The following is a 57,671-nucleotide window of genomic DNA, read 5'->3' as shown; positions in this document are numbered from 1 at the left end:
CCTTGCCCGCGGCCTGCACTGCGTCCGTGTGGAAGAGGATGCCTCGCTGACGGCACGCGCGCGCGGCCTCCGCCACCGGCTGCAGCACGCCCGTCTCGTTGTTGGCCCACATCAACGAACACAGCGCGGTGTCCGGCGTGAGCGCCTCCAGCACGGCCTCCAGGGGCACGCGGCCGTCGGAAGCGGGGGACAGCCGCACCACCTGGGCGCCGTCCCTCTCCAGCAGCGTGAGGGCTCCCAGCGCCGCCGGGTGCTCCACCGTGGTGGACACCACGCGGCGGCGCTCCTTCACGGGCCGCGCCGCGTAGGCGCCCACCAGCGCGAGCGCATCCGCTTCGCTGCCCGACGCGGTGAAGGTGATCTCCTTCGGCTCGCAGCCGAGCACGCGCGCCACCTTCGTCCGCGCCGCGTCCAGCCGGGCCCGGGCCTCGCGCCCTCCGCCATGCACGCTGGAGGCGTTGCCGAAGCCGCCTTCCGTGAAGGCCCGTGCGAGCAGCGCGGCCACCTCCGCGCGCACCGGCGCGGCGGCGTTGTAGTCCAGGTAGATCACGTGTCCTGCGCGGACAGCAGCGACCTCGGCCGCTCCTCGGCGACGCCGAAGGCTTCGAGGAAGCGCGACACCACCTCGCGCTTGAGCGCCTTGCGCTTGTTCGCGCTGCCGGACAGGGGCAGCCGCGCGCCAGCCATGCTGCCGTGGCCGCCGGAGGAGCCGCCCAGGTCGTCGCACAGCTCGCGGATGAGGCGGCCCGCGTTCATGCGCCGGTCCTTCACCCGCAGGCTCAGGAAGAGCTGGTTGCGGAACGTGCCGTAGGCCAGGGACCACTTCATCCCCTCGAGGTACATCATCCGCTCGGCGACCTCCGCCACCATGTCCGGGGAGTAGACCTCCTCCAGGTCGGTGATGATGGCGGTGCCGTAGACCTTCGCCTTCTCGATGGACGTGTGGAACAGCTGGAAGAAGCGCGCGGGCAGCTCCGGGTGTTCAATCTGTCCCAGCAGCTGCTTGTCACAGCGGGGGAACAGCCACAGGTAGCTGTCCACGTCCGTTTGGGTCGTCTCACGGCCCAGGTCCCGCGTGTCCGCCTTGATGCCGTAGAAGAGCGCGGTGGCGATCTCCACGGACGGCTCCAGCCGGGCGGCCCGCAGGTACTCCACCAGCATCGTGGACGTCGCGCCGAAGTCGCCGCCCACGTCCGCGAAGGGGGCCAGCAGGCTCTCCTCGCGCAGCGGGTGGTGGTCCACCACCAGGTCCGCGCGGTAGCGCGCCGGCAGCGAGTGGTTGCGCACCGGCGGTTGCGTGTCCACCAGGCCGAAGAGGTCGTACTGGCTGAAGTCGATCTGCGACACGTGCGACACCGGCAGCCGCAGCACGCGCACGAAGGCGACGTTCTCCGCGCGTCCGATGATGCCGCCGTAGCCCACCTGGGCCTCGATGCCGGCCTTGCGCTCCAGCAGGTGGGCGAGCGACACGGCCGCCGCCATGGAGTCGGGGTCCGGGTTGTCGTGCGTGAGGATGAGCGCCCGGCGGTGGCCCTTGGCCACCTGGAGCAGGCGGCCCAGCTTGTCTGCGGCCGGCAGCTTCGCCAACCGCGCTGGCGGAGGCTCCGTGAGCTCGCCGCCGGCGGGAAGCTGGGAGCGACGGCTTTGGAAGGACGGGGTCAAAGGCATGGGGACTCTTCTTTTACTTCCTCCGGCACAGGGATTCGAGAAGTCGGATGTTCTCCCCGTAACGTTCCGGAAAGGGTGTTTCCAGCACCCCAATGGTGTCGACGAAGCGCGCGTCCTTCATGAGGCAGCGGAAGGCCGTCAGTCCGATTGCTCCCTTGCCCGGTTCCTCGTGGCGGTCCACCCGGCAACCCAGGTCTTTCTTGCAATCATTGAGGTGGAAGGCGCGCACGCGGTCCAGGCCCACCCGCCGGTCGCACTCGTCCATCACCGCCGCGTAGCCCCCGGGCGTCCGCAGGTCATAGCCGGCCGCGAACAGGTGGCACGTGTCCAGGCACACCGCCAGCCGCGCCTCGTCCCCGACGCGGGAGAGCAGTTCCTCCAGGTGCTCGAAGCGCCAGCCCAGCGCGTTGCCCTGGCCGGCCGTCACCTCCAGGCAGACGCGGGCCTGGAAGCCGGGGCAGCGGTGGTGCACCTCGTCCAGCGCTTCGGCGATGCGCTTGAGGCCGCGCGCCTCGTCCGGGTGGGAGCCGGGGTGGAGGATGAGCAGCGGGATGCCCAGACGCTCGCAGCGGGTGAGCTCCTCGGTGACGCACGCGAGCGACTTCTCACGCGCCTCCGGGACTTCACTGGCCAGGTTCACCAGGTAGCTGCCGTGGGCGATGACGGGGAGGCCCGTGCGGCGGGCCTCGGCGCGGAAGGCTTCAGCCTCCGCGTCCGTCAGCGCGGGGGCGCTCCAGCCCCGCGCGTTCTTCGTGAAGATCTGCAGGGCACGGGCGCCGTGCGCTTCGGCTCGCTGGAAGGCCTGGCTCACGCCCCCAGCGATGGATTCATGAGCCCCGATGCGCACGGCTTCGACTTCGTCTCTCTCTTCGCGGCTACTCGACGGTCTTGTACTTGCGGCCCAGGTCGCGGAAGTACTTCACGCCGTTGTCGAGCGAGTTCTCCATCGCGTCCATCAGCACCGTGCGGAACGTGGCCACGGGCGCGCGGAAGGACTCGTAGTAGCGCTGCCGGTCGATGGAGTGGATGACCGCGGGCATGTAGCCGTTGCGCAGCAGGATGAGGTTGCTGCACATGCGCCCCACCTTCCCGCTGTGCTCGGTGAAGGGGAAGATCTGCAGGAACTCGTGCTGCACCACCGCCGCCTGTTTGATGGGGTGGAACTCGCGGAACTCCGCGCTGGCGGTGTGGTCCACGAGCTTCTCCAGCCGCGCCTGGATCTTCGCGGGCTGGGTGATGTCGTGGAAGTAGGTGCGGTGCAGGGGCATGTCCTTGCGCAGCCCCGCGCGGTCGCGCTCCTTGGCCAGCTCCTTCTCCGTGCGCTCGCGGCGCTCCATGCGCGCGCGCTCGGCCAGGGCTTCCGGCGTGTTGCCCAGGAAGAGGTCGTGCATCCGCTTGATGGTGGTGAGCGTGAGCGCGGACTGCTTCTTCGCGCCCGCCGCCTCCTCGCGGATGTAGTCCGCCACGGCCTTGTGGTTGCGGATCTCCAGCACCACCGGGATCATGGAGGCTTCGGCCGCCGTGCGCTCCGGGAAGAGCGCGGCCATCAGCTCCTGGTGCGTGTACACGACGCCTTCGAGCGCTGCGTCGTGGTAGATCCACGACATCTCGAAGCGGTCGAGGTACTCACGCGCTGGCGGCTTGCCCTTGTAGATCTCAAGGTACTCGCGCAGCTGCTCGTTCTTCTCGTCGATGTCCTGGTAGCGTTCCTTCACGGACTGCGGCTCCTTCTCGCTCCGGCCCGCCCCGGGCGCTGATTCTCAGAGGCTGCGCCGGGAGGTACAACGGCACGTGGAGTCTAGAAATTCCGCGCGGTTGGAACAAATAAAACCCGACTAGAGATTCACCAGGAACACCTCGCACGCCTGGTCGAGCAGGTCTTTTGAAAGGGCTGGCGGGATTTGCCGGTATCGGGCGGCGTCCCGGATGAGCGACACGAGGTCCCGGGGGTGGCAGGAGCGCATCTCCATGCTGCGCGGCTTGTAGTAGTGCTCCACCAGGTAGGTGATGGCCTGGTCCACGTAGGGGATGCCCGCCGCCTCGCACACCCGGCGGAAGATCTCCCGGTAGGACTCCTCGTCCGGGTTGCCCACTTCGATCTTGTACTTGATGCGCCGCAGGAAGGCCTCGTCCACCAGCTCCTTGGGGTCCAGGTTGGTGGAGAAGACCAGGAGCTGATCGAACGGGATCTCGAACTTCTTGCCGGTGTGCAGGGTGAGGAAGTCCACCCGCTTCTCCAGGGGGACGATCCACCGGTTGAGCAGGTCCGTGGGGTGGACCTTCTGGCGGCCGAAGTCGTCGATGAGGAGCATGCCGCCGTTGGCCTTCACCTGGAACGGCGCCTCGTAGAAGCGGGTGCTCTCCGAGTAGATGAGGTCCAACGTCTCCAGCGTCAGCTCGCCGCCCACCACCACCGCGGGGCGGCGGCAGAGCGACCAGCGCTTGTCCATTTCGAAGGTCTGCCGGCGGCCGTTGGCGTCGCGGCCGATCTCCAGCGACACGGGCGTGTGGATGATCCGGTCGAAGACCTTGATGATCTGGTTGTCGATTTCGAGGCAGTGCGGGACGAACACCTCGCCGCCGAACATGTGCGAGATGGCCTCCGCCAGGCTCGTCTTGCCGTTGCCCGGCGGGCCGTAGAGGAAGAGGGAGCGGCCGGAGTTCACGGCCGGGCCCAGCTTGTCCATCAGCTCCGCGGAGACGGTGAGGTGGCCCAGGGCGGCGACCAGGTCCTCCTGGCCCACGACGGGCGTCTCCTCCGTCTGGCTGCTGATGAGGGCGTTGTACTGCTCGATGGGGACCGGGGCGGGGCCCACGTAGGTGGAGCGGGTGAGGGCGTCACGCGCGTACTCGCGGCCCTTCTCCGTGAGGGCGAACTCCACGGAGGCGCGGCCAAAGCCCTTGCCGCCGCGCAGGTCCACCAGCTTCTCCGCGGCGAGGAAGTCCACCACGTGCTCGACGACGCCGGACCAGGGCAGGCACATGCTCTCCGCGATGGCCACGCCCGTGCCGGTGCCGGCGTAATAGAGGAACTTGAGGCCCAGGTCGGCCAGCAGCCCTATCTTCAGCCCCGTGTCCTCCAGCGACTTCGGCTCCGAGGGAGCGATGTCGAGGACGGAGGGGTTCTCCAGCTTGAACGGATTGTCTTCGTACGCGTAGCCGGCGGGAGGCATCGGGTACGGGTTCTACCCGATTCCCCCGTCCGCCGGGACTTCACGTCAGCCGACTGTCCTCAAACGTAGGTCAGCCAGTCCGCATAGCGGGCTTCCTGGCCCCGCACGACGCGGAAGTACGTCTCCTGGACGAACCGGCTGATGGGGCCGGGCTTGCCGTCGCCAATCTGGCGGTTGTCCACCTCGCGCACGGGGGTGATCTCCGCGGCGGTGCCGGTGAAGAAGACCTCGTTGGAGATGTAGAGGGCGTCACGGGTGACGGTGACCTCCTCGATGGTGGTGTGGCCGGCGTCGCGCAGCAGCTTCAGCACCGTGTCGCGGGTGATGCCGTCCAGCACGGGGGACGAGAGGGGCGGGGTCTTGATGATGCCCTTCTTGTTCACCATGAAGATGTTCTCGCCGGAGGCCTCCGCGACGAAGCCGCTGATGTCCAGGAGGATGGCCTCGTCGTAGCCGGCGAGCACCGCCTCGCGCTTGGCGAGGATGGAGTTGACGTACTGGCCGGTGATCTTCCCGCGCACCATGTTCACGTTCACGTGGTTGCGCGTGAAGGAGCTGACCTTGGCGCGGATGCCCTCCTTCATGCCCTTGTCACCCAGGTACGCGCCCCAGTCCCACGCGGTGATGCCCACGCGGGTGGGGTTCACCGCGCCCAGGCCCATGGCGCCGTCGCCCATGAAGGCCACCGGGCGCAGGTAGGCGCCGTTGGCGAACTGCGCCTTCTGCTTGCGCAGCAGCTCCAGCGTGGCCTCCACCAGCTCGTCTTCGCTGTAAGGCATCTGCAGCATGATGATGTGCGCGGAGTCGAGCAGGCGGCGGATGTGCTCGCGCAGCCGGAAGACGGCGAGCCGGCCATCATGGGTCTTGTAGGCGCGGATGCCCTCGAAGACGCCCAGGCCGTAGTGGAGGGCGTGCGTCATCACGTGCACGTTGCCCTCGTCCCATTTCATCAGCTTCCCATCGAGCCAGATGTGTTCGGCGCGCAGCACGGTGGATGAGGTCGAGCTCATCGGGAAGTTCCTCTCGGGCTAGGGGTGGGACGGCTTGGGACTTGTACCCAGGCCCACCGGGGACGCAAAGCGTGAAACGCCGGGGCCCGGCGGAACGCTCGCTTGTGTCCTTTGGACGCGGCGCCCTGCGTCAGGCCTGGGCGATGCTGGGCAGGTTGGCGCGGGCCTTCTCGATGTCGCCCTCGTATTTGAGGACGAGGTTGAGCGTGGCGGCGACGACGTCCGAGCTGAGCGCCTCGGCGTTGAGCAGCGCCAGGCTCTGCGCCCAGTCCAGCGTCTCGCTGATGGACGGGGCCTTCTTCAGGTCGAGCGCGCGGATGGCGGCCACGGCCTCCACCACCTGCTCGGCCAGCACCTGGGGGACCTCCGGCAGGCGCGAGCGGACGATCTTCAGCTCACGCTCGCGGTCCGGGAAGTCGATGTGCAGGTGCAGGCAGCGGCGCTTGAGCGCGTCGGACAGCTCGCGGGCGTTGTTGCTGGTGAGGATGACGCGCGGGATGTGGCGGGCCCGGATGGTGCCCAGCTCCGGCACCGTGACAGCGTTGTCAGAGAGGACCTCCAGCAGGAAGGCCTCGAACTCCGGATCCGCCTTGTCGATTTCGTCCACCAGGAGCAGGGCCGGCGTGGGCGACAGCTGGGCCTGGAGGATGGGGCGGGGGAGGAGGAAGCGCTCGGAGAAGAACACCGCGTCGCCGGACGCGAGCCGGTCCGCGGCCTCGGCCAGCGTGGACGTGCCCTGGGTCAGCTCGCCAATCTTGTCCTTGAGCAGCTGGGTGTAGAGCAGCTGCTTGGCGTACTCCCACTCGTAGAGGGCCTTCGCCTCGTCCAGGCCCTCGTAGCACTGGAGGCGGAGGAAGGTCCGGTCCAGCGCCTGCGCCAGGGCCTTGGCCAGCTCCGTCTTGCCCACTCCGGCGGGGCCCTCCACCAGGATGGGCTTGCCCATCCGGTCCGCCAGGAACACCGCCGTGGCGATCTCGGGCGACGACAGGTAGCCCACCGCCTCCAGGCGACGCGCCGCGTCCTCCACGCTGGTGAACGAGCGAATCTCCGGAGTCAGTTGAGGGGGGCTCACGCCCGTCAACTTAACCGACGGTTTCACGCCGACTGCGGCAAAAATGCCAGGGTTGTGGGGATGCCGTCCGCACTCTTGAGGGCCTTGGGAGCTGTAACCCTGCGGAATCTGGGTGCGTAATTATTTTCGCACCGTGGGCACGCACCGTGCATCGAAGCGTGCGTATCTCAGGACGAACGAGGTCGCGGGTCATGTGGGCGTGGCTGAAGCTGGCGATGGCGGTGCTGGTGGTGGTGATGCCGGGGGGCTTCCCCCTCGTGCTGGCGTACATCGCGACGCGGACATTGCTGGAGCGCTGGCGGCAGGCGCAGGCGCAGGCCCGGGAAGAGGGGCGGCCGGTGTCGGTGGTGCGGGACGTGGTGGGCGCGCTGCACTTCCGGGACCTCATCCGTGAGGCGCGAGCGGCCACGGCGCTTTAACCGGCGAGCCAGTCTTGAGATGGACGAAGGGCCCGGCACTCCTCGGAGTGCGCGGGCCCTTGTCGTTTCCGGAGGCTGGGTGAAGGCTACTTGTCGAGCTCGTCGACGAGCGCCGTCCAGTCGTCCTCGCCGCCTTCGGGGGCGGTGGGCAGCTGCATCACCATGGTGCGCTCCGGGGCCTCCTCGTCCACGGGGACGGGGGTCGCGGCGGCCTTCTTCGCGGCGGGCTTGGCGGCGGCCTTCGCCGGGGGCCTGGCGGCGGCCGGGATGACGGGGTTCGCCTGGACCGTGGCGGCCAGGTGCTCGTCCTCGGTGGCCTTGGCGCCCTTCGCGGCGGGCGCGGCGGCGGCGGGGGCCTTCGTCTTGTAGCGGGCCAGCTCCAGCTCCGCGACCTTGAGCGCCTTGCTCTTCTCCTGGACGGACGTCTGGAGGCGGGCGACCTCCTGGGCCTTGATGGCCTCGCGGCGCTCGAGCTCCGCCTTCTGCTTGGCGTTGAGGTCCTCCAGCTCCTTCGCCTGACGGGCCTCCAGGTCCTTGCGCTCCTTCTGCGCCGTGGCGAGCTTCGCGGCCGCTTCGTTGGCCTTGGTCTCCGCCGCGGCGACGCGGGCGTTGAGGTCCTTCTCCGCGCGGGCGCGGGTGCTCTGGGCGTTCTCCAGCGCCAGCTCCAGGTCCTGGGCCTTCTTGGTGCGGGCCTGCAGCTGGGCCTGGGCCTCCTTGAGCTTCGCCTCCGTGTCGGCGGCGAACTTCTGGGCCTCCTGGGAGAGCTGCGCGATGCGCTGATCCGCCTTCGCGAGCCTCGAGGACAGGTCGTCGGCCTGCTTCTTCGCCTCGGCGGCGGCGGCCTGCGCCTGCTGGGCCTGCGCTTGGGCCTGGGCCTGGGCCTGCTGGAGCTGGCCGGCCAGTCCGTCGCGCTCGCTGGTGAGCTTCTTCGCCTGTTGCGCGGCCTGCTGCAGCTGCGAGTCGCGGTCCGCGATGGCCTTGCGCGCCCCGTCCAGCTCGCCGGAGACGTTGCCCAGCTGCTGGTTGAGCGCGTCCGCCTGCTTCTTCGCCTCGGCGGCCTGGGCCTCCAGCTGGCCTTCCAGCTGTTTGATCTGATCCGTGCGGGTGGCGACCTCGCGGTTGAGCACCTCCGCCTGACGCATCTTCTCCTGCGTCACGTGCGTGAGCTTGCGGAGCGTGTCCGACAGCTCCTTGCCCTTGGTGTCGACCTCGTTCTGGAGGAGCTCCTCACGGCGCTGCGACTCGTGGGTGAGCGTCTGGAGGCGGTCCTCCAGGTCGTGCCGCGCGTCCTCCGTCTGCGCGAGCTTGGAGGACAGCTGCGTGACTTCCGACACGCGCGTGCCCAGCTCGTGCTTGGTGACGATGAGCTGTTCGGCCAGGTCCTCGCCGTTGGCCTGGGCCTCGGTGAGCTGGCGCGTGAGCTCCGCCTGCATGCTGGCGGCGGCCTGGCGGGCCTGGGCGTGGGCCTGCTCCTCGCGGGCCAGCGCGTCCTGGGTGCTGGCGAGCTGGCCCTGGGTGTCGGACAGCTGCTGCGAGGTGGCGTTCAGCTCCGCGAACAGGTTGTCGCGCTCGCCGGTGAGGGCGTTGATGCGCGCGGTGGTCTCCTCCGCGAGCGCCGCGTGGGCGGTGCGCTCGGCGTCGTAGAGCCCCTGCGTCTCCGACAGGTCCGCGCGCAGCTGGCCAATCTGGCCCGTGAGGTCCTGCTCCAGCGCGTCCTTGGCCTGATTGAGCGCCTGCAGCTCCGCGATGCGCGCGTCGCGCTCCTCGGTGGTGCGGGCGAGGAGGCCGTTGGTCTCCTGGAGGATGTCGCGGGTCTCGTTCAGCTCCGCGTCCAGCTCGTCGCGGTGCGAGGTGACCTTTGCCAAGTCGCCGCGCGTCGTCTCCAGGGTGTCCTGGGTCTGCGTGAGCGTCTGGCTGGTGGCCTCAAGCTCGCCGCGCGTCTCCGCGAGCGTGCCTTCCGTGCTGGACAGCGTCGCCTGCGTGTCGGCGAGCGTGCCTTCCGTGCGCGCCAGCGTCTCCTGCGTCTGCGCGAGCGTCGCCTCGGTGGTGGCCAGCGTCTGGCTGGTGGCCTCCAGCTCGCCCTGGGTGGACGCGAGCGTGGCCTCCGTCTGCGCGAGCTTGGACTGGGTCTCCGTCAGCGTCTGGCTGGTGGCCTCCAGCTCACCGCGCGTCTCCGCGAGCGTGCCCTCCGTGCTGGAGAGCGTCGCCTGCGTGTCGGAGAGGGTCTGGCTGGTGGCCTCCAGCTCACCGCGCGTGGTGGAGAGCGTCTCCTCCGTCTGCGCGAGCCGGGACTGGGTGTCCGCGAGGGTCTGGCTGGTGGCCTCCAGCTCGCCGCGCGTCTCCGCGAGCGTGCCTTCGGTGCTGGACAGCGTCGCCTGCGTGTCGGCGAGCGTGCCCTCCGTACGCGCCAGCGTCTCCTGCGTCTGCGCGAGCGTCGCCTCGGTGGTGGCCAGCGTCTGGCTGGTGGCCTCCAGCTCGCCGCGCGTGGTGGAGAGCGTCTCCTCCGTCCGCGCGAGCGTCGTCTGCGTCTCGGAGAGCTGCTGGCTGGTGGCCTCCAGCTCGCCGCGCGTCTCCGCGAGCGTGCCCTCGGTGCTGGAGAGCGTGTTCTGCGTCTCGGAGAGCTGCTGGCTGGTGGCCTCCAGCTCGCCGCGCGTCTCCGCGAGGGTGGCTTCCGTGCTGGAGAGCGTGCCCTGCGTCTCGGTGAGTTGCTGGGTCGTGGCCTCCAGGTTGCCGGTCAGCTCGGAGATGCGCGCGTCGCGGTCGGCGACGTCGGTCTGCAAGCCCTCGATGGTGCCGTCGCGCTGGGCGACGGTGTCCTCGAGCGAGGCCACGCGCGCGGAGAGCTGTTCGCCCTGGCGCTGGGCCGCGTCCAGCTGCTCGGTGAGCGCCTGAATCTGGCCGTTGAGGTCCGCCTCCAGGGCGTCCTTCGCCGCGCGCAGGTCCTCCAACTGGCTGGTGAGGTCCTGCTCCAGCGCGTCCTTGGCCTGCTGGAGCGCCTGGAGCTCGCCGGTCAGCTCGTTCTCGCGGTCCTCCAGGTGCGTCTTGACGGCCTCGACTTCGCCTTCCAGCTCACCGATGCGCTCACGGTGCTGCTGGATGGTGGCGTTGAGCTCCGCCTCGCTGTTCTCGTTGCGGGCGATGGTCTCCTGCAGCTCGCGGTCGAGCGCGGCGATCTTCCCGTCCCGCTCCTCCACGCGCTGCGTGAGGTCCGCTTCAAGGGCGTCTTTGTCCAGCCGGAGCTGGTCGCGCTCGCCGGTGACGCGGGCGATGTCGGACTCCAGGTCCGCCACCTGCTGCGTGAGGCGCTGCTCCAGGGCGGCGCGCTCGGCGTTGAGGCGTTCAATCTCCGCGTCCGAGCGGCTGGCGTGCTCCTCCGCGGTGGTGGCCCGGGCCTCCAGGCCGCGCACGGTGGCGTCGCGCTCCTGCTCGGTCTGGGTCAGCCGCTCCTGGAGGGCCTGCAACTCGCCGTCGAGCTCCGCGTAGCGCTGGTCGCGCTCGCTGACGGTGCGGGACAGCTCCGACTCGAACTGGTCGCCGCGCTCGCGCAGCTGGAGGATGTCCGCCTCGTTGGCGCGGACGGTGTCCTGGAGCTTCTGCTCCTTGACCTCGAACTCCAGCGTGACGACGCCGAGGTGCTTCTCCAGCTTGTCGAACTCGTTGCGCCAGTTCTCCAGGTCCGTGCCGCGCCGGGCCAGCTCCTCGTCGCGGAGGTTGACCTCCTTGCGCAGGACGTTGATGTCCTTCTCCTTGGAGGCGACGACCTCGATGAGGTCCTTCTCCGAGGAGAACTTCTGGAGGAGCAGGTCGTCGACGGTGGCGCCGTGCTCGCGCTCCTTCTGGACGATGGACTGCTGCGCGTCGTTGAAGCGCCGCAGCAGGTCGTCCACCTGCATCTTCAGGCCCTGCAGCTCCACGTCCTTCTCGTGGAGGCGGTCCTCGACGGAGAGCAGCTCGCGCTCGCGGACGCTCCAGATTTCCGACAGGCGCGCGAGCTGGGCTTCCCGCGTCTTCAGCTCGTCCCGGAGGATCTGGATCTTCCCCTCGGGCGTGCCCATCAGCTCGCGGCGCGGGGGCGGGCGCTTGAGCTGGCGCGACTCCGCGAGCAGCTCCGCCTTGCGGTCCGCGATGGACGAGAAGGCCCGGTCCATGAAGGCCTTGTCCTCGTCCGTCATCGCGCTGCGGCGCTCACGCTTGGGCAGCTTCGGCGGGGCGCCCGTGCGCACGCCGGGCATGGGCGGCGGGGCTTCACGCGGTGCGCCGGAGAGCGCGGCGTCCAGGTCCGCGTCCGTCTCATCGGAGCCGGGCGGCACGATGCCCGCGCTCATGGAGGCCAGCTCGCCCATCTCGAAGGGGATGACGAGGTAGCCGTCCGCGGCGGCCGGCGTCTCACGGTGTTTGTTCAGACCCTCCACGCCGGAGTCGGAGGAGAGCAGGAGGACCTTCAGGTTCTGGCCCCACTTGCCCTTCTTGATCTGCCCACAGAGAGCGAAGCCGGACTGGTCCGGCAGCTCCGCGCGCACGACCACGAGGTCGGGTCGGCGCTTCTCCAGCTCCCGCTGCGCGTCTGACGCAGTGGTGGCCATGGCCGTGTTGTAGCCCGCGCTCTTGAGCACGGAGGCCATGCTGAGTGCGAAGTCGTTCTGGCTTTCGACGATGAGGACGCGACGCTCCATGAAGCCCTTCACCCAGCAAAAAGTGCAGTGAAAACCGCCACATCCTATCGGGCGGGCGCAAGGCTTGGGAAGTTTCCGAGCAGTGCTCGGTCGGCTGCCTCACGAGTTCTTGCCGCGAACCGCTCCCTGTCCGACAGGGGGTACCGACCCGGGGGGCACGTCCGCGTCCGGATCCCGCCCGGGGAAGTTGGTGGGCGGGGTGTGCCGGGCGAAGCGGGCGCCCTCGGGGGGGCAGTAGCCGTGGGCGAGCTGCGCGAACCACGGGTTGAGGACGGAGCCGGGCGGCGCGGGCGGGGGCCCTTCGTCCACGGCCTCCTCCGCGTCCGCGGCCTCCACGTCGAGCGAGTCCGCGTCGTGGACCTCGTCGTTGTCGATCTCCTCCGGCTCGTCCAGCGCCGCGCCGGCGCGGGCCGGCGTGTGCCCGGCGTCGTCGTCCAGCGACTGGGCCTCGTCAGCGGCGATCTCCTCCGGCTCGTCGTCCGGGGACGCTGCCGAGGACGGCTTCAACACGGGCGGCGTGGGGCTCAGCCGGGGCGGCCCCTGGCGCGGAACGGGCGGCGGCGCGGCGGCGCGCGGCGGCAGCTGCGGCGGGCGGTCCGCGTCGGAGAGGGAGCCTCCCCGGATGGGCGGCTTCTCCGCGTCAGAGAGGGAACCCCCACGGATGGGCGGCTTGTCTGACTCCGCGAGCACCGGAGGACGGGAAGAGGCGGGCCGGCCCGGATCCGCGGCGAGGCCGCCACGGATGGGCGGTTTGTCCGCGTCGGCCATGGGAGAGGTGGGGAAGAGGCGGGGAGGTTCCGTCGGGGCCGATTCCTGCTGACGCTGCGTCCGGCCGGCGCCCGTGCTCCGGGAGCCGCTGAGCACGGATCGCATGGGCACGATGGGCGTGGGGGCCGGCGGCTCCGGGACGTCCTCGGTCAGGACGGAGGAGCGGCGCACGATGGGCGTGGGCGCCGGGGCCTCTTCCTCTCGAGTGACCCCGGCCCTGCGGACGACGGGCGTGGGAGCCCGCTCCTCGTCCTCCGTGAGAGAGGCGGGACGGCGCACGATGGGCGTGGCCGCGGGGGGCTCGTCCTCCGGAGGCAGAGGGCGGCGGACCACCGGGGTGGGGGCGCGCTCCTCGTCCTCGGACGCCGGCCGGCGGACGATGGGGGTGGGGGCCTGCTGGGAGGCGCCTTCGTCTTCCGCCACCGGCCGGCGCACGACCGCCGTCGCTCCAGAGGAGGCATCCTCCGAAGGGGCGCTGGCCCGCGGGTCGGAGGCCCCGGCGTCGTCCCCGCTGGCCTCCTTCATGGCCATGGCGATGGCCAGGGGCTTCGCGGAGGGGCTCGTCACCATCTCCGTGGGCGGAGTCGGCTCCGCGCCGCGGCCGCCCAGCGGTTCCGGCTCCTGCTTCTGCTCCGGGGCGGAGGGGAGCGCGGTCCTCGCGGTGTCGTCTGCGGCCTTGGACGCGGGCTCCGGCGGAGGCGCGCCTTGCTCACCCGCGGGCGCGGTGGACTCCCGGATCGGCAGGCCCAGGACCATGGGGACTTCGTCGGGCCGCATGTCCGGCTCGGTCTTGACCAGCCGCGTGTCCATCCCGTCGTCCAGGGCCATGCCCATCACCACGGGCGGATCCTCCGCGCCTTCCTTCGCGGGGGGCGCGGCGGCTTCGTCGGACGCGGCCTGCGCGGGCGGCTTGGGCGCCGGCGCGGGCTTGGACGCCTCCGGCATGCCCAGGTTCGCGAGCCGGTTCGTGGGCGTGCCCGTCATCGTGACGTCGGGCGGCTCGCTGGCGGCCTCCACCGGGACGTGGCCCCGCTTCTCCAGGAGCGAGTCGTAGAGGTCCAGCAGCTGGCCCCGGATGAGGCCCGCGTCCAGCACCTTCTCCGCGAACGCACGCCCGGCCCGGCCCAGCGCCACGCGGCGGGGCACGTCGCGCGCCAGGTCCAGGATGCGCTCGGAGAGGGCGCGGGCGTCGCCCGGGGGGAAGAAGACGGCCGCGTCCTTCGGAATCAGCTCGCGGGTGACGGGCAGGTCCGCGGCGATGACCGGCCGGCCGGCGGCCAGGTACTCGGAGACCTTGGCCAGCGGTCCACCCTGGAGCCGGTTGCGCTCCGAGTCGTCCAGCGGCAGCACGCCCACGTCCGCCAGCGCCAGCACCTTCACCAGGTCGTCGTGCGTGACGGGCGGCTGGAAGTCGACCTTCTCCTTGATACCCAGGTCGTTGACCAGGTCCTCCAGGTGGGGCTTCCAGTCCGGGTGGTGCGCGCCCACCAGCGTCAGGCGCACGTCCACCTGCTGGGACGCGAGCGCGGTGGCGCGCAGCAGGGTGGGCAGGCCCTGCCAGCCCACGTGGCTGCCCAGGTACATCATCCGGAGGGGAGCGCCGTCCGGGGCGCCGAGCACCTCCGGGTCGTACGGCTTCAGGTCCACCGGCGCGCGGATGGTGCGCAGCTGGTCCTCCGCCGCGCCCAGCCCCTGGATGTACGCGCGCGTCGTCTGGGAGCCGGTGACGACGAGGTCCGCGTTCATCAGGCAGAACAGCTCCTGGCGGCGGATCTTCGACAGGAAGCGGCGGTCCCCGTCCGTCTGAGGATGGGTGTAGCGCAGCTCCTGCGAGGGGAACGTCTGCGCCTCGTAGATGAGGCGGTAGCCGTAGTCCGCCTTCAGCTCGCAGAGCGCGTAGCCGCCGAAGGGGTCCGTGAAGTGGGCGAGGGCGTAGTCCTCGCTCTCCAGCTGCCGACGCACGGCCCGTTCAAAGGACTGGATGCGCGAGGCGAGGTCCCCGGAGCCTACCGGGACGCGGAGCAGCCGGGCGCCCTGGTACTTCTCGATATGGGAGTGGTCGGGCGTCTTCGCCGACAGCACCACCACGGAGAAGCGATCAGGCAACGCCTTCAGATACTCGGTCAGTCGGCGTGAGGAGCCAGACGGGCCGGGGATGACATCAAAGCTGCACAGGAGAAGTCTGGGCAGGTCACTCAAGCCGCCGCAGGATACTTGGACCGGGGTGAGGTGTCATCGGGCGTGACAGAAACTGAAGGGGGTCGGCGGAACAACACATCCCGTGACGGATGCGTTGACCCCCTGTATGCCGCGTCATAACGAGGCGAGGTGTCCATGGATGAGCGGAAGGGCGTCACCGTGAGCTACCTGCGGCAGCTGGCCCGGAAATACCTCCGGGATGGAGCTGGCGCGTCCCGCGGGCGGGAGTTCGTCACCTCGCTGGCCGAGCGCATTCCCGCCCTGGGGCGGCTCGCGCGCATGGCCGGGCTGGCGACGTCCCGGCGCGGCTCCGGTGACGTGGGCGGCGAGGAGCGGGTGCTGGATTCCGGCCGGGCGGATTCACGTCCCGTCCCCCACCCGACGCCCGAGACCGTGCCCCTGCCTCCGCCTGAGAGCTCCGCCGCACCGCAGGCACGGGAACTTTCCGAGGAGCCCATCACGGAGCCCGGCAGCCCCAGGACGCGGCCCGCACGGGTGGTGACGTTCCCCGCCCGCGGTAAGGCGCGCCGCGACCCGGACGACGAGGACACGCAGCCCCTGTCGCCGGATGCGCCGACGCCGCGCCCGTCGAGCGCACCGAAGGAGCACAGGGAGGACGTGCCCGCCGCCGCGAAGCCCGCGCCCGCGAGCGAGCCACCGCATGCCGCCGAGCCCCTGGTGGAGGGGTTCTTCGTGACGAAGATGGCGGGAGAGAAGGAGGCGCGCCGCCACCACCTGCTGGAGGAGCAGACGCCGCGCCTGCCTCCCGCGGATGCGTCGCCCGAGAGGGACGAGCACCTGGGCATGCTGCCCCTGGACTACCAGGACGACGCGATGGTGCTGCTCGCGCGGGATCCGCACACGCTCTTCGTCTTCTGGGACTTCAGCGACGCGAGCCGCAACCGGGCGCTGGACGACCTGCCGTCGCCGCGCGCCGTGATGAAGGTGTTCGACGGCGAGGGCGTGTCGCGCGAGGTGGACTTCGCGCTGGAGTCGCGCAGCTTCTACCTGCAGGGCATGACGCCCGGGCGCACGTACCGGGTGGAGGCGCACTTCGTCGGCTCGGATGGCCGCTCGCGCCGCATCGGACATTCGTCCAATCGGGCCACGCTGCCGCCCGCGGGGCCGTCGGCGGACACGTCCATCCGGTTCCTGCGCATGCCGCCTCCTCCCGTGGTGGACCGGTCGCGCACGGAGGCGGTGCCCTCGGCGGTGTCCGCGCGCGTCCCCCGGGTGGAGGAGCGCGAGTACGTGACCTGGCGCCGGGTGCGGCTGCCGGGCAGCGCGGGCATGATGGACGTGCCGGAGGTCCACCGCGAGCGCGACGAAGCTTATGTCGATGCGCCGCGAGTCCCGGGGGCTTCGGACCAGCGCTACGCGGAGGAGGCCTACCTGGAGAGCGCGCCACGTGCGCCCGGGGCTTCGGATCAGCGGTACGCGCGCATGGGGGAGGCGACGCTCGGGGAGGGCGCGGTGCTGGCCCCGGCGCGTGCGCCTGGGGCTTCGGATCAGCGCTACCTGGCCGTGGAGCGGGCTCCGGGGGCTTCCGACCAGCGATATGTGGAGGGAGCGGCGGCTCCCCGGTATCTGGAGGTGCCGCGCGCGCCGGGCGCTTCGGATCAGCGGTACGCACAGAAGGTGCTTCCGGGCGGCGTGTCGGAGTACCGCTATCTGGAGGTGCCGCGCGCACCGGGCGCTTCGGACCAGCGGTACGTGGAGGGGGCGGCGGGGCAGGGGCGTGCACCGGGGGCTTCGGACCAGCGGTACCTGACCGTGTCCCGGGAAGCGGGCGCTTCGGACCAGCAGTACCTGACCGTTCCCAGGGCCGCGGGCGCTTCGGATCAGCGCTACCTGTCCGCGGATCGCGCGACGGGTGCGTCGGATCAGCAGTACCTGACCGTGCCCCGGGCGGCGGGCGCTTCGGATCAGCGCTACCTGTCTGTGGATCGCGCGACGGGTGCGTCGGATCAGCAGTACCTGACGGTGCCACGAGCGGCCGGGGCTTCGGACGCTCGCTATCCGGAGGAGCCACGCGCGCAGGTGTCCGCGACCTCGTCGCAGGGTGAGGTGCTGGAAGCGCGGGACCTGCCGCTGCCGCGTCCCGCCGCCGTCGCGACTTCGACTTCGATGGGTGCCGAGGCCTCGTCCGGTTCACCTGTGGCGGCGGGTGCCACGGAGTCGTGGCGGCCGTCGGAGCCCGAGCCTCCCAGGGACCCGTGGGCCTTGAGCGTGGCGCGCGGCCCGACCGCGTCCGAACAGCGTGCGCTCGACAGGGCTCGCGAGGCCGCTCGAGGGGCGGTCCCGGCTCCCGTGCCTCCGACCCCTCCTGTGGCTGCGAAGGCCGAGCCTCCCGCCGCACCGGCCAGTCCCGAGGCGCCATCGAAGGCCTCCGCGCCCACTCCTTCCGCCGCGCCCGCGAAGGCGGCCAAGACCGCGTCGGAGCCCAAGTCCCCGGGCTCCAAGTCCTCCTCCAAGTCCCGGCCTTCACGCCGTGGACGTAAGTGAACCCGCACGGCCTCTCCGACCGACCTATGAGCCTGGGCTCCCTCGCGCTGGTCCTTCACGCGCACCTGCCGTTCGTCCGCCACCCTGAATACGAAGACTTCCTCGAGGAGGACTGGCTCTACGAAGCCATCTCCGAGACGTACCTGCCGCTCTTGCGCGTGTTCGACACGCTGGTCGAGGACCGCGTCCCTTTCCGGGTGACGATGACGCTCTCGCCCACGCTGGTGTCGATGCTCAACGACGACTTGCTGCGTGAGCGCTACGCCCGGCGGCTGGACCTGCTCTGTGAGCTGGGCGCCCGCGAGGTGCACCGCACCCGCGACGACGCCACCTTCCACCCGCTGGCCGTCTTCCACCGCGACCACTTCGAGTCGCTGCGCCTCGCGTACCACAACCACTACAAGCGCGACCTCGTGGCCGCGTTCCGCAGACTCCAGGACTCCGGCCACCTGGACATCCTCACCTGCAACGCGACCCACGGCTTCCTGCCGCTCATGCAGCAGACACCGGAGGCCGTGCGCGCCCAGGTCACCGTCGCGGCGAACCACTACCGCCAGAACTTCGGCCGCGACCCCGCCGGCATCTGGCTGGCCGAGTGCGGCTACTACCCGGGCCTGGAGCGCGTCCTCTCCGCCGAGCGCATCCGCTACTTCTTCGTCGACACGCACGCGCTCACGGACGCGACGCCCCGCCCGCTGCACGGCCCCTACGCGCCCATCTTCACGGAGCCCGGCGTCGCCGCCTTCGCGCGGGATCCGGAGAGCAGCCAGCAGGTGTGGAGCACCGAGCACGGCTATCCCGGCGACCCCGTCTACCGCGAGTTCTACCGGGACATCGGCTGGGACCTGGACCTGGACTACATCCGGCCCTTCATCCAGCCCACCGGCGACCGCAAGAACACGGGCTTCAAGTACTTCCGCATCACCGGCAAGACGAACGACAAGCAGCCCTACAACCCGGCCGCCGCCCGCGAGCGCGCCTGGGTCCACGCGGGCAACTTCCTCTTCAACCGCGAGCGCCAGTTCGAATACCTCGCGTCGCGCATGGGCGGCCGCAAGCCCGTGGTCGTCGCGCCCTATGACGCGGAGCTCTTCGGCCACTGGTGGTTCGAGGGGCCCCACTTCATCGACGCGCTCATCCGCCAGGCCGCGCGCAACCCCAGCCGCTTCCAGCTCATCAGCCCGCTGGACGACCTGCGCGAGCACCCGGAGAACCAGGTGGCCACGCCGCCCATGTCGTCCTGGGGCGCGGGCGGCTACGCGAACATGTGGCTGGACGGGACCAACGACTGGATCTACCGGCACCTGACCCACGCCGCTCGGCAGATGGTGGAGCTGGCCCGGGACTTCCCGGACGCGTCGTCCCTCAAGCGCCGGGCCCTGAACCAGGCCGCGCGCGAGCTGCTGCTCGCGCAGTCCTCCGACTGGGCGTTCATCATGAAGACCGGCACCATGGTGGACTACGCCGTGCGCCGCACGAAGGAGCACCTGCAGCGCTTCCTGCGCCTGCACGACCAGGTGCGCGCCGGCACCGTCGACGAGTCCTGGCTCTCCCACGTGGAGGCCCGCGACAACCTGTTCCCCGAGCTGGACTACCGCGTCTACCGGCCCGGTTGAGCGCTCCGGGAACAGGCGGCCGGGCTGGGGGTTCACCTCCCGTGACCGGGCGATGTCGTTCCGGTTGCGGGGCTTCGTTTCCGCTTTAGGTTGAGGAAATCCATGACCCACACGCTCCCTTCGTTCCGTCGCAAGCTCGTGGCCGCCGTGCTGGTGTTGGCGTCCCCCACGCTCGCCCTCGCGCAGGCCCCCGCTCCCACGCCGGCCGCGCCCAAGACGCAGCAGGCGGTCACGGGTCAGGCCGGCAACCTGCAGCCCGCCACGCGTGAGGCCCAGTCGCTGGCCTCGCTGGCCCCGCTGGTGGAGTCCGTGAAGTCCGCCGTGGTGAACGTGGACGTGCAGGCGCGTCCCGAGATGCCCGAGGGCATGGAGGACAACCCCCTCTTCGACAAGTTCTTCGGGGGCAACGGGCGGGGCCGCGGCCGCAGCGAGCGGGAGCAGATCCGCCAGGGCGCCGGCTCCGGCTTCATCATCGACCCCAAGGGCCTGGTGCTCACCAACAACCACGTCATCGAGGACGCGGTCACCATCACCATCCGCCTGGACGACGGCCGTTCGTTCACGGGCGAGGTGGTGGGGCGCGACCCGCTCACCGACGTGGCCGTGGTGAAGATCAAGGAGAAGGTGGATCAGCTCCCCACCGTGAAGCTGGGCGACTCCGACGCGGTGCGCGTGGGTGACTGGGTGCTGGCCATCGGCAACCCGTTCGGCCTGGCCTCCAGCGTGAGCGTGGGCATCCTGTCCGCGCGGGCCCGTGAAATCGGCGCCAGCGCGTACGACGACTTCCTCCAGACGGACGCGGCCATCAACCCTGGCAACTCCGGTGGCCCGCTCTTCAACATGAAGGGCGAGGTGGTGGGCATCAACACCGCCATCGTCGGCGGCGGCACGGGCATCGGCTTCTCCGTGCCCAGCAACCTCATCAAGGCGCTGCTGCCGCAGCTGGAGAAGAGCGGCTCCGTCACGCGCGGCTGGCTGGGCGTGGGCATCCAGCCCCTCAACCGCGACCTGGCGCAGGCGCTGAAGCTGCCGGTGAACGAGGGCGCCATCCTCACGCAGATCAACCCCGGCTCGCCCGCGGCGAAGGCGGGGCTCAAGCCGGATGACGTGGTGGTCGCCGTGGACGGGCAGAACGTGCGCTCCGACAGCGAGCTCACCCGCACCGTGGCGCTCAAGAAGCCAGGCAGCGTGGTGACCCTGAGCCTCTACCGCGACGGCAAGAAGCAGGACGCGAAGGTGACGATGGGCACCCGGCCCGACCTGGAGGGCCTGTCCAAGAAGAAGCCGGAGGTCTCCGACGAGCAGGACAGCTCGCGCCGCGTGGGCGTGTCCCTGCAGGACCTGGATGCGCGCACGGCGTCGCAGGCCGGCTTCACCGAGCGCGCAGGCGCGCTCATCACCGACATCATCCCGGGTTCGCCCGCGGACCGCGCGCAGCTGGCCCCGGGCATGCTGGTGGTGGAGGCGAACCGCAAGCCCATCGCCAGCGCGAAGGAGCTGGCCGCCGCCATCCGCGCCGCGCCCAAGGGCAGCACGCTGCTGCTGCGCGTGGCCGGTCCCGGCGGCGGGCGCCTGCTGCGCGCGCTGACGGTGCCCTGAGGCCGGAGCAGCACCTCGCCTCACGAAGGCCTTGAGCGGATGCACACGGGGGTGGACGAACGTCGATGAGCGTCAACTACGTCTCGTTGGGTGACAGCACGGCGGTGGGGGTGGGGGCGTCGCAGGGCGGGGGCTATCCCGACCGGCTCGCCTCCCGCCTCCGGCAGGGCGGCCTCCCCGTGGGCCATACCAACCTGGGGCAGAGCGGCGCGCGCGTGCGCGATGTCGTCAACAACGCCCTCAAGCGCGTCATCGCGTTGCAGCCCACGCTCATCACCCTGGGCGTGGGCACCAACGACATCTGGCGCGGCACCGAGGTGGCGGAGTTCCAGGACGACCTGGACCGCATCGCCCGGCGGCTGAAGCAGACCGGCGCGTCCATGGTCGTGGTGAACATCGCGGACATGGCGCTCGCGCCCGTGGCGAAGATGGTGCCCAGCGCGCTGTACGAAGGGCGCATCGAGCCCTTCAACGAAGCCATCGCCTCGGTGGCCCGCGCGCACGGCCTGCATCTGGTGGACCTCTACGAGGCCAGCCGCGAGATGATCCCCCGGCGGCCGGACTTCTTCTGCTCGGACGGCTTCCACCCGTCCGCGACGGGCTACGACGAGTGGGCGGACCTGATGTTCCCCGTGGTCCGCACGCTCGTGCAGCGCTAGGCGCCAGGCAGGGCAGGGCGCTTCTTTCGCCCTGCTCAGGCCTTCGCGATGCCCGGGGGCGCGGGAGGCGTGGAGGGCGCGTCCGTGGGCGGCGCGCTGATGCTGCGCTCGCGGCCGGGGTGCACCTCCATGCCGGGCTCGAACGCCGTCACCCGGTTGCGCCCCGTCCGCTTGCTGCAATAGAGCGCCGAGTCCGCGCAGTCCACCAGCATGTCCTGCGACGTCGCGTCCGTGGGGAAGTGCGAGACGCCGATGGACACCGTCACATGCCCCCCGGGCAGCCCCGGGCGGTTGAGCGTGACGGCGTCCGCCACCGCGCGGCGCAGCGTCTCCGCGACCTCCACCGCCGTGGCCTTGGACACCTGCGGCAGCAGCAGCACGAACTCCTCGCCGCCGTAGCGCCCCAGCGTGTCCACCTTGCGCGCACGGGTCCTGAGCACGTCGGAGACCCGGCGCAGCGTCTCGTCTCCGGCGCGGTGTCCGGCCAGGTCGTTGAGCCGCTTGAAGTGGTCCACGTCCACCATCAGCAGGGCCAGCGGCACGCCGAAGCGCTGGGCCCGCGCCAGCTCCAGGTCCAGCCGCTGGAAGAGGTGGCGGCGGTTGGGCACGCCCGTCAGCGCGTCCGTCAGCGTGAGCTTCACCGTCTCCGCGTGCAGGCGCGCGTTCGTCACCGCCGTCGCGGCCTGATCCGCCACGGCGGTGAAGAGCTCGATCTCCTCCGCGGAGATGCTCGCCGTCTCCGGGCGCTGGAAGTTGATGACGCCCAGCAACGTGTCCGCGTGCACCATGGGCACCGCCAGGAGCGTGCCGTGCTCGGAGCCGCCGCGCAGGCCGCGCCGCGCGAAGATGCTGGTGCTGTCCGACAGGTCCGGCAGGTACACCGCCTTGCGCGTCTGGGCGGCCCGGCCACAGGCGCCCTCGCCCACGGCGAAGGTGTGGCCCTCCAGGCCCCGGCCCTGCGGCCACGCGTGCTTCACCTCCAGCAGGCCCTCCTCGTTGAGGAGCATGATGGAGAAGTCGGGGATGTGCAGCCGCTCCACCACCATGCGGGTGATGCGCGACAAGAGCTCGTCCAGCTCCAGCGTGGTGTTGAGCGAGCGCGCCACGTCGTACAGCAGCGACAGCTCCCGCAGGCGCTCCTCCAGCTCGTCCTTCAGCGCCAGCTTCTCCTTCACCAGCTGGAGGTCGCGGTGCGTGTCGATCTCCTCCACCTTCATGGAGGTGAGCCGCGCGAGCATCCCGTTGAAGGCCGCGCCCAGCCGCGAAATCTCATCCGTGCCCCGCGCCTCGGCGCGCACCAGCAGGTCGCCGTCCGCCGCGCGCCCCATGGCCTCGCTCAGCCGCTTGAGCGGCGCGGTGAGCACGAAGCGCAGCGAAAGCCAGGTGACGAGCGCCAGGATGCCCACGAAGAGCACCATGGCGCCCAGCGCGTCCTGGAACACCGTCTGGAGCTGGCGGTGCAGCGTGGGCTCGCCCAGGCGCACCTGGAGCACGCCCATCCGCTGCGCGGCCTCGCCGGTGTGACAGCCGGAGCACTCCGGACCGCCCAGGGGCCGCACCACCTCCGTGCCATGCTCGCTGGAGCGCGCCGTCTCCGGCCCCGTCGCGGACAGCCGCGCGGCCTCCGGGTGCGGATGGCCCTGCTCGGCCGGGCGGCGGCTCCAGCGGATCCGCCCGTCCGGCGTCAGCACCCGCAGGTCCTCCACGGAGCGGAACAGCCGCGTGTCCGACGCCAGCACGTCCGCCACCGCGCCATGAGGGGCCGCGCCCGGCGCCTGCGGCAGCGTGAACGTGGAGGCGACGGCCTCCGCCAACGCGAGCGCCTCCAGGTGCGTGCCTTCGCGCACCGCCTGCCGCGCCTCGCGCGAGAAGTGCCCCACGCCCAGCAGCGCCACCACCAACCCGGGCAGCGCGATGCTCCACAAGAGCTTCCTGCCAATCGTCTCGGAACCGAGGGCCATGTGCGGGGCGCAGTGTGCTCCGCGCTTTCGCGTCCTGTCCGCGAGTGCCGGAGTGTTGAAAATTGTCAGGGGCGTGACACGCCCTGTCAAACGTACTCGTGTCGAAATATTGAACCTGGGGTGTTGTTCCTCCGCATGTTCCTGTTTTCAGGGGCTGCGCCCATGGCACGGTGGACGCCTCCCGAAGCCCGCGCCCGGAAGCCTGCCCGGGGTTAGGAAGTACACCCATGTCCACGCCCCAGTTCCTCACGTCCGCGCTGCTGCCGGTGCCCCACGGCTTCGCCACCCGCGCGGGTGGGGTGTCCGAAGGGCCCTACGCGTCGCTGAACCTGGGCTTCTCCGTGGGCGACGAGCGCCCGCGCGTGGAGGAGAACCACCGCCGCCTGGCCCAGGCCGCGGGCGCGAGGCTGGGCGCGCTCTGCCGGGTGTCTCAGGTGCACGGCGACACGGTGCTGGAGGCGCGCGGCGAAGCCGACGAGGTGCTGCGCCCGACGCTGGGCGAGGCGGATGCCCTCTGGACGGAAGGGGAGGGGAGCTGGGTGGCCGTGGGCACCGCGGACTGCGTGCCGGTGCTGATCGTGGATCCGCGCGGCCGGCGCGTGGCGGCGGTGCACTCCGGCTGGAAGGGCACGGACCTGGAGATCAGCGCCCGCGCGGTGGAGGCGCTGGTGGCGCGAGGCAGCCAGCCGGAGCACCTGCTGGCGGCGGTGGGCCCCTGCATCCAGGCGTGCTGCTACGAGGTGTCGGCGGAGCTGGGCGACCGCTTCCGCGCGCGCTTCGGTCCGGACGTCGTCCGCGCGGGGGACAAGCCGCACCTGGACCTGCCACTCGCGGTGAAGGCGTCGCTCATGAAGGCGGGCCTGAAGCCGGGGCAGGTGGACGTGCTACAGGCCTGTACGGCGTGTGATCCGGACCGGTTCTTCTCCCACCGGCGGGACGCGGGACGCACCGGGCGTCACCTGAACTACGTGGTGCACCGGTTCTAGCGGAGGGCCGTCCGGGTCGTTTTCTTGACGGTCTCCGACCGGCCTTCCTATCCTCGACCTGGAATCCCCTCCGTCCAGGCTCGTGCCGGTGCGTCCCTTCCTCTTCCGCCTGTTTGCCGCCGTCGCGCTGTCCGCGCCGACCGCCTGCGCCACCACCGCTGCTTCCCAGACGGAAGTGGGCCGGCTGGAGGCGGAGGTGCGCACGCTGCGCGCCGCCCAGGCGTCGCTGGTGGAGCGGCTGGAGCGGCTGGAGAACCGCGACGCCGTCTCCCGCGCCCGCTCCGTCTCCCCGGCCCCCACCGCGTCCCCGGCGACCGCCGCGAGCGCGAAGCCGGAGGCCGCCTCGTCGCAAGGCGGCGAGGCGCTGGGCATGGCCCCGTCGGAGCTGACGGTGGTGCGGCTCAAGCCGAAGAAGGAACCCGCGCCGCGCATCAACACGGCCGTGGCGGTGACGGAGCCGGATCCGGATCAGATGGAGATGTTCATCTCCCCGGTGGAGGGCTCGTCGGGCACGGGCTCGTCGGGCTCGGTGGTCTCGACGGGCTCCCTGGCGCCCTCCCGCATGGAGGTCCCGGAGAAGGATCCGGACATCCTCGACGCGGAGTACGAGCGCGCGGTGGCCATGCTGCGCACCGGCAACGTGGAGGGCGGCGTGGAGACGCTCACGCGCTTCGCTGCGGAGAACCCGCGCCACCCGCGCGCCGACAACGCCCTGTACTTCAGCGGCCTGGGCCAGATGGGGCTCAAGGACGCGGCCGGCGCGGCGAAGACGTTCGAACGACTCATCAAGAACTACCCCGCCGGGGACGCCGTCCAGGACGGCATGCTCCGGCTCGCGGAGTGCCGGGTGCGGCTGAACCAGGCCGTGGATGCCCGAGCCCTCTATACCCGCGTCGTCACCCAGTTCCCGGGGACGGCCGCCGCCACGCAGGCGGAGCAGCGGCTCGCCGCGCTCTCGCCTTGAGCCCTTTTGTGAAAGGACGTCGTCCGATGCGCTCCCGGATCCTCGCCACCCTGCTCGTGCCCCTCACCGTCGCGCCGGCATGGACGGCTTTCGCCCAGGACGCGCAGGAGGAGGAGCCCCAGCCGGCCTCCACCGAGACGGAAGGGCAGGACATCTCCGACGACGTGGAGCAGCGCCCCACCTCCGTCACGCTCCCGCCCGGCGCCCCGCAGGGCCGTGAGAGCGCGCCCGGCCAGGTGCACACCGTGGAGACCGGCGACACGCTGTGGGACCTGTCCCAGCGCTACCTGGGCAGCCCCTGGTACTGGCCCAAGGTCTGGTCCTACAACCCGCAGATCGCCAACCCGCACTGGATCTACCCGGGCAACAACGTGAAGTTCTTCCCCGGCGGCGAGGAGGTCCCCGCGCGCGTGGAGGGGGGCGACCTGCCCTCCGACGACGTGGCGGCGCCCACGGACGTGAGCGGCGGCAGCCTGGTGTCGGTGGTCGGGAAGATCGGCTACGACCCCGCCAACGCGCGCCCGGTGACGACCAAGGGCTTCGTGACGACGCGCGAACTGGACGAGGCGGGCCGCATCGACGGCTCGTCCTCCGAGGCGCTGATGCTCTCCGCCCCGGAGAAGGTCTACCTGACCTTCAAGAAGCGCGGCGCCGCCAAGATTGGCGACCGCTACGTCATCTTCCACACCGTGGAAGAGGTGAAGCACCCGGTGACGCACGCGCGCACGGGCTACCTCACGGAGCTGTTGGGCACGGTGCAGGTCGTCGCCATCAACAACGACCTGGTGACCGCGCGCATCACGGAGACGTGGGACCCCATCGCCCGCGGCGACCTGGTGGGCCCCTCCAGCGAGAAGCTGTCGGAGCGCGTCGCCCCCAAGCCCAACAGCAAGGAGATCCCCGGCTACGTGCTCACGCCGATGACGCCGGGCCAGACGCTGCTGGGCGAGCACCACTTCGTCGTCGTGGACCGCGGCACCGCGGACGGCGTGCAGGTGGGCAACATCTTCACCATCGAGCGCCGCGGCGACCCGAGCCTGGATGTGCTCGGCCGCAGCGACTACAAGATGGGCGACGCGGGCAAGGGCAAGAAGGCCTACCCGTGGGAGGCCGTGGCCCAGTGCATGGTCACGGAGGTGCGTGAGCGCACCTCCAACTGCCTGCTGACCCGCTCCATGGTGGAGGTCTCCGCCGGCGACCGCGCCACCATGCGCAAGGACGGAACGCCCACCGCCAGCCGCTGAATCCGAAGGCGGCCAACGGCAGGAATGCTGCATTCCGGCCCGCCCGGGAAGGGCGGGTCGCTTGACCCCCGAAGTTCCGGTGTTATGTGTCACGCCCCTCCCGGGACCACCTCTATATAGGTGGGAAACAGGCGGGGACGGCATGGCGGACACACAGACGGACATCAACCCACCCTGGGACGAGCAGCGCGCCACCCTGGCGCTCTGGGCCATTGCTGGCCTGGGGCCCCGGACGCTGGCCGCCGTGCGCGCGTTCGCCGGTGGGGCGCTCTCCCGGCTCGCGTCCACGCCCGTGCGGGACTGGGTGGCGGACGTGCCGGTGCCCGCGACCGTCCGTCAGCGGCTGGCCGCCGTCGCGTCGCTGGACACCCTGGCGTCCCGGACGGAGGAGGCCTGTGCACGGACGGGACTCCAGGTGGCCTTCGCGGGCACGCCGGCCTATCCCGCCCGGCTGGTGGGGGTGGAGGACGCGCCGCCGCTGCTGTTCCACCTGGGAAACCCGGGACCTCCCCGGCGCAGGCTGGCCATGGTGGGCAGCCGCCACCCGGACCAGGGCTTCCTGCCGTTCGCGCGCACGTTCGCCCGGAGGGTGGCGGAGGCCGGGGTGGGGGTGGTGTCGGGCGCGGCGGAGGGCGTGGACCGGGCGTGCCACTGGGGCGCGCTGGACGTGGGCGCGGAGACGTGGGCCTTCCTGGGCTCCGCCCTGGACGCGTTGGATCCCGCCCAGGCCCGGCTGCTGCCCCACTTCCTGGAGCGGGGCGGGGTGTACTTCAGCGAGCTGCCGCCCGGGGTCCGGGCGAGCACGACGACCTTCCCCCGGCGCAACCGCCTCATCGCTGGCGCGTCGGATGCGGTGCTGGTGATGCGGGCCGGGTTGGAGTCCGGCAGCCTCTACACGGCGGAAGCCGCGCGGGTGCAGGGCCGGCCGGTGTTCGCGCTGCCCGGGGACGTCTGGCAGCCGGCCGCGGCGGGCTGCAACGCCCTGCTGGCGGACGGGCGGGCCCGCGCATGCACGTCCGCTGAGACGATCTGCGCGGTGGTGGGCGTTCACCCGGTCCGTGCGGTGCCGGCGGGTCGGGATTCAGGGTGGTGGGAGGCGCTGTCGGTGGAAGCGCGCGGGGCCTACGGGCTGTTGGACCGGGTTCCCCGTTCGTTCGACGAGGTGCTCGCCGCAAGCCCGCTGTCGCCCGCGGCGCTCACGAGCGCCCTGGTGGAGTTGGAATTGTCGGGGCTGGTGGTCCAGCACCCGGGTAAACGGTACGAGAAGGTCTAGAGGCAGTTCGAGGTAGGAGAGCCATGGCCACGCGGAAGAAGACACAGGCGGCGCAGACGGAGGCGGCGGCGGGGGAGGAGACGCCCAAGAAGGCGGCCGCGAAGAAGCCGGCGGCCAAGAAGGCGGCCAAGAAGAAGACGGCGGCCAAGAAGACCACCGCCAAGAAGAAGACCGCGGCCCGCCGCCGTGGCGCGGACGGCGAAGACTTGCCCACCGTGGACGCGGACGCGGACGTCGAAGAGGAAGTGCCCGAGCGCCGTGGCAAGGGCCCGCACTACCTCGTGGTGGTGGAGTCTCCCGCCAAGGCGAAGACCATCAAGAAGTACCTGGGCTCCGGCTACACGGTGAAGGCGTCCGTGGGGCACGTGAAGGACCTGCCCAAGAGCAAGATTGGCGTCGACGTGGAGGACGACTTCAAGCCCGAGTACACGGTCATCAAGGGCAAGGAGAAGGTCCTCAACGAGCTGAAGAAGATGGCCAAGACGGTGGACCGCGTCTTCCTGGCGACGGACCCCGACCGCGAGGGCGAGGCCATCGCCTGGCACATCAAGGAGGAGCTGGGCCACCCGGACTCGCTCCGCGTGACCTTCAACGAGATCACCAAGCGCGCCGTGCAGGACGCCATCGCGCAGCCGCGTGAACTCAACCAGGACAACTACGATTCGCAGCAGACCCGCCGCATCCTCGACCGGCTCGTCGGCTACCAAATCTCGCCGCTGCTCTGGAAGAAGATCCGCCGCGGCCTGTCCGCCGGCCGCGTGCAGTCCGTCGCGGTGCGCCTGATTGTCGAGCGCGAGGCGGAGATCCAGGCCTTCCAGCCGGAAGAGTACTGGACGCTGGACGCGCTGGTGCAGGGCCCGCAGGGGCCGCCGCCCTTCAAGGCGAAGCTGTCCCGCGTGGACGGCAAGAAGGTGGAGCTCAAGGACCGCGCCACCACGGACGGGCTCGTCGCGGAGCTGAAGGACGCCCCCTTCACCGTGACGAAGGTGGACCGCAAGGAGCGCCGCCGCAACGCGCCCGCGCCCTTCATTACCTCCAAGCTCCAGCAGGAGGCGGCGAACCGGCTGCACTTCACCGCCAAGAAGACGATGACGCTGGCGCAGAAGCTGTACGAAGGCGTGCCGCTGGGTGAAGAAGGCCAGACGGCGCTCATCACGTACATGCGTACGGACTCCACGCGTCTGTCCGACGACGCCGTGACGCAGGTGCGCGAGTTCATTGGCCAGAAGTACGGCGCGGACTACCTGCCGCCGGAGCCCATGGTCTACAAGAGCCGCAAGAGCGCCCAGGACGCGCACGAGGCCATCCGGCCCACGTCCCTGGAGTACCCGCCCGAGCGCGTGCGCCCCTTCTTCGACGCCATGGACGAGCTGGACATGTTCCGGCTCTACGAGCTCATCTGGAACCGCTTCGTCGCGTGCCAGATGAAGCCCGCCGTCTATGACCAGACGGCCGCGGACATCACCGCGGGCCGCGCCACCTTCCGCGCGTCCGGCAGCACCCTGAAGTTCCCCGGCTACCTGGGCGTCTACGGCGCCGGCCTCACGCCGGAAGAGGAGTCCGAGCGCGACAAGGCCAAGGCCGCCGGCGAAGAGGGCGCCGAGGACGTGGTGGGCGAGCTGCCCCCGCTCAACGAGGGCGAGGTCCTCACGCTGGACAAGCTGCTCAACGAGCAGCACTTCACCCAGCCGCCCCCGCGCTTCAGCGAGGCCACGCTGGTGAAGGAACTGGAGGAGCGCGGCATCGGGCGTCCGTCCACGTACGCGGCCATCCTCTCCAACATCCAGGACAAGAAGTACGTGGAGAAGCTGGAGAGCCGCTTCCGTCCCACCGACCTGGGCCAGATGACCAACGAACTCCTGGTGAAGCACTTCCCCCATGAGCTGGACGTGTCGTTCACGGCCAGCATGGAGGAGAAGCTGGACCAGATCTCCGACGGCGGCGCGTCCTGGAAGACGGTGCTGCACGACTTCTACGGGCCCTTCAAGGAGACCCTGGAGAAGGCCGAAGCGGAGATGCGCGACGTCAAGCGCGAGGAGATCAAGACCGACATCGCCTGCGAGAAGTGCGGCAACCCGTTCGTCATCAAGTTCGGGAAGATGGGCCACTTCCTCGCGTGCTCGAACTACCCCGACTGCAAGAACACCAAGGACTTCAAGCGGGACGCGGAGGGGAAGATCGTCATCGTGGAGGAGGAGACCACGGACGAGAAGTGCGAGAAGTGCGGCAAGCCCATGGTGATCAAGCGCGGCCGCTTCGGGCGCTTCATGGCGTGCTCGGGCTACCCGGACTGCAAGACGTCCAAGCCCATCTCCATCGGCGTCAATTGCCCGGAGTGCAAGGTGGGCTACCTCACCGAGCGCCGCAGCGGACGCGGGAAGATCTTCTTCGGCTGCAACCGGTATCCGGAGTGCAAGTTCGCCGCGTGGGACCGGCCGCTGGCGGAGCAGTGCCCGCAGTGCGCGTCGCCCTACCTCCTCCAGAAGTTCTCCAAGCGGGACGGCGCCTACATCTCCTGCCCGAACAAGGAATGCGACTACCGCCGCGAGGTGGTGGAGCCAGCCATTCCGGGGGCTTCCGTGGAGGCCGCGCCTGCCCCCACGCCCACCGTGGAAGCCTGAGCGCAAAAGCCCAGTCATTCCAGGGGGGTACGGCCGGCCCCCTGGCTTGACACCCTCGCGGGCGAAGTCCTAGAAGTCCGGATTGCTCCTGGCCCGTGATCGCAGCCTCCTGCCCTTCGTGCGGCAGGGGTGCGCGCGGGGGGCAGCGAAAGGACGCGGTCCGCGATGATTCCCTCTGTCAGTGAGTTGCTGCGTGTGGTGGTGGCCGAGGCCGCCCCCGCCGCGGCGGGCCATGCTTCTTCCGGAGGCCTGGGGGACTTCATCGTCGGCGCGTTCAAGGCCGGCGGCCCGTTCATGTTCGTGAACCTGTTCTGGCTGGCCGCCTCGCTGGCCGTCATCGGCGAGCGCGCGGTGACGCTGCTCTACCGCTACCGCCTGAACGCGACGGCGTTCATCGAACAGGTCCACAAGATGGTCCGCGGCGGCAACCTGGACCGCGCGGTGAAGTTCTGCGGCATGGCGCCGCGCTCGCCCCTGGCCCGCGTCATCCGCGCGGGGCTCATCAACGCGAACCGGGGTGAGCTGGAGGTGGCCAAGGCGGTGGAGGAGGCGCTGGCGGAGTACACGCCGCACGTCTCGCGCCGGGTGCAGTGGCTGTGGTCGCTCGCGAACATCGCGACGCTGGTGGGCCTTGTCGGCACCATCGTGGGCCTCATCGGCACCTTCCGCGCGCTGGGCAACGTGCCGGCGGAGCAGAAGCAGGCGCTGCTCTCCAACGGCATCTCGGAGGCCATGTACAACACGGGCTTCGGCCTCTCCATCGCGGTGCTCTGCATCGTGGCGCACCTGTTCTTCAGCAACTACGCCAAGAACATGGTGGAGCTGGTGGAGCTCAACGCGCTGAAGCTGGAGAACCTCCTGTCGCGTCGGGGCTCGCTGGAAGTCGTCCCCGCGGACTCCGACGTCCGCGCCGCGTCGTAGCCGCTTCCTCAGGGCACCGGGCACGCCATGGCGTTCCACTACTCGCGCCGCAAGCTGAAGCCGAGGGAAGAGGAAGAGGGGGGCGAGCTGAACATCGTCCCGTACCTCGACATCCTCATGAACCTCATCATCTTCATGCTGCTGTCCATCACCGGGCTCACCGCCTTCGGTGCGCTCAACGTGAACGCGCCCAGCTACGGCGCCACCGCGGGCGTGGGGCAGGGGGACGCGGACGCGCCCAAGCTGAACCTGTCCGTGCTCATCTCCCACAAGGGGCTCTTCGTCCGGGGCAACAGCCCGGAGGCCGCGCCCGCGGAGGGTGGGGCGCCCACGGTGCCCGTGCGCGCGGACGGCACGCACGACTTCGCGGCGCTCACCGCTCGGATGGTGAAGCTCAAGGCCGCCTTCCCCCAGGAGACGAAGGTCGTCGTCGCGGCGGATCCGGACATCCCCTACGAGGCGCTGATCCAGACGATGGACGCCCTGCGTGAGACGGCGGGCACGGCCGCCGAGCGCAAGCTGCTCTTCCCCGACGTCACCCTGGGCGTCCTCTAGCCATGTCCGAAACCGCGCCCCTGTCCGCCGAAGAAGCCGAGCAGCTCGCGCGCATGCGCTACCGCCGGGCCCTCACGCGCAAGAAGCGCAAGGAGCGCGAGGCGGCCAGCGAGGTGAAGGAGCTCAACATCACCGCGATGATGGACATGATGACCATCATCCTGGTGTTCCTCCTGAAGTCCTTCGCGTCGTCCTCCGCGGCCATCACCGCGTCCGAGGACGTCCGGCCGCCGGTGTCCTCCACGCGCGCCACGCCCAAGGACACGGTGGCCATCACCATCACCCCCAAGAACATCCTGGTGGGGGACCGGGAAGTGGTGCGGTTGAAGGACGGCCGCATCCCGGAGGCCCAGCTGCAGGGGCGCCTGGTGATGGGGCTGGACGCGCAGCTGAAGAAGGAAGTGCAGAAGCTCAAGTTCATCGCGGACCGCAACCCGGCGGCGCCCTTCACCCATGAGCTGTCGGTCATCGCGGACAAGATGGTCCCGTACGACCTGCTGCTCACGGTGCTCTACACGGCGGGCGAGAACGAGCTGCAGAACTACCGCTTCATCGTGCTCCAGCGCGACAGCGAGTAGCCGCCGGACACACGACTCCCCCGGCGCGGGATGGACGCACGGGGGAGCGCTTGAACGGCTTCGCTAGAGGGACAGGCTGCCCACGTGGCGCGCGGCCTCACGCGTCTCCTGCTCGTGGATGGCGGCGTCCTCCTCACAGCGGATGGCGAAGGGCATGGCCTCCAGCCGGTCCAGGGAGATTTCGTTGCCGCAGTCCACGCACTCGCCGAACACGTCGTTGTCCATGCGGCTGAGCGCCGCGTCGATGAGCATGATCTCCCGGCGCTGCGCTTCAATCAGCGTGGACAGCGTGTAGTCCGCAAGCTCCGCCTGCGCCTGCTCCTCGTATTCAGGGTCCCGCTCCTGATCCTTCAGCGCGGCCAGCTCGCGGCGGGCGCCTGACTGGGCGGTCTCGGTGGTCCTGCGACGCTCCTGCAGCAGGCTCCGGATCTTCAGCAAGTCGTCGGTTCGGCTCATGGCTGCGTCACTCCCATCCCAGAATCGCGGTTGAAGGGCGCTCGCCCGGACGCTTCCCCGTCCCGAGCGAAGACCGCGAGAAACCTAGGGTTGGATCCCAGGTGGGGAAACCTCGCCTCCCATTCCGCACGCATGGTGGGACGTAGGGCAGGCGGGCGGACGTGAAAGGGCGTGGCCTCTCTGCTAACAGGGCCCTTTGGGCACCCGGTACGAGGGGGCCCGGAGGCATGCATGTCGGACGTGAAGCAGCAGCGGGTGACGGTGATTGGCGGCGGCCTGGCGGGGACGGAGTGCGCGTACCAGCTGGCGCGGCGCGGTGTGCCGGTGGTGCTGCGGGAGATGAAGCCGCACAAGCGCTCCCCCGCGCACAAGTCGGACACGCTCGCGGAGCTGGTGTGCAGCAACTCGCTGCGCTCGGACAACCCGGAGAGCGCCATTGGCCTCTTGCACGCGGAGCTGCGCGCGCTGGGCTCGCTGGTGCTCAGCAGCGCGGACCTGCACCGCGTGCCCGCGGGCGACGCGCTGGCGGTGGAGCGCGAGGGCTTCTCGCGCGAAATCACCACCCGGCTCGTGTCCGGCGCGGGCGTGGAGCTGGTGGGCGGTGAGGTGGAGCGGCTGCCCGAGGACGGCGTGGTGGTGGTGGCGACGGGGCCGCTGACGTCGGAAGCGCTTACGGCGGACCTGGAGCGCCACGTGGGCACGAAGCTCTACTTCTACGACTCCATCGCGCCCATCCTGTCCGGGGACTCCATCGACATGGACATCGCCTTCCGCCAGAGCCGCTACGGCAAGGGCGGCGGGGACGACTACCTCAACCTGCCGATGACGAAGGACGAGTACTACCGCTTCGTGAACGAGGTGAAGGCGGGCCAGAAGGTGGTGCCGCACAGCTTCGAGGAACCGAAGTACTTCGAAGGGTGTCTGCCCATTGAAGTGATGGCGGAGCGCGGCGACGACACGCTGGCCTACGGGCCCATGAAGCCGGTGGGGCTGAAGGACCCGCGCACGGGGACGGACCCGTACGCGGTGGTACAGCTGCGCATGGAGGACCGGGCGGGCACGGCCTGGAACATGGTGGGCTTCCAGACGCGTCTGACGTGGGGTGAACAGAAGCGCATCTTCAGCACGTGCATCCCGGGCCTCCAGAATGCGGAGTTCCTGCGGATGGGGCAGATCCACCGCAACACGTTCATCGACTCGCCCCGCCTGCTGGCGGAGGACCTGTCGTTGAAGACGGAGCGGCGGGTGTTCTTCGCGGGACAGGTGACGGGCGTGGAGGGCTACGTGGAGAGCGCGGCGTGCGGCTACCTGGTGGCGCTGGCGGTGCACGCGCGCCTGACGGGCACCGCGTTCGTCGCGCCTCCGGCGACGACGGCGCTGGGGTCGCTGTACCGGCACCTCACCGGGGAAGCGCACCCGCCGGATCATCCGCACCAGCCCACCAACGTCATCTACGGCCTGTTCCCGCCCCTGTCGGGGCGGATGAAGAAGGCGGACAAGCGCGCGGCCTACTCGGCGCGGGCGAAGCAGGACCTGGCGGCGTGGCTGCCACTCGCGGGCGTTGTCGCCCAGACGGAAGGACAGACGAGCGCATGAAGCGACCTGGGATGGTGGGCCTGGTGGCCCTGCTGGCGTTGTCGGGATGCAAGAAGGGCGAGGACAACAGCGCGCCCTCCCAGCGCAGCGCCGCGCAGGGCGACACGGTCCGCAGCGCGGCGAAGGGCACCTCGGTGGTGGGCGGGCAGGGGCAGTTGCTCGCGGCGGGCCGCGCGGCGGACCTGCGCCTGTCGCCGGACGGGCAGTACGCCACGTTCCTGCTCAACGGGCAGAAGCCACGGCTGGACGGCATCCCGCCGCAGATGCTGGTGGGGCAGCTGCACGTGGTGCCGGTGGCGGGCGGGAAGGCGCGCGCGCTGGGTGACGGCGTGACGAACGTGCCGGGCAGCCTGCTGTTCTCCCAGGACTCGAAGCACCTCCTGTACGTGACGGGCTACAACCCGGCCTCGCAGTCCGGCGAATTGAACGTGCTGTCGCTCGCGGACGCGGCGGCGGAGCCGGTGAAGCTGGGCACGGCGGTGAGCTACCTGCTGCCGTCCCCGGACGGCGTGAACGTGGCGTTCGTGGACGCGGGCACGCTGAAGCTGGGCAAGCTGCCGCAGGGGCCGTTCCAGGACGTGGCGGGCGAGGTCAGCACCGCGCAGTTCACGCCGGACGGCAAGACGCTGCTCTTCAAGCGCCGGCTGTCGGCCGCGGGCGGGCTGGCGGCGGTGACGGTGGGCTCCAACGAGCCGCCGCGCAAGCTGGCGGATCAGGTGGGCGACTACCAGGTGTCCTCCGACGGCAAGCACGTGGCCTACCAGGTGCGCAGCGAGGCCGTGCGAGGGATGTATGACCTGTTCCTCGCGGACGTCCCCGCGCTGAAGGGGACGAAGCTGGCGGTGGGCACGAAGAACTTCAGCTTCTCGCCGGATGGTCAGTGGCTGGCGCGCACGGAGAACGGCAAGCCGGAGCAGCTGGGGGACCTGCACGTGGGCCCGGCGTCCGGCGGCGCGGGGCGCAAGGTGGGCGAGGCCGTGGAGGAGCTGGCGTTCGCGCCGGACTCCAAGGCGGTGGCCTTCCTGGAGAAGTATGACCAGCCGTCGCGCGCGGGCTTCCTGGCGGTGGCGTCGCTGCCGGATGGCGCGCCCAAGCGCGTGGGCGACCGCGTGCCCAACTTCGTGTGGGGCTCGGACAGCCGCTACGTGGCGTTCCTGTCGCGCTTCGTGAAGCCGGTGTTCTCCGTGGACCTGATGCTGTACGCGCTGGGCCAGGAGAAGGCGGAGAAGGTGCAGCCGGGCGTGTTCGGCTACGGCTTCGCGCCGAAGAACACCGCGGTGGTGTTCCGCACCAACTGCATCCGCAACGGCCGCGCGTGCGACTTCAAGGCCGTGGAGCTGGGCGAGAAGCAGGCCGAGGCGAAGACGTGGCTGCAGGGCATCTTCAGCTACAAGATTTCGGAGGACGGCGCTCGCGTGCTCGCGACGTACGCGCGCATGGACTCGGACACCTACGACGTGGCCGTCTACGACGTGAAGTCGGGGGCGCGCAAGACGCTCGACCAGGGCGTGCAGGTGCCCGTGTACTTCGCGGGGAAGGACGACGCGCGGGCCGTCTACATCATCAGCCAGGGGCAGAACCCCGGCGTGTACAGCGCCGTCGCCGCCGCGCAGTAGCGGCTGACCCAGGGAAGGGAGGGCCGCCAGAGCCTTCCTTCCCGGGCGCGGCCGGACGTTGAGGCGTGCACGCCCGGACGGGGTGTGCTGTCTTCGCGCGCCGAATGGCACAGCTCGTCTATCGCCGCTACGGCGGCTCGCTCCAGGTCGACATCCCCGACTTCAACACCCTCACCGAAGCGGTGAGGATTCCCGCGACGCAGTGGATGGCGCTCGCGTGCCCCATGGAGGGCATCGCGTGTGATCCGCGCTTCCTCACGCTGATGGACGCGGACGGCAACCGACGCATCCGCGTGGAGGAGCTGCGCGCCGCGGTGGACTGGACGGCGGCGCGGCTGAAGGACCGCAAGGGCGCGGACGCGGGCAGCGACGTGCTGGATCTGTCCGCGCTCTCCGACACCGCGAACAACCTCAAGGGCGCGGCGGAGCTGGTGCTGCGCACGCTCAACGCGCCGGACACCACGCGCCTGTCGCTGGAGCAGCTGCGCACCAGCGACAAGGCGCTGCGCGACGCGGGAAAGAACGGCGACGGCATCATCGCGCCGGTGTCGCTGCCGGAGCGGCTGCGGCCCCTGGCCCAGTCCATCATCGCGGCCTTCCCGCCGCGGACGAACCGCGCGGGCCTGGCGGGCGTGGACGTGGACCTGGTGAAGCGCTTCCGCGAGGAGCGCGCGGCGCTGCTCACGCACCTGGGCGGCCGGGATGCGGTGTTCACCTGGGGCACGGCGAGCCTGGAGCAGGCGAAGCGCATCCACGACGTGGCGCCGCTCCTGGACGGCTACTTCGTGCAGTGCCGGCTGGTGGCCGCGCAGCCGGAGGCCGCCGCCAGCCTGCGCCTGCGCGCGGACCGCGTGGAGGGCGCGCTGGGCGACCTGGGCGCCATGGGGAAGGCCGCGAACGAGCTGCCCATCGCGCCGCCGGATCCGTCTGGCGTGCTGGTGTGGGCGCGGCTGTACCGCGGCGCCGGCTACGAGAAGCTGGAAGCCTTCCACCAGGAGGTGGCGACGCCGCTCCTGGGCGACGGCGTGAAGCTGACGGACACGGCCTGGCGCGAGCTGTCCGCGAAGGCGGAAGGAATCCTCGGCTGGCAGGGCAAGCGCGACGCGAGCGCGCTGCACGCGGTGGCGGACACGCTGGGCGCGGTGTCGAACGAGGACCTGGACGCGCTGGAGGCGGTGAGCCGCGAGGACCTGTCGCTCAAGCCCACGCTGGACGTCATCGCGGAGCTGGAGCGGCTGGTGCTGTACCAGCGCTGGCTGCTGCTGTTCTCCAACAACTTCATCAGCATGCCCAGCCTGTACCTGCCCAAGCGGCGGGCGCTGATGGAGAAGGGCACGCTCATCCTGGGCGGGCGCAAGTACACGCTGTCCGTGCTGGTGACGGACCGCGCGGCGCACTCGGCGCTGACGGGGCAGGGGACCACCTGCATCCTCTACGTGAAGGTGATGCCCCGGGACGCGACGGATGCCTACGAGGTGGCGGTGCCCGTCACCGCCGGCCGCAGCACGGAGCTCGTCGTGGGCAAGCGCGGCGTGTTCTACGACGTGGACGGCAAGGAGAGCGACGCCATCGTCACGCAGATCGTCCGCCAGCCCGTGTCGCTCTGGGAGTCGATGACGATGCCGTTCATGCGCATCGGCGCGTTCATCACCAGCAAGGTGGAGGGGCTGGCCGCCTCCGGTGAGAAGGACTTCGATGCCTCGCTGGAGTCCGGCTACAAGCAGACGGTGACCGCGCCACCGGCGGCGGCTGCGCCCGCGGCGGCTCCGGCGGGTGGCGGCCTCGCGGGCGTGCTCGCGGCGGGCGGCATCGCGTTCGCGGCGCTGGGTTCGTCGCTGGCGTTCATTCTCACGCAGGTGAAGTCGCTCACGCTGGTGGACGTCATCACCGCGGCGACCATCCTGGCCATCGTGGTGATGGCGCCCGCGGGGTTGCTCGGGTGGCTGAAGCTGCGTCGGCGCAACCTGGCGCTGCTCCTGGAGGGCTCCGGCTGGGCGCTCAACGACCGGCTGATGCTCACGCGCGGCGTGGCGACGCTCATCACCCGCAAGCCGAAGCTGCCCAAGAACGCGCGCGTGGACCGCGCGGACCTGGTGCGCGGGGCGCTGCGCCACACGCAGGACGACGACGAGAGCGACGGCATGTCGTTGGGCGCCCGCCTGGGCCTCACGCTGCTCATCCTCTTCGTGCTGGGCTGGCAGGTGCGTGTGCCCGTCACGGAGTGGCTGTGCACGTACCACTGGCTGTCCGAGGACGCCTGCCGCGTGCTGCTGCCCAAGCTGGTGCCGTCCGAGCTGCCGGGCGCGCCGGCTCCCTCGGGCACGGCGCCGGCGGTCGCGCCCGCTCCGGCGCCCGCGAAGTAGGCGGGCTCGCGCAGCGACGCGAATCTTGCGAGGCTCGGGGAGGCCCCTAGGCTTCCCCGACCATGTCGACCCTGTCCCCGCTGTTGGCGCAGTTCAAGGACCACCTGGAAGGCGAGAAGGGCGCGTCGCCTCACACGGTGCGCAACTACCTCATCGACCTGGTGGACTACGAGCGCTACCTCGTGGAGCGGATGAAGCTGTCGCTGCTGGCGGGCTCGCACGCGGCCATCCGAGGGTACCTGGGCACGCTCAGCGTGGACCACGCGCCCTCCAGCCGCGCGCGGCGGCTGGCCAGCATCAAGTCGTTCTACAAGTACCTCGTGCGGCAGAAGCTCTTGTCCGCCAGTCCCGCGAAGCTGGTGAAGAGCCCGAAGCTGCCCAAGTCACTGCCCAAGGTGCTGCCGGTGGAGGAGGTGTTCGCCATCCTCGACATGCCGGACGTGGCCACGGTGCTGGGGCTTCGCGACAAGGCCATCCTGGAGATGCTGTACGGCGGCGGTCTGCGCATCAGCGAGCTGTGCGGCCTGGACCTCTTGGGCGTGGAGCGCAGCAGCCGCATCGTCCGGGTGATGGGCAAGGGCAGCAAGGAGCGGCTGGTGCCGCTCAACGCGAAGGCCATCCAGTCCCTGGAGGCGTACCTTGCGAGGCGCGGTGAGCTGCTGGCCACGGTGCACGACGCGCAGGACCCGGACGCGCTGTTCCTCAACTTCCGCGGCGGGAGGCTCACGCCCCGGAGCATCGCGAGGCACCTGGACGCGTACGTGCTCAAGCTGGCCCTGGCGCGCAAGGTGAGCCCGCACGCGATGCGCCACTCGTTCGCCACGCACCTCTTGGGCGGCGGCGCGGACATCCGCAGCATCCAGGAGCTACTGGGCCACGCGAGCCTGTCCACCACGCAGAAGTACACCCACGTGACCTTCGAACAGCTGCAAGAGGTCTACGACGCCGCGCACCCGCGCGCGTGATGAAGGCAGGGCATGGCGAACCGCGCGGACGAAGTCGACCAGTTCATGGCCGGGCTCGAGCACCCGCTGAAGGCGGAGATCGAAGCCGTGCGCGCGGCCATCCTCGCCTCCGACGCCAACATCACCGAGCGCATCAAGTGGAAGGCCCCCAGCTTCGTCCACTCCGGCGATGACCGTGTCACGTTCCGCCTGGCCCCCAAGGGCATCTTCCAGGTCATCCTCCACCGGGGCGCGAAGGTGAAGGACACGAAGGGCTTTGGCTTCGAGGACGACTCGGGGCTCGTGGAGTGGCTGGCGCCGGACCGGGGCGTCGTGAGCTTTCCGGACGCGAAGACGGTGAAGGCGAAGAAGGCCGCCCTGGTGAAGCTGGTGGGCCGCTGGATGAAGGCGACCGCGACCTGAGCGCGTCCCCAGGGTGAGGGAGCGGACAGCCAGGCCGTTTTTATGAGTCCGGGACGGGCGGGCTTGTTAAACCCCCGGTCATGTTCCACGGCACCACCATCCTCTGCGTCCGCCGCGAAGGGAAGGTCGTCATCGCGGGCGACGGTCAGGTCAGCCTCGACAAGACCATCATGAAGAACACGGCGCGCAAGGTGCGCCGCATCGGCGACGGTCAGGTCATCGCCGGCTTCGCGGGCAGCACCGCGGACGCGTTCACGCTCTTCGAGCGCTTCGAGGCCAAGTTCAAGGAGCACCAGAAGAACCTGGCCCGCGCCTGCGTGGAGCTGGGCAAGGACTGGCGCACCGACCGCTTCCTCCGCCGCCTGGAGGCACTCCTCATCGTCGCCGACAAGGAGAAGACCTTCATCCTCTCCGGCGCGGGCGACATCATCGAACCGGACCACGGCATCGCCGCCGTGGGCTCCGGCGGCCACTACGCGCTGGCCGCCGCACGCGCCCTCCAGGCGCACTCGCAGCTGTCCGCCCGGGACATCTGCACGCAGGCCATGGCCATCGCCGCGGACATCTGCGTCTACACGAACTCCAACGTCACCTACGAAGAGCTCTGAGAGGACCGCCCCGTGGCCGAATCGCGCAAGTTGTCCGCCTTCACGCCTCGCGAGGTCGTCAGCGAGCTGGACCGCTACATCGTCGGGCAGAAAGACGCCAAGCGCGCGGTGGCCATCGCGCTGCGCAACCGGTGGCGCCGCCAGCAGGTGCCGGACGACCTGCGGGATGAGATCTACCCGAAGAACATCATCATGATCGGCCCCACCGGCGTGGGGAAGACGGAGATCGCCCGCCGCCTGGCGAAGCTGTCCCAGGCCCCGTTCGTGAAGGTGGAGGCCAGCAAGTTCACGGAAGTGGGCTACGTGGGCCGCGACGTCGAGTCGATGATCCGCGACCTCGTGGAGTCCGCCATCGCGCTCGTGCGCGAGGAGGAGACGGAGAAGGTCAAGCCGCGCGCGGAGGAGCTGGCCGAGGACCGCTTGATGGAGCTCATCAAGAACGGCGGCCAGTCGCGCACGACGTCGTCTCCGCCGTTCGGCTTCTCGCCCCCGCCAGCCCCCGCGCCCTCGCCGCTGGGCGACAGCGAGCGGGAGAAGCTGCGCGCCCAGCTGCGCGCCGGCACGCTGGATGATCAGACCGTGGAGGTGGAGACCAGCGAGAGCAGCCCCACCTTCATGCGCAACTTCAGCGGCCAGGGCATGGAGGAGATCGGCGTCAACCTCCAGGACCTGTTCAAGAACATGCCGGGCATGAAGAACACCCGGAAGCGCAAGCTGCGCGTGCCGGAGGCGCTCCAGGTGCTGCGCGCGGAGGAGGCGCAGAAGCTGGTGGACCCGGACCGCGTCCAGCGCGAGGCCGTGGCGCGCGCCGAGTCCAGCGGCATCGTCTTCATCGACGAAATCGACAAGATCGCCAGCCGCGAGGGCGGCAAGGGCGGCGGGGGCCCTGATGTCTCGCGCGAGGGTGTCCAGCGCGACATCCTGCCCATCGTGGAGGGCTCGGCCGTCAACACGAAGTACGGCCAGGTGAAGACGGACCACATGCTCTTCATCGCCGCGGGCGCGTTCCACGTCTCCAAGCCGTCGGACCTCATCCCGGAACTCCAGGGCCGCTTCCCCATCCGCGTGGAGCTGGAGGCGCTGTCCGGCGAGGACCTGGTGCGCATCCTGCGCGAGCCCAAGAACTCGCTCCTGCGCCAGTACACCGCGCTGCTCGCCACGGAGGGCGTGCGCCTGTCCTTCACCGACGACGCGGTGGCGGAAGTCGCCCGCATCGCCCAGCAGGCCAACGAGCGCACGCAGAACATCGGCGCGCGGCGGCTGCACACCGTGCTGGAGCGCCTGCTGGACGAGGTGTCCTTCACCGCCAGCGAACAGGGCCCGCGCGACTTCCAGGTGGACGCCGCCTACGTGCGCGAGCGCCTGGGCGCCATCGTCCAGGACGAGGACTTGTCGCGCTACATCCTCTAGCGCGCTAGGGTCCGCCGCGTCGTCCCACCGCGTCATGAGAAGAGAGAGGTACCCCACCTTGCAAGCGCCGCCGTCCCCCGCGTCCGCCCCTGGCAACGAGCCCCTCATCCAGAAGGCGAAGCAGCACCTGCTGCAGAACTACAAGCAGCAACCCATCGCGCTGGTGCGCGGGCAGGGCACCCGGGTGTGGGACGCGGATGGCAAGGTGTACCTGGACTGCATCGGCGGCATCGCGGTGTGCGCCCTGGGCCACTGCCACCCGGAGGTGGTCGCGGCGGCCAAGGCGCAGCTGGACACGCTGTGGCACGTCTCCAACGCCTTCTACTCGCAGCCGCAGATCGACCTGGCCGAGCAGCTCACCGCCTGGGCCGGGCTGCCGCGCGCGTTCTTCTGCAACTCCGGCGCGGAGGCCAACGAGGCCCTCATCAAGCTGACGCGCAAGGTGATGAAGGACCGGGGCACGCCGGAGCGCTTCGAGATCCTCTCCTTCGAGAAGGGCTTCCACGGCCGCACGCTGGCCACCGTCACCGCCACCGGCCAGCCCAAGTACCACGCCGGCTTCGAGCCGCTGCCCCAGGGCTTCCGGCACCTGCCCTACGGCGACGTGGAGGCGGTCCGCCGCGCCATCGGGCCCAACACCGCCGCCATCCTGGTGGAGCCCATCCAGGGCGAGGGCGGCGTGCGCATGGCGCCCCCGGGCTTCCTCCAGGGCCTGCGCGCGCTGTGCGACGAGCAGGGCCTGCTGCTGCTCGTGGACGAGGTCCAGACGGGCATGGGCCGCACCGGCCAGCCCTTCGGCTTCATGCACCACGGCATCCGGCCGGACGCCATCAGCCTGGCCAAGGCGCTGGGCAACGGGCTGCCCATCGGCGCCATGCTGTGCCGCGAGGAGCTGGCCGTCAGCCTCTCCCCGGGCACCCACGGCTCCACCTTCGGCGGCAACCTGGTGTCCGCCGCCGCGGGTAACGTGGTGATGCGGCTGTTGCGCCAGCCCGGATTCCTGGCGGACGTGCAGGCGAAGGGGGAGCACTTCCTCGCCGGGGCGCGCGCGCTCCAGGCCGCGCTGCCGGAAGGGCGCATCAAGGCCGTGCGCGGACAGGGGCTGCTCTTGGGCGTGGAGCTGGACCGGGAGGTCGCCCCCGTCATCGCGAAGCTGCGCGAGGCCGGCCTGCTGGTGAACGCCGCCGGGGACACCACGCTCCGGTTCGCCCCGCCCCTCATCATCTCCCAGAAGGAACTGGACGAAGCGCTGGGCATCCTCCAGCGTGTCCTCTCCACGCTGTAAAAGGGGGAGGGGCCCCAAGGACCCGGGAAGTTTGACGCCCCGCTTCCCGCACACCTACACTCGGGGATTCGCCAGCCCGCGGAACGTGACACCTTGAGCGCGCCCAACCCCATCGTCGGCCTGGGGGGCAGGACCGACCACATCGCGACGGTGCCCCAACTGGACCCGGCCCGACTCCAGCTCAGCCCGGAGGAGGGCTCGGTGCTGGCGCTGGTGGGCCGCGTCGAGCGCATCGACTCCGTCCTGTCCCGCTCCTCGCTGGGCGAGGCTCGCACCATCGCCGTGCTGCTGTCGCTGCGCGCCAAGGGGGCCATCGTGCCCGCCCGGGTCGTGCAGCGCGCCCCTCCCGCCGCCCCGGTGGTGGACGCCGCCATGGCGGAGGAGGTGGACCTGGAGCCCGAGCAGAAGCGCGACATCATCGAGATGGAGCGCTCGCTGGACGGGATGGACCACCACGCGGTGCTGGGCGTGGCCCGGGGTGCGAGCCCCCAGGAGGTGAAGCAGGCCTATTACAACGCGTCCCGCCGCTTCCACCCGGACCGCTACTTCGGCAAGAACCTGGGCAGCTTCCGCGCCCGGCTGGAGCGCATCTTCAAGCGCCTCACCGACGCCCACAACGCCCTCAGCCGCCAGGAGCCGCCGCGCGCTCCCGCCGCGCCGCCAGCCCCGGCCGCACGCGCCCCGGCCACGCCGCCGCCCGGCGCGCCGAGCGCGCGCACGCCCTCCGGCACCTTCGCGGCGACGCAGCCGCCCGCCACTTCGGGGGCGCGTCCGCCCTCGGGGGCCTTCGCCGCGGTGCCGCCTCCGGCCGCCGCGCCCGCGGATGATCCGGAGTCCGAGGCCCGCCGCGCCGAGCGCCAGGCCCGCCTCGCGCGCCACCCGTACATGGCGCGCAGCCACAAGCTCACGGAGCTCATCGCCCGGGGCAAGGCGGCCACCGCGCGCGGGGACTTCGAGCGGGCCTACCAGGACTTCAACCACGTGCTGGGCCTGGACCCGAAGAACCGCGAGGTCGCCCAGCTGCTGGTGGAGGCGCGCCGCAAGCACGACCTGCACCGCGCGCAGACGGAGGTGGAGCGCGGCCAGGAGCTGGAGATGCGCGGCGACTTCGCCGGCGCGCAGGCGGCCTACCGGCTGGCCGTGTCGCTCAACGCGGACAACCCGGAGGCGGCCTTCCAGGCGGCGCGCGTGGGGCGGGAGCTGACGCAGGACCCGCAGGAGGTGCTGAAGCTCGCGCAGCGCGCGGTGGAGCTGAAGCCGGGGCGCGCGGACTACCAGCTCTTGCTGGCGCAGCTGCTCCTGGTGGCGGGGCAGAAGAAGCAGGCCAAGCACCACTTCGAGGAGGTCGTGCGCCTGGATCCGGACAACGCAGACGCTCGCGCCGGCCTCAAGAAGCTGCGCTGGACGTTCACGTGATGAGGTGCACGCGTCCCCATGGCTGCTGAGTCCGAACCGCTGATTGGCATCGACCTGGGGACGACGAACAGCCTCGTCGCCACGGTGCAGGACGGTCAGCCCATCATCATCAAGAACCGCACCGGCCAGCCCCTCACCCCGTCCGTGGTGGCGGTGTCGAAGAACGGCAAGCGGCTGGTGGGCAGCATCGCCAAGCGGCAGGCCATCACCAACCCGCAGGAGACGGTGTCCGCGGCGAAGCGCCTCATCGGCCGCAAGTTCTCCTCGCACCCGGTGCAGGACGCGATGCGCGCGCTCACGTACCAGGTGGTGTGCGGCCAGCACGACGACGTGCGCATCCGGCTGGCGGGCCGCGACCTCGCCGTGCCGGAGGTCAGCGCCATGATTCTGGCGGAGCTGAAGGCGGACGCGGAGGCGCACTTCGGCCGGCCCGTCACCCAGGCCGTCATCACCGTGCCGGCCTACTTCAACGACGGCCAGCGCCAGGCCACCAAGGACGCGGGCCGCATCGCGGGGCTGGAGGTCCTGCGCATCATCAACGAGCCCACCGCGGCGGCGCTGGCCTACGGCTTCGGGCGCACGGTGAACGGGAAGATCGCCGTGCTGGACCTGGGCGGCGGCACCTTCGACGTGTCGGTGCTGGAGATCAACAACGGCATCTTCGACGTGGTGGCCACCGGCGGTGACACCTTCCTCGGCGGCGAGGACTGGGACCACCGCATCATCGAGTGGATGGTGTTCTCCTTCGCCAAGGAGCACGGCATCGACCTGCGCAAGGACCGCATGGCGCTGCAGCGGCTGAAGGACGCCGCGGAGAAGGCCAAGGTGGAGCTGTCGTCGGTGAAGGAGACGCAGGTGCACCTGCCCTTCATCTGCACGCCGCCGGGCGGGGGCGCCGCGCTGCACCTGCAGTCCACGCTCACCCGCGAGAAGCTGGAGGACCTCACCGCGGACCTGGGCGAGCGCCTGGTGGGCATCACGTCGGAAGTCCTGGGCGAGGCGAAGGTGCGCCCCTCGGAGCTCAAGGAGGTCATCCTCGTGGGGGGCATGTCGCGCATGCCCCGCATCATCGAACAGGTGCGCCAGTACTTCCGCCGCGAGCCCTGCAAGGGCGTGCACGCCGAGGAGGTCGTCGCCCTGGGCGCCGCCATCCAGGCGCACGCGCTGGTGGGGCAACAGAGCGAGCTGCTCCTGCTGGACGTCACGCCGCAGAGCATGGGCGTGGCCATCGCGGGCGGCTACGTGCGCAGGCTGATCCCGCGCAACACCACCGTGCCCACGTCCGCCACGGAGGTGTTCGCCACCTCCAAGGACTTCCAGCGCACGGTGAAGATCATGGTGCTCCAGGGCGAGCACGAGCTGGCCCACCACAACGAGCTGTTGGGCGAGTTCCTCCTCACCGGCCTGCGCGAGGCGCCGCGCGGACAGGTGGAGATTGAAGTGACGTTCGACATCAACGCGGAGGGCATCGTGTCGGTGTCCGCGCGCGACCGTGACACGGGCCTGCGCCAGTCCATCACCGTCACCGCCTCCAGCGGCCTCACCGAGGACGAGCTGCGTCGCATCATGGACGAGCAGCGAGACTGGCTGGTGACGGCGCGCAACACGGAGGAGCTGAAGTCCAGGCGCGTGGAGCTGGACACCCTGGCCCGGGACCTGGTGGACGCGCTCTCCCGCGTGCGGCTCATGCCCGGGGCCGGAGGCCTGTCGCCGGACGTCGTCGCCCGCGCGGAGGCCGCCCTGGACCAGGCGCGCCAGGCGCGCGGCGTGGAGGACGTGGGCGCGCTCAGGCGGGCCTGTGAGGCCCTGGCCCAGAGCCTGCCGCTGTTGCGCTCGGCCGGCACGCGCGGAACGCCGGGGAGGTAGCCCATGAACGCGCTCCGGGCCAAGGCGCTGGTCGAAGCCGGGTTGCTGTTGCGACTGAGTGGCGACATGGCCGGCGCGGAGAAGCTGTTCGCGAGGGCCCTGGAGCTGGACCCCGGCAACGCGCGCGCGCGCCGGCTGCTGGGGCGGGACGGCCCGGCGGAGCACGGGGGGGATACCGGGTGGAACCTGGCGAGCCCCGACCAGGAGGTGGACTGGGGCGCCTGGGCCGGCCCCTCCACACCGGGCCCGGTGGAGGTCGCCCTACGGGACTCCGTGAGCCTTCCCGAAGGGACGGGGATGCGCGGGGACGCGCTGGACCTCATCGCGGAGGCGCACCGCACGCAGGAGTTCGGGCTGCCGGACACCTTCACCCCGGCGGGCGGGCTGCCGGAGGGCTCGGAGGTGGAGAGCCTGCTGCGGGGCGCGGAGGACCTGCTGGCGCTGGATGACCACTCCGGCGCGGTGGAGCTCTTGCGCCGGGCGCAGTCGCTGGCGCCGGAGAACCCTCGCGTGGAGGCGCTGCGCGACCGCAGCGAGCGCATCCTGGTGTCCATGCTGGAGGCCCGGCTGGGGGACCTGAACCGCATGCCACGCGTGCGGTTGCAGCCGGACGACATCATCTGGCTCAACCTGGACCACCGCGCGGGCTTCGTGCTGGCGCAGATTGACGGCGCGGTGAGCTTCGACGACCTCTTCGCGCTGTCGGGCATGTCGCGCCTGGACACCGCGCGCATCCTCGCGCAGCTGCTCGACGAGGGCATCATCGCCCCCGGCGAGTAGGCCGCGCTGCTTCTCTACGTCACGCGGGGCGGATGACGGCCGTCCAGACGCCGCGCACCACGGGCTCGCCCTTCGCGTTGCGCGTCTCCGTGGTGACGACGAGGAAGTCCATCCCGGCCTTGCGGTACAGCTCTGAAATCTGGCCCGTGGTGGTGAGCACGTCCCCGGGGCGCATCACGCCCAGGAACTCCAACTCCTGCTCCCCGTGCACCAGCCGCACGCGGTCCACGCCCAGCTCCGGGTCCGCGATGGCGGCGCTGAAGGGGCGGATGGCGAACACCACCGCGAAGCTGGGGAAGGCGATGATGTCGCCGTAGGGGCCCGCCTGCGCCGCCTCCTGCGAGTAGAGCAGGGGGCTCACGTGCTCCGGCGGCTCGCCGAAGGTGCCCGCGGAGGGCACGGAGCCGCCGAGGATGAGGGAGAACTCGCGCAGCTTCTCCCGGCCGATTTCGTAGGTGAAGGGGCCGTACGCACGGCCGACGAACTTGGGGTCCAGGGCCATGGCTATCCGAGCGAGGTTTCGACGACGGCGCCCCGGAGGACGGGCTCGCCGCGCTGGTTGGTGGCGGTGACTTCCGTCGTCAGCCGGCCGTCCTCGACGGCGGTGACGCGGCCCTGGAAGGTGACGGTGTCCTCGGGGAGGACCGGCCGGGAGAAGCGCACCTTCACGCGGCGCACCCGGCCCGGGTCGCCCACGAAGACGGCCACGGCCTCCACGGCCCAGCCCAGCGTGCAGAGCCCCTGGAGGATGACGCCGTTGAAGCCGGCGAGCTTCCCCACCTCCGGGTCAATGTGGATGGGGTTGTAGTCCCCGGAAGCGCCCGCGTAATACACCGGCCGCAGCCGGTCGCATTGGCGGACGTGGGTGAAGGTGTCTCCCACCTGGAACGTGCGTGCCATGAGGCGCGCGAGCCTACCGCAGGAAACGAAGAAGGGGCGGCCCCCACTCACGTGAGGACCGCCCCCGTCACTTCAGGGCTTCAGGACGAAGCGCCGGCTTACGCCTTGCGACGGCGCGCGAGCGCCATCGCCGCGAACAGCGCCATCAGCGGCGCCATGCCGCCCGCGGAGCCGCCCGTGGACGAGCAGCCGCCGCCCTTGTTCTTCACCTTCACCGTGTAGGTCGCCGGACCGGCGGACGCGCCGTGGGTGTCCGTGACCGTGAGGCTGAAGGTGAGGTCCGTGTCGGACTTCACCTGCGGCGCGGTGAACTCCAGCTTGGCCGTGTTGGCGCCCGTGAGGGTCACGGACGGGCCGCCCGTCTGGGTCCAGGCGTAGGTGAGCGCGTCACCGTCCGGATCCTTGGCGTTGGTGGTGATGCTCACCTTGTCGCCCTCGGTCGCGGTGCTGGTGGTGCCGGACACGGTGGGGGCGCGGTTGTCCACGCTGACCTTCACGTTGACCAGGTCGGAGGCGGACTCGCCACCGGCCGTCACGGTGAGGCGGAACGACAGCTCCTCGTCCGCGGCCACGTTGGGGGCGGTGAACTTCGCGGTGGCCGTGTCGGCCCCGGACAGCGTCACCGTCGTGCCGCTCACCTGGGTCCAGGCGTAGGTGATGGCGTCACCCTCGGCGTCCGTGGCGGTGCCGGACAGCGTCACCTCCGCGCGGGCCGCCACTTCCTGATCCGCGCCAGCGTCCACCACCGGCGGACGGTTGACGTTCTTCACCGTCACCGCCACGGACTTCTTGGTGGAGGCCGCGCCGTCGGACACCGTGACCGTGAAGGTCAGCTGCGTGTCCTCCGTCACTTCCGGCGCCGTGAACGTGGCCTTGGCCGTGTTGGCGTTGGTCAGCGTCGCCTGCACGTCACCGGCGGTCTGCGCCCAGGCGTAGGTGAGCGCCTGACCGTCCGGATCCGTGGAGCCGGAAGCGTCCAGCTCCGCCGTCCCGCCCTCGTTCACCGACTCCGTCGCGGTGGCCACGACGACCGGGGCGCGGTTGATGTTGTTCACGCCGATGTCGACCGTCTTCGGGAGGCTCGTCTTGCCCTGCGCGTCCGTCACCACCAGCTGGAAGGTGAGGTACTGGGTGAAGGCGACGTCCGTCACGAAGGTCGGCGTGGCGGTGTCCGCGCCGGTCAGCGTCACCGGAGCCTGGCCGCCCACCTGCGTCCACTGGTACGTGAGCACGTCACCCGAAGCGGCGTCCGGGTCGAAGCTGCCCGTGCCGTTGAGGGTCACCGTGGTGCGCTGCTGCTGGCCGTTCACGGTCGTGAACTCGGGCACCACCTGCGCGACGCCAGCGTGCGCCACCGGGCGCTGGTTGCACGCGCCCGCGGTCGTCGGCTGGTCCACCTGCGACGAGAACACCGGGGTCGCGCCCTCGATCGTGGGCTCCGCGATGTCGATGCCGTACGCCCCCTGGCCCGCGTCCGCACCCACGCGGAAGCGCAGCTTGACGCGCATGATGCCCTGCTTCTGGAAGTAGTCCCCGAAGTCGAAGTCCTCCCCGTTGAAGCTGGGGAACCCGGCCGACGTGAGAGCGTAGGCGCGCTGCCCCTCGATGGGGTTGCCGCCGCCCGTGGAGATGGCGGCCGCGTAGTACTTCGGCTTGACGGTCGGCACCTGCGCGGTGAGCGTGTTCAGGTTCGTCCATGACACGCCGTTGATGCTGTACTCCACGGTGGCGCCGTCAAACGGAGTCGTGGCCGCCGTGTAGTCAGACTCGAAGGAGTGGCGGAAGTAGTAGCCGAAGTAGAAGCCCTCCGTCGCGCTCAGCGTCAGCCAGGGGCTCGTGAGGGTCATCTCGCCCGGGGCGTTGGCGTCGTCGGCGTGCGCGATGCTGTCGGTGCCCAGCTGGATGACCTTCCAGTCACCGCCCGCGGTGTAGTTATCCGACACCGTCCACGCGCTCAGGCCGGTCTTGAAGTACTCCGTCGTGCCGGACGCCGGCACGTCGTCGTAGTTGACGCGCGGGTCGAACGACACGGTCTTCGCCGCGGCAGGCAGGCTGGCCTCGTCGAAGACGATCTTCAGCTTGGCGGTGGCACCGGCCCCGGACACGGCGGTCAGGGACACCGGCACGGTGATCTTCGCCTCCGCGCCGCGCGCCAGCGCCGGCACGGTCACGGTGGTTCCAGCCGGGAAGGCCACCGTCGCGGTGGTGCTGGTGGTGCTGAGGGTGCCCGTGAAGGACCCCAGCGCGCCGCCGCCCACGTTGCGCACGGTCAGGTGCAGCAGGCCTTCCTCGCCCACGTCGAGCACGCCGTCCTTGTCGCAGCCGGACCGGCTGTCATCCAGGCTCAGGCCGGTGACCTCGATCGTGTTGCCCGTGACCTTGCTCTCCACCACGCCGACGTGGTCCCACGAATTGCGGTCCGGCACCTTGGCGCCGAAGCCCGCGCCGCGCTTGGCGAAGGCCGCCACGAAGCGGCTGTAGTCGGCCGGGTCGCTGGCCGCCGCCACCGCGAGGACGGCGTCGCGCGCCTCCAGGAAGGTGGGCGCGTTCGGCGTCGCCTTGTACGCGGCGACGAGGTAGCGCTTCATCCGGTCCTGGGCCTCCTGGAACGGGTGGGCGTTGAGGAGGCTCGCGTAGCACTCCCACAGCATGGAGGCCCAGATCTCACCGGAGTTGTGGACCTCGCTGTTACGCTGCCCCGCCAGGTAGGTCGTGTTCGCGTTGGAGGGAAGCGCGGTGCCGTTGGCGATGTGCTTCAGCGACAGCGCGTTCTTGGTCAGGTCCGTCGTGTAGGGCAGCCGGCGCAGGCCGAAGTAGTAGCCCTGGTTGCGGCCACCGCTGCTGACCCAGCCCGCGTCGCCGTAGACGCCCTGCCACTGGCCGTTGCCGGTCTTGGTGACGTCCTCCGCGCGCACCTGCATCAGCTGGGCGGTGAAGTCACCCCAGCCCTCGCCCATGGAGCGGCCCTGGTTGTTCGACAGGCCGGCCGCGTTGCCGATGAGGCGGTTGGAGATGTAGTGGCCCCACTCGTGCGCGATGACCGCGTTGTCCAGCGTGCCGTCGCGGTCCTCCTTGGGGGACTTGCGCAGCGTCACGTTGACCGCGCCGTTCGCCAGCTGGGCCCGCCAGGCCGCCGCCGCGGCCTGGGAGATCATCAGCGACGGCGTCGTGACGAACGGGTCGTCCACGCCGTTGCCGGCCATGCCCGCGGGGCTGCCAGGGGCGTTATTGCCGATGATGGTGGCGAGCGCACCCGCCTCGTGGGCGAAGCGCGACTTCACGACGAAGTTGCACGTGCCGCGATCGATGAGTGCGATCTTCCCCTTGAAGTAGTCCACGGGGAACGCGGCGCAGCCGAGCTTGTTGGGGTCGTCCGGAAGAGGACTCTTGATGTCACCCGTGACGTCGTAGCTCGCGGGGCCATAGCTGGCCGAGGCCGCCTCGTAGATGCCCGCGATGGCCGCCGGGGACCCCACGGAGAGCTCCGGCGTGCCGGTGAACAGGTACATCTGCATGCGCGGCGAAGCACCGTCGGACGGCGTGCTCATGTTCGCGTTGTTGCGGCCGCTGCTGTCCAGGCCCTGCGCCTGGATGGGGTCACCCTCCACGCCGCCACGGCCGTAGTTGATGGACTGGGCGTTGCCCGAGGCCTCGTCGAAGCCGGCGTCGTAGAACCAGTCGTGCAGGAAGTTGTTGACGAAGAAGAGGTTGACCACCGCCGCCTTGGCCTGCGTGGTGTTCGCGTCCGGGGCGATGGAGGTGTCGTAGACGTACCCGAAGGTCCGCTCCGAGGTGACCGTCGGCCGGATGTCCGCCGAGCCGGGCTGGTAGCCGTCCGGCAGCTCCAGGTCCGCGTACGCGTCCACGTTGTTACCCGTGGTCACCGTGGCGTTGTTGGGCAGCCACGGGTCGTTGTGCGTGAACGGCACGTTCGTGATGGTGATGTCCTTCGCCGCGCGGCCCAGCGGACCCTGCGAGCCGTCCGGGATGCCCGTGGGGTGGGGCGTCATGTCGTTGCCCTGGGGACCGTCCTCGGGCACGTACGGCGCCGCCGCGTCCGCGTAGACCTTGTACGTGAAGGGCTCGGCGGCCACGTCCACGGTCAGGTTGTTGCGGAAGAGCACCTGGCCCGTGGTCGCGGAGATGACGTAGCCGTAGTAGTCGCTGGAGCGCGAGGCCTTGGGGCCGGCGTTGACCTCCACGTACCAGGCGGGCTCAAGGCCGTCCGCCATCGTGAAGAACACCTGCCGGGCGCGAGCGGGGGAGACCAGGTCCTGCGGCAGCGCGGCCTTCGCGGAGGGGTTCAGCGCGAAGAAGGTGTGGTCCCCCTTCGTGCCGGCGTTGACGAACGACGACGCCGGCGCGCTGGAGCCCGTCATGTCCTTGAACGCGGAGGCGACCGCGTCCGCGGCACCCAGGCTGAAGGCGCCGGTGCGGGACTTGGCGCGGGCGGCCTGCGTGAGCTCGGACGGGGCCAGGTAGCCGCTCACGGCCACCAGGCGCTGGTCCTGGCCCATGATGACCTTGACCTCGTTGCGGAAGACCGGGATGCCGTTCACCGTCTGGTGGAACGTGGCGACGATCGCGCCCTTGCCCGTGTCATGCACCGAGCGCAGCGTGGCGCCCGCGACGTCCGTGCGCGACAGCCGGTAGCTGTCCGCCACGTTCTGCAGGTGCGCGCGCGCCGCGGCTTCCGCCGTCATGCCGGAGCGGATGACCGACTTGGACTGCGCACCGTCCTGGGCCGCCCACGCGAACGTGGGCACGCCGAGCCGCTGCTCGGTCTGCTCGATGCGGAGACCGCGCGACGCGGCCGCGGCGGAATCCACGGACAGCGGGCGGGACTCCCGCTGCTCCAGGAACGCGTCGAAGTTCGACCGCTCCTTGGCCCACGCGCTGGTACCCGCGACGGGCACCAGCAGCAGACTGGTCAACAGCTTTTCCCTGAGACGCATGCGCCTTCCTTCTTGGGGGTGATGAACTGCCGGACGAGGGGGACTGCGAGTGACGGAACCGCGAGACACGACGACTGCATGGGGAGAGGACCGCCGGGGGCGGCGAGCCTCCCCTTACGGATGGTGGGCCGTGGGTGGACGACAGCCCGATAGGGAACGCTTCCCAACGCCAGAGGTCGCATCGACGACGCGAAGGCGGGGACCCGCGTGGAAAGGCCTGGCGTGAAACACGAAAAGGGAGGGCGCGGGGCGCTTCGACAGGCCGGACAGCCGGGGCGTCACACCCGAACCCGGGGCGGCCCACTCGAATCGACTGTCAACGGTCTCCGGCAAGCGCTGCGCTCCAACCCACTCTCGCAGGCGCGGTTGTGTTCACCGCGCCAGGTTCAGTGGGAGCGCATGCTAACCAGGACACTGTTTCGTTGAAAAGAGGGGGGCCCCTGCAACTTTGCGTTAGCAACCCAGTAACAATTGTCAGTCTGGAATAAGCCGTAGCAGCCAGGCGGGCGCGAGCGCGTGACGGGCGCCGCGCCGCACCTTGCGCCCGGGCGCGAACCCTGCTCAGCGGCGCGAACGGGGCGCCGAGACTTCGTCGGGGGAAGGCAGCGGTCCGTGGTCGAGCGGATCCTCCACCTCCGCGCCCTCCTTGCGCTGCTTGTATTGCTCACGCACGTAGGCGACGAGCTGATCCAGATACGACGACAGCGGTGGGCAGCGCACGCCGGTGCCGTCCAGCAGCTCCAGTGTGTTGTGACAATTGTAGATGGCCAGGTGGTTCACGTAGCTGATGGCGGCGCGCTGCGGCCGCGCCAGCTTCTCCAGCACGGGCAGCCGCAGCATCACGTCCGCGGCGCGCGCGGACAGGTTGAAGCGCGGCAGCCGCTTGTGGGCCTTCTCCGCGATGAGCTCGTACACGCGCCGCGCGCTCATGGGGTTGGGGTCCACCAGGTGGAAGGTGCGCCCCTGGGCCCGCGCGTCCCGCGACAGCCGCCACACGGCCTCCACCACGAAGTCCACTGGCACCACGTTGAGCGGCGCGACGCCGTTGCCCGGCAGCGGCAGCGGCACCACCAGCGGGGACGTGACGAGCAGGATGCCCAGGTAGTACGGGCCCTCGAAGCGGTCGATTTCGCCCGTGCGCGAGTCACCCACCACGCTGGACGGCCGGAAGATGGTGACGGGGAGGGTGGCCGCCGCGCGCTGCACCAGCCGCTCCGCCTGGAACTTCGTCTCCTCGTAGGCGTTGCGGAAGGCCTGGCCCCGGTCCAGCTCGTCCTCGGCGATGACGCCCACGCGGTCGCCGGACACGTAGCAGGTGGAGAAGTGGTTGAAGCGCGAGAGGTGCTCGCAGTCGCGCGCCAGCTCCAGCAGGTTGCGCGTGCCGTCCACGTTCACCCGCCACGCGGTCTCCTTGGGCACGCCCAGCTGTGACACCGCGGCCAGGTGGAAGATGTCCGTCACCTGTTCGCACAGGCGCTGGTACTCCTCGCCGGACAGGCCCAGGTGCATGTCCACCGCGTCACCGGTGAGCAGCTCCACGCGCGCGCCCGTGACCTTCGCCGCGAGCGCCTGCGCCTCCTTGAAGGCCTTGGGCTGCACGAGCGCGTAGATGAGCCCCTGCGGGTCCTCCCGCGCGATGTGCTCCACCAGCCGCTTGCCGATGAACCCCGGGTACCCGGTGATGAAGTAGGTGCCGGGCCTGTCGTGCCGCGTCTTCGACGTCTCGCTCATGCGCGGCGCAGCATAACCGCCCGTCAGCCGTGCGCGAGCATCGCCCGCCACACGGCTTCCACCTGGGGGCGGGTGGCCTCGGGGGCCCCGCTGTTGTCGATGACCCACGTCGCGTGCGCGCGCTTGTCGTCCAGCGCCATCTGCGCCTGGAGCCGCGCCTCCGCCTGGGCCGCGTCCAGGCCGTCGCGCGCCATCAGCCGCGCCTTCTGCGCCTCGCGCGGCACCCACACCACGGCCACGCCCTCCATGGCCGAGTGCAGCCCCGTCTCGATGAGCAGCGGGACGTCGTAGACGACGTGGGTGACGCCCTCCGCCTCCAGCGCCTGGAGCTTCTGGAGGAAGAGGGCGCGCACCTCCGGGTGCACGATGGCGTTGAGGGCGGCCCTCTCCGCGGGGTCCGCGAAGATGTGCGCGCCCAGCTTCACCCGGTCCAGGCGGCCGTCGGGGCCCACCACGCCGGGGAAGCGCTCCGCGATGCGCGTGAGGCCGGGCGTGCCGGGCTCCACCACCTCCCGGGCGAGCACGTCCGCGTCCAGCACGCGCGCGCCCAGTTCCCGCAGCATCCGGCTCACCGTGCTCTTGCCGGAGGCGATGCCACCCGTCAGGCCGAAGACGTGCACGGGCTACTTCGCGGCCTTGGGCGTGGTGAAGACGAAGGACTGCACCGTCTTGCCGTCCTCGTTGAAGAAGATGGCCACGCCCAGCTTCACGTAGAGGAAGTAGGTGCGGAAGTCGTCCGTGAGCTTGCGCAGGTAGCAGGGCGTGGCGGGCATGGCGCCGGCCGGGCACGCGGGGCCGTAGCTGTTCTCGATGGTGTCCTTCTCGATGACGGGCGCGGGGAACACGTCGATGCGCTCCACCTGCTGGGTGGCCGGGTCCACCTTGAACTGGGCCTGGGTGGTGCCCTTGATCGCCTCCTTGGCGAAGTAGGCCAGGATCTCCTTGCCGTCTTGGCTCATGGTCCGGGACGGCTCCCCGAACTTCTTCACTACGTCCTCCTTCTTGGAGGACCCGGGCTCGATGCCCTGCCACGGCTTGGCGGAAGCAGGCAGGGAGACGGCAAGGACGGCAACGGCGAACAGGACGGCAATCACGGGGGTCCGCATCTCGACTCCTCCCTAGCGGATCAGGCAGGCACGCCTCAAGGTCCGTTACCTCAAGCCACGCACCTGTCCACCCGGTATTCAATCACGAACGAGACGCCTTGCCCCCTCCAGGGGCCTCTGCTACGTGCTCAAGGCATGTCTTCTCGTGCCTTCCGGGTCTTTTCCGCCCTCCTGCTCGCCGTGTGTGGTGGCCTCGCTGGCGCCGCGGACTTCACGGGTCCCGACAGCTGCAAGGGCTGCCACCCGGAGGCGTACGACGCGTGGATGAAGTCCAAGCACGCCCGTGCGACGGAGACGCTGGCGGAGGGGCAGAAGAAGGACGCGCGCTGCCTGTCCTGCCACGCGCCGGACCAGGCGGAGCAGCAGCTGTCGGCCGTCACCTGTGAGACGTGCCACGGCGGCGGGCAGTACTACTCTCCGTCCTACGTGATGAAGGACCCGGAGCTGGCGCGGCTGGTGGGGCTGGTGGACCCGTCGGAGAAGCAGTGCCGCACCTGCCATGACGCGTCCTCGCCGTCCCTGCGTCCGTTCGATTTCAAGGAAGCGCTGAAGGCCATCGACCACTGGTCCGCTGAACGTGCCCGCAAGCAGACCCGCGCGGACGCGACCCCTGCCCCCACGACGCCGGCTCCCGCCACGGCGAAGAAGTAAGTGACCCCCGCTTGATCAAGATCATCGACGCCCGCTTCGTCACCACCGCCGTGGAGCTCAAGGGACTGCCCACGGACCACGCCGCGGAGGTGGCCTTCGTCGGCCGCTCCAACGTCGGCAAGTCGTCCATGATCAACGCCCTGACGAACCGGCGGAAGCTGGTGCGCGTGTCCAACACGCCGGGGCGCACCCGCACGCTCAACTTCTTCGACGTGGACCTGGACCGCGACGGCGTGCGCCACACGGTGCGCCTGGCGGACCTGCCCGGCTACGGCTTCGCCAAGGCGAGCAAGGCGGACAAGGCCCAGTGGCAGGAGATGATCACCACCTACCTCAAGAACCGGCACCGGTTGGAGGTGGTGGTGAGCATCATCGACGCGGAGGTGGGCCCCACGCCGGAGGACCTGCAGACGCTGGACTACCTCCAGGAGCACAACCGCCGCATCCTCGTCGTGGCCACCAAGGTGGACCGGCTGACGAAGGCGCAGCGCAAGCCCCGGTTGCAGAAGCTGGCGGAGCAGTTGGAGCTGCCCCGCGAGGCGGTCATCCCGTTCTCCTCCACGGAGAAGCTGGGCGTGGAGGAGGTGTGGGGCACGCTGCTGGACACCTTCGGCAAGGCCACCCGCGTCTGAGGCTGCCGGGGCCGGGCGCGCTGTGGTAGCACCCCCGGCGTGTCCCAGAACGGCAAGACGAATGGTGGTGGTTCGCCCCTCGCGCCCCGCGAGGAGCGTCAGCGGTTGATGCGCCTGTCCCCGCGCCAGCGGGTGGCGGCGCTCTTCGACGCGGAGGACACGGCGGCGCTGGTGCGCTCGCTGCCGGCGGAGGACCTCTACGTCACCATCCAGGAGGTGGGGCTGGCGGACACGACGGAGCTCGTGCAGCTGGCGTCCCCCGCGCAGTTCCGCACCTTCGTGGACCTGGGCGGCTGGGCGAAGGACAAGCTGGACCCGCACGCGGTGCTCACCTGGCTGCGCGCCGCGCGCGGGGACGAGCCGGAGGACTTCCTTCGCAAGGTGCACGCGGTGGACCTGGAGGTGGTGGAGACGCTCCTCAAGGAGTTCACCGTCGTCCACGACCTGGAGGAGAACCCGGACGTCAACC

At 70.5% G+C, this 57,671-nt stretch carries 44 protein-coding genes (2 of these 44 only partly in view); 27 read left to right on the top strand and 17 right to left on the bottom strand.

Features of this window, described 5'->3' with window-relative positions:
* From AABA78_RS00480 to AABA78_RS00450, 7 genes are all read right to left on the bottom strand, one after another.
* Positions 1–550: the start of a cysteine desulfurase family protein gene (locus AABA78_RS00480; protein ID WP_338261095.1), read on the bottom strand. 593 nt of this gene lie to the left of the window's left edge; the window shows 550 of its 1,143 coding nt (coding positions 1–550); its start codon is at positions 548–550; the stop codon falls past the left edge of the window.
* Entirely contained in the window at positions 547–1,668 is a 1,122-nt protein-coding gene (locus AABA78_RS00475; RefSeq protein ID WP_171413431.1) for a DHH family phosphoesterase, read from the bottom strand. The genes AABA78_RS00480 and AABA78_RS00475 overlap by 4 nt, the downstream gene beginning before the upstream one ends.
* A 13-nt stretch (positions 1,669–1,681) precedes the next feature.
* Complete coding sequence (locus AABA78_RS00470; RefSeq protein ID WP_338261094.1) at positions 1,682–2,515, bottom strand: deoxyribonuclease IV; 834 nt, start codon at positions 2,513–2,515, stop codon at positions 1,682–1,684.
* 28 nt (positions 2,516–2,543) lie between these two features.
* A complete protein-coding gene (locus tag AABA78_RS00465; RefSeq protein ID WP_171413429.1) occupies positions 2,544–3,383 on the bottom strand; it encodes a Fic family protein in 840 nt (279 codons plus the stop codon).
* Between the two features lie 120 nt (positions 3,384–3,503).
* Positions 3,504–4,841: a DUF8689 domain-containing protein gene (locus tag AABA78_RS00460; protein ID WP_338261091.1), complete on the bottom strand. Its 1,338-nt coding sequence runs from the start codon at positions 4,839–4,841 to the stop codon at positions 3,504–3,506.
* Positions 4,842–4,900: 59 nt separating this feature from the next.
* Positions 4,901–5,851, bottom strand: coding sequence for a branched-chain amino acid transaminase (locus AABA78_RS00455; RefSeq protein WP_338261090.1), 951 nt, complete (start codon positions 5,849–5,851; stop codon positions 4,901–4,903).
* Between the two features lie 130 nt (positions 5,852–5,981).
* Positions 5,982–6,923 carry an AAA family ATPase gene (locus AABA78_RS00450; protein ID WP_171413427.1) on the bottom strand — a complete coding sequence of 314 codons (942 nt, stop codon included), beginning with the start codon at positions 6,921–6,923 and terminating at the stop codon, positions 5,982–5,984.
* 191 nt (positions 6,924–7,114) lie between these two features.
* Here AABA78_RS00450 and AABA78_RS00445 point away from each other — a divergent pair, with 191 nt between their 5' ends.
* Positions 7,115–7,342, top strand: coding sequence for a hypothetical protein (locus AABA78_RS00445; RefSeq protein WP_120526513.1), 228 nt, complete (start codon positions 7,115–7,117; stop codon positions 7,340–7,342).
* A gap of 86 nt (positions 7,343–7,428) precedes the next feature.
* Here the strand turns inward: AABA78_RS00445 and AABA78_RS00440 are convergent, their stop codons facing one another.
* The gene (locus tag AABA78_RS00440) at positions 7,429–12,015 is read right to left on the bottom strand and encodes a response regulator (RefSeq protein WP_338261087.1); all 4,587 of its coding nucleotides are present in this window, start codon (positions 12,013–12,015) and stop codon (positions 7,429–7,431) included.
* A 99-nt stretch (positions 12,016–12,114) separates the two neighbouring features.
* On the bottom strand, positions 12,115–14,889 hold the full coding sequence (locus AABA78_RS00435; RefSeq protein WP_370469435.1) for a glycosyltransferase family 4 protein: 2,775 nt from the start codon (positions 14,887–14,889) through the stop codon (positions 12,115–12,117).
* A 228-nt stretch (positions 14,890–15,117) separates the two neighbouring features.
* Between AABA78_RS00435 and AABA78_RS00430 the strand changes: the two genes are divergently transcribed.
* From AABA78_RS00430 to AABA78_RS00415, 4 genes are all read left to right on the top strand, one after another.
* Positions 15,118–17,487: a DUF4912 domain-containing protein gene (locus tag AABA78_RS00430; RefSeq protein ID WP_338261085.1), complete on the top strand. Its 2,370-nt coding sequence runs from the start codon at positions 15,118–15,120 to the stop codon at positions 17,485–17,487.
* Between the two features lie 26 nt (positions 17,488–17,513).
* Entirely contained in the window at positions 17,514–19,103 is a 1,590-nt protein-coding gene (locus AABA78_RS00425; protein WP_338261084.1) for a glycoside hydrolase family 57 protein, read from the top strand.
* A gap of 102 nt (positions 19,104–19,205) precedes the next feature.
* Positions 19,206–20,702: a trypsin-like peptidase domain-containing protein gene (locus AABA78_RS00420; RefSeq protein ID WP_171421457.1), complete on the top strand. Its 1,497-nt coding sequence runs from the start codon at positions 19,206–19,208 to the stop codon at positions 20,700–20,702.
* Between the two features lie 65 nt (positions 20,703–20,767).
* On the top strand, positions 20,768–21,361 hold the full coding sequence (locus tag AABA78_RS00415) for an SGNH/GDSL hydrolase family protein (RefSeq protein ID WP_338261083.1): 594 nt from the start codon (positions 20,768–20,770) through the stop codon (positions 21,359–21,361).
* Positions 21,362–21,396: 35 nt separating this feature from the next.
* On the opposite strand, the gene AABA78_RS00410 is transcribed toward AABA78_RS00415, so the two are convergent.
* The gene (locus AABA78_RS00410) at positions 21,397–23,322 is read right to left on the bottom strand and encodes a GGDEF domain-containing protein (protein WP_171421562.1); all 1,926 of its coding nucleotides are present in this window, start codon (positions 23,320–23,322) and stop codon (positions 21,397–21,399) included.
* Positions 23,323–23,549: 227 nt separating this feature from the next.
* Here AABA78_RS00410 and pgeF point away from each other — a divergent pair, with 227 nt between their 5' ends.
* The 8 genes from pgeF (at position 23,550) to AABA78_RS00365 (ending at position 32,464) form a co-directional block, all read left to right on the top strand.
* Positions 23,550–24,308 carry a peptidoglycan editing factor PgeF gene (gene pgeF / locus AABA78_RS00405; protein WP_338261080.1) on the top strand — a complete coding sequence of 253 codons (759 nt, stop codon included), beginning with the start codon at positions 23,550–23,552 and terminating at the stop codon, positions 24,306–24,308.
* Between the two features lie 88 nt (positions 24,309–24,396).
* The gene (locus tag AABA78_RS00400; RefSeq protein ID WP_370469434.1) at positions 24,397–25,272 is read left to right on the top strand and encodes a tetratricopeptide repeat protein; all 876 of its coding nucleotides are present in this window, start codon (positions 24,397–24,399) and stop codon (positions 25,270–25,272) included.
* A gap of 26 nt (positions 25,273–25,298) precedes the next feature.
* Positions 25,299–26,516: a LysM peptidoglycan-binding domain-containing protein gene (locus AABA78_RS00395; RefSeq protein ID WP_338261077.1), complete on the top strand. Its 1,218-nt coding sequence runs from the start codon at positions 25,299–25,301 to the stop codon at positions 26,514–26,516.
* A gap of 142 nt (positions 26,517–26,658) precedes the next feature.
* A complete protein-coding gene (locus AABA78_RS00390; RefSeq protein WP_338261076.1) occupies positions 26,659–27,789 on the top strand; it encodes a DNA-processing protein DprA in 1,131 nt (376 codons plus the stop codon).
* Between the two features lie 23 nt (positions 27,790–27,812).
* Positions 27,813–30,410, top strand: coding sequence for a type I DNA topoisomerase (gene topA, locus AABA78_RS00385; RefSeq protein ID WP_353544613.1), 2,598 nt, complete (start codon positions 27,813–27,815; stop codon positions 30,408–30,410).
* 165 nt (positions 30,411–30,575) lie between these two features.
* Positions 30,576–31,331 (top strand): MotA/TolQ/ExbB proton channel family protein, encoded by a 756-nt coding sequence (locus AABA78_RS00375; RefSeq protein WP_120527851.1) that lies wholly within the window; start codon positions 30,576–30,578, stop codon positions 31,329–31,331.
* A 27-nt stretch (positions 31,332–31,358) separates the two neighbouring features.
* Positions 31,359–31,886 (top strand): ExbD/TolR family protein, encoded by a 528-nt coding sequence (locus tag AABA78_RS00370; RefSeq protein WP_338261075.1) that lies wholly within the window; start codon positions 31,359–31,361, stop codon positions 31,884–31,886.
* A gap of 2 nt (positions 31,887–31,888) precedes the next feature.
* A complete protein-coding gene (locus AABA78_RS00365; RefSeq protein ID WP_338261073.1) occupies positions 31,889–32,464 on the top strand; it encodes an ExbD/TolR family protein in 576 nt (191 codons plus the stop codon).
* Between the two features lie 63 nt (positions 32,465–32,527).
* Here AABA78_RS00365 and AABA78_RS00360 read toward each other — a convergent pair whose 3' ends face one another.
* A complete protein-coding gene (locus tag AABA78_RS00360) occupies positions 32,528–32,920 on the bottom strand; it encodes a TraR/DksA family transcriptional regulator (protein WP_338261072.1) in 393 nt (130 codons plus the stop codon).
* Positions 32,921–33,151: 231 nt separating this feature from the next.
* Here AABA78_RS00360 and trmFO point away from each other — a divergent pair, with 231 nt between their 5' ends.
* The 11 genes from trmFO (at position 33,152) to AABA78_RS00305 (ending at position 47,227) form a co-directional block, all read left to right on the top strand.
* Positions 33,152–34,516, top strand: a complete 1,365-nt coding sequence (trmFO, locus tag AABA78_RS00355) for a methylenetetrahydrofolate--tRNA-(uracil(54)-C(5))-methyltransferase (FADH(2)-oxidizing) TrmFO (RefSeq protein WP_171413482.1) — start codon at positions 33,152–33,154, stop codon at positions 34,514–34,516.
* Entirely contained in the window at positions 34,513–36,132 is a 1,620-nt protein-coding gene (locus AABA78_RS00350) for a gliding motility protein (protein ID WP_338261071.1), read from the top strand. Before trmFO ends, AABA78_RS00350 begins: the two co-directional genes overlap by 4 nt.
* A 104-nt stretch (positions 36,133–36,236) precedes the next feature.
* Positions 36,237–38,495, top strand: a complete 2,259-nt coding sequence (locus AABA78_RS00345) for a kinesin (RefSeq protein WP_338261070.1) — start codon at positions 36,237–36,239, stop codon at positions 38,493–38,495.
* A 62-nt stretch (positions 38,496–38,557) separates the two neighbouring features.
* Complete coding sequence (locus AABA78_RS00340; RefSeq protein WP_338261069.1) at positions 38,558–39,460, top strand: tyrosine recombinase XerC; 903 nt, start codon at positions 38,558–38,560, stop codon at positions 39,458–39,460.
* A gap of 12 nt (positions 39,461–39,472) precedes the next feature.
* Positions 39,473–39,862, top strand: a complete 390-nt coding sequence (locus AABA78_RS00335; protein WP_338261068.1) for a DUF1801 domain-containing protein — start codon at positions 39,473–39,475, stop codon at positions 39,860–39,862.
* 80 nt (positions 39,863–39,942) lie between these two features.
* Positions 39,943–40,470 (top strand): ATP-dependent protease subunit HslV, encoded by a 528-nt coding sequence (gene hslV, locus AABA78_RS00330; RefSeq protein WP_120527843.1) that lies wholly within the window; start codon positions 39,943–39,945, stop codon positions 40,468–40,470.
* Between the two features lie 12 nt (positions 40,471–40,482).
* A complete protein-coding gene (gene hslU, locus AABA78_RS00325; protein ID WP_338261067.1) occupies positions 40,483–41,880 on the top strand; it encodes an ATP-dependent protease ATPase subunit HslU in 1,398 nt (465 codons plus the stop codon).
* A 34-nt stretch (positions 41,881–41,914) separates the two neighbouring features.
* On the top strand, positions 41,915–43,165 hold the full coding sequence (locus AABA78_RS00320) for an aspartate aminotransferase family protein (RefSeq protein ID WP_370469433.1): 1,251 nt from the start codon (positions 41,915–41,917) through the stop codon (positions 43,163–43,165).
* A 93-nt stretch (positions 43,166–43,258) separates the two neighbouring features.
* Complete coding sequence (locus AABA78_RS00315) at positions 43,259–44,581, top strand: tetratricopeptide repeat protein (protein ID WP_338261065.1); 1,323 nt, start codon at positions 43,259–43,261, stop codon at positions 44,579–44,581.
* Between the two features lie 18 nt (positions 44,582–44,599).
* Positions 44,600–46,447 (top strand): molecular chaperone DnaK, encoded by a 1,848-nt coding sequence (gene dnaK, locus AABA78_RS00310; RefSeq protein WP_338261063.1) that lies wholly within the window; start codon positions 44,600–44,602, stop codon positions 46,445–46,447.
* A gap of 3 nt (positions 46,448–46,450) precedes the next feature.
* Entirely contained in the window at positions 46,451–47,227 is a 777-nt protein-coding gene (locus AABA78_RS00305) for a tetratricopeptide repeat protein (protein WP_171413490.1), read from the top strand.
* Positions 47,228–47,246: 19 nt separating this feature from the next.
* Here the strand turns inward: AABA78_RS00305 and AABA78_RS00300 are convergent, their stop codons facing one another.
* From AABA78_RS00300 to AABA78_RS00275, 6 genes are all read right to left on the bottom strand, one after another.
* The gene (locus AABA78_RS00300) at positions 47,247–47,729 is read right to left on the bottom strand and encodes an FAS1-like dehydratase domain-containing protein (protein ID WP_338261062.1); all 483 of its coding nucleotides are present in this window, start codon (positions 47,727–47,729) and stop codon (positions 47,247–47,249) included.
* Between the two features lie 2 nt (positions 47,730–47,731).
* Positions 47,732–48,127: a MaoC family dehydratase gene (locus AABA78_RS00295; protein ID WP_338261061.1), complete on the bottom strand. Its 396-nt coding sequence runs from the start codon at positions 48,125–48,127 to the stop codon at positions 47,732–47,734.
* A gap of 98 nt (positions 48,128–48,225) precedes the next feature.
* Positions 48,226–53,082, bottom strand: coding sequence for a myxosortase-dependent M36 family metallopeptidase (locus AABA78_RS00290; protein WP_338261060.1), 4,857 nt, complete (start codon positions 53,080–53,082; stop codon positions 48,226–48,228).
* Positions 53,083–53,643: 561 nt separating this feature from the next.
* Entirely contained in the window at positions 53,644–54,813 is a 1,170-nt protein-coding gene (locus AABA78_RS00285; RefSeq protein ID WP_338261059.1) for an SDR family oxidoreductase, read from the bottom strand.
* Positions 54,814–54,836: 23 nt separating this feature from the next.
* Positions 54,837–55,433 carry a dephospho-CoA kinase gene (coaE, locus tag AABA78_RS00280; protein ID WP_338261058.1) on the bottom strand — a complete coding sequence of 199 codons (597 nt, stop codon included), beginning with the start codon at positions 55,431–55,433 and terminating at the stop codon, positions 54,837–54,839.
* Positions 55,434–55,436: 3 nt separating this feature from the next.
* A complete protein-coding gene (locus tag AABA78_RS00275) occupies positions 55,437–55,919 on the bottom strand; it encodes a hypothetical protein (protein ID WP_171413496.1) in 483 nt (160 codons plus the stop codon).
* A 135-nt stretch (positions 55,920–56,054) separates the two neighbouring features.
* On the opposite strand from AABA78_RS00275, the gene AABA78_RS00270 reads away from it, so the two are divergent.
* The 3 genes in view from AABA78_RS00270 to AABA78_RS00260 are tightly spaced (at most 39 nt apart) and all read left to right on the top strand, a layout consistent with a single transcriptional unit that may run on beyond the window.
* Positions 56,055–56,570: a multiheme c-type cytochrome gene (locus AABA78_RS00270; RefSeq protein ID WP_120525928.1), complete on the top strand. Its 516-nt coding sequence runs from the start codon at positions 56,055–56,057 to the stop codon at positions 56,568–56,570.
* An 11-nt stretch (positions 56,571–56,581) separates the two neighbouring features.
* On the top strand, positions 56,582–57,202 hold the full coding sequence (gene yihA, locus AABA78_RS00265) for a ribosome biogenesis GTP-binding protein YihA/YsxC (protein WP_171413497.1): 621 nt from the start codon (positions 56,582–56,584) through the stop codon (positions 57,200–57,202).
* A gap of 39 nt (positions 57,203–57,241) precedes the next feature.
* Positions 57,242–57,671, top strand: the 5' end (the start) of a protein-coding gene (locus AABA78_RS00260; protein ID WP_338261057.1) for a DUF6178 family protein. Its footprint extends 1,232 nt past the window's final position; 430 of the gene's 1,662 nt are visible here — the first part of the coding sequence; it begins with the start codon at positions 57,242–57,244; its stop codon lies off the right edge, out of view.

Origin of the sequence: Corallococcus caeni, assembly GCF_036245865.1 — a bacterium.
Classification (GTDB): domain Bacteria; phylum Myxococcota; class Myxococcia; order Myxococcales; family Myxococcaceae; genus Corallococcus; species Corallococcus caeni.
Note: the sequence above shows the minus strand (reverse complement) of the source record. Positions and strands in the feature narration are given on the sequence as shown.

What these genes read in the sequence shown, in the direction of transcription:
- AABA78_RS00475 (WP_171413431.1), bottom strand. Translation starts at nt 1,668, where the DNA reads ATGCCTTTGACCCCGTCCTTCCAAAGCCGTCGCTCCCAGCTTCCCGCC.
- AABA78_RS00460 (WP_338261091.1), bottom strand. Translation starts at nt 4,841, where the DNA reads ATGCCTCCCGCCGGCTACGCGTACGAAGACAATCCGTTCAAGCTGGAG.
- AABA78_RS00455 (WP_338261090.1), bottom strand. Translation starts at nt 5,851, where the DNA reads ATGAGCTCGACCTCATCCACCGTGCTGCGCGCCGAACACATCTGGCTC.
- AABA78_RS00445 (WP_120526513.1), top strand. Translation starts at nt 7,115, where the DNA reads ATGTGGGCGTGGCTGAAGCTGGCGATGGCGGTGCTGGTGGTGGTGATG.
- AABA78_RS00440 (WP_338261087.1), bottom strand. Translation starts at nt 12,015, where the DNA reads ATGGAGCGTCGCGTCCTCATCGTCGAAAGCCAGAACGACTTCGCACTC.
- AABA78_RS00430 (WP_338261085.1), top strand. Translation starts at nt 15,118, where the DNA reads ATGGATGAGCGGAAGGGCGTCACCGTGAGCTACCTGCGGCAGCTGGCC.
- AABA78_RS00425 (WP_338261084.1), top strand. Translation starts at nt 17,514, where the DNA reads ATGAGCCTGGGCTCCCTCGCGCTGGTCCTTCACGCGCACCTGCCGTTC.
- AABA78_RS00420 (WP_171421457.1), top strand. Translation starts at nt 19,206, where the DNA reads ATGACCCACACGCTCCCTTCGTTCCGTCGCAAGCTCGTGGCCGCCGTG.
- AABA78_RS00415 (WP_338261083.1), top strand. Translation starts at nt 20,768, where the DNA reads ATGAGCGTCAACTACGTCTCGTTGGGTGACAGCACGGCGGTGGGGGTG.
- AABA78_RS00410 (WP_171421562.1), bottom strand. Translation starts at nt 23,322, where the DNA reads ATGGCCCTCGGTTCCGAGACGATTGGCAGGAAGCTCTTGTGGAGCATC.
- pgeF (WP_338261080.1), top strand. Translation starts at nt 23,550, where the DNA reads ATGTCCACGCCCCAGTTCCTCACGTCCGCGCTGCTGCCGGTGCCCCAC.
- AABA78_RS00395 (WP_338261077.1), top strand. Translation starts at nt 25,299, where the DNA reads ATGCGCTCCCGGATCCTCGCCACCCTGCTCGTGCCCCTCACCGTCGCG.
- AABA78_RS00390 (WP_338261076.1), top strand. Translation starts at nt 26,659, where the DNA reads ATGGCGGACACACAGACGGACATCAACCCACCCTGGGACGAGCAGCGC.
- topA (WP_353544613.1), top strand. Translation starts at nt 27,813, where the DNA reads ATGGCCACGCGGAAGAAGACACAGGCGGCGCAGACGGAGGCGGCGGCG.
- AABA78_RS00375 (WP_120527851.1), top strand. Translation starts at nt 30,576, where the DNA reads ATGATTCCCTCTGTCAGTGAGTTGCTGCGTGTGGTGGTGGCCGAGGCC.
- AABA78_RS00370 (WP_338261075.1), top strand. Translation starts at nt 31,359, where the DNA reads ATGGCGTTCCACTACTCGCGCCGCAAGCTGAAGCCGAGGGAAGAGGAA.
- AABA78_RS00365 (WP_338261073.1), top strand. Translation starts at nt 31,889, where the DNA reads ATGTCCGAAACCGCGCCCCTGTCCGCCGAAGAAGCCGAGCAGCTCGCG.
- AABA78_RS00360 (WP_338261072.1), bottom strand. Translation starts at nt 32,920, where the DNA reads ATGAGCCGAACCGACGACTTGCTGAAGATCCGGAGCCTGCTGCAGGAG.
- trmFO (WP_171413482.1), top strand. Translation starts at nt 33,152, where the DNA reads ATGTCGGACGTGAAGCAGCAGCGGGTGACGGTGATTGGCGGCGGCCTG.
- AABA78_RS00350 (WP_338261071.1), top strand. Translation starts at nt 34,513, where the DNA reads ATGAAGCGACCTGGGATGGTGGGCCTGGTGGCCCTGCTGGCGTTGTCG.
- AABA78_RS00345 (WP_338261070.1), top strand. Translation starts at nt 36,237, where the DNA reads ATGGCACAGCTCGTCTATCGCCGCTACGGCGGCTCGCTCCAGGTCGAC.
- AABA78_RS00340 (WP_338261069.1), top strand. Translation starts at nt 38,558, where the DNA reads ATGTCGACCCTGTCCCCGCTGTTGGCGCAGTTCAAGGACCACCTGGAA.
- AABA78_RS00335 (WP_338261068.1), top strand. Translation starts at nt 39,473, where the DNA reads ATGGCGAACCGCGCGGACGAAGTCGACCAGTTCATGGCCGGGCTCGAG.
- hslV (WP_120527843.1), top strand. Translation starts at nt 39,943, where the DNA reads ATGTTCCACGGCACCACCATCCTCTGCGTCCGCCGCGAAGGGAAGGTC.
- AABA78_RS00320 (WP_370469433.1), top strand. Translation starts at nt 41,915, where the DNA reads ATGAGAAGAGAGAGGTACCCCACCTTGCAAGCGCCGCCGTCCCCCGCG.
- dnaK (WP_338261063.1), top strand. Translation starts at nt 44,600, where the DNA reads ATGGCTGCTGAGTCCGAACCGCTGATTGGCATCGACCTGGGGACGACG.
- AABA78_RS00305 (WP_171413490.1), top strand. Translation starts at nt 46,451, where the DNA reads ATGAACGCGCTCCGGGCCAAGGCGCTGGTCGAAGCCGGGTTGCTGTTG.
- AABA78_RS00300 (WP_338261062.1), bottom strand. Translation starts at nt 47,729, where the DNA reads ATGGCCCTGGACCCCAAGTTCGTCGGCCGTGCGTACGGCCCCTTCACC.
- AABA78_RS00295 (WP_338261061.1), bottom strand. Translation starts at nt 48,127, where the DNA reads ATGGCACGCACGTTCCAGGTGGGAGACACCTTCACCCACGTCCGCCAA.
- AABA78_RS00290 (WP_338261060.1), bottom strand. Translation starts at nt 53,082, where the DNA reads ATGCGTCTCAGGGAAAAGCTGTTGACCAGTCTGCTGCTGGTGCCCGTC.
- AABA78_RS00285 (WP_338261059.1), bottom strand. Translation starts at nt 54,813, where the DNA reads ATGAGCGAGACGTCGAAGACGCGGCACGACAGGCCCGGCACCTACTTC.
- AABA78_RS00275 (WP_171413496.1), bottom strand. Translation starts at nt 55,919, where the DNA reads ATGCGGACCCCCGTGATTGCCGTCCTGTTCGCCGTTGCCGTCCTTGCC.
- AABA78_RS00270 (WP_120525928.1), top strand. Translation starts at nt 56,055, where the DNA reads ATGTCTTCTCGTGCCTTCCGGGTCTTTTCCGCCCTCCTGCTCGCCGTG.